This window comes from Sphingomonas sp. NPDC079357 (assembly GCF_044901155.1).
Classification (GTDB): domain Bacteria; phylum Pseudomonadota; class Alphaproteobacteria; order Sphingomonadales; family Sphingomonadaceae; genus Sphingomonas.
In genome coordinates, this window is sequence record NZ_JBJDOM010000008.1 from 57672 (window position 1) to 115342 (window position 57671).

Annotated in this window: 52 protein-coding genes, 1 tRNA gene and 3 pseudogenes (2 of these 56 cut by a window edge); 31 read left to right on the plus strand and 25 right to left on the minus strand. The window is 66.0% G+C overall.

Annotated features, from left to right (window positions below; translation table 11 throughout):
- A protein-coding gene (fmt, locus tag ACI2JO_RS17545; protein ID WP_404721897.1) for a methionyl-tRNA formyltransferase crosses the window boundary here: on the plus strand, positions 1-137 show its 3' end. The gene continues 769 nt to the left of window position 1, outside the view; the window shows 137 of its 906 coding nt (coding positions 770-906); the start codon falls outside the window, past its left edge; it ends in the stop codon at positions 135-137.
- The gene (gene truA, locus ACI2JO_RS17550; protein ID WP_404721898.1) at positions 134-925 is read left to right on the plus strand and encodes a tRNA pseudouridine(38-40) synthase TruA; all 792 of its coding nucleotides are present in this window, start codon (positions 134-136) and stop codon (positions 923-925) included. Before fmt ends, truA begins: the two co-directional genes overlap by 4 nt.
- Here truA and ACI2JO_RS17555 read toward each other — a convergent pair.
- From ACI2JO_RS17555 to dapA, 10 genes are all read right to left on the minus strand, one after another.
- On the minus strand, positions 865-2043 hold the full coding sequence (locus ACI2JO_RS17555) for a class I SAM-dependent RNA methyltransferase (protein ID WP_404721899.1): 1179 nt from the start codon (positions 2041-2043) through the stop codon (positions 865-867). The genes truA and ACI2JO_RS17555 overlap by 61 nt on opposite strands.
- Positions 2040-3413, minus strand: a complete 1374-nt coding sequence (locus ACI2JO_RS17560; RefSeq protein ID WP_404721900.1) for an NAD(P)H-hydrate dehydratase — start codon at positions 3411-3413, stop codon at positions 2040-2042. Before ACI2JO_RS17560 ends, ACI2JO_RS17555 begins: the two co-directional genes overlap by 4 nt.
- A gap of 169 nt (positions 3414-3582) precedes the next feature.
- Entirely contained in the window at positions 3583-5304 is a 1722-nt protein-coding gene (ilvD, locus tag ACI2JO_RS17565; protein WP_404721901.1) for a dihydroxy-acid dehydratase, read from the minus strand.
- Between the two features lie 50 nt (positions 5305-5354).
- Positions 5355-5702 (minus strand): response regulator, encoded by a 348-nt coding sequence (locus ACI2JO_RS17570; protein ID WP_404721902.1) that lies wholly within the window; start codon positions 5700-5702, stop codon positions 5355-5357.
- Between the two features lie 42 nt (positions 5703-5744).
- On the minus strand, positions 5745-8162 hold the full coding sequence (locus ACI2JO_RS17575) for an ATP-binding protein (RefSeq protein WP_404721903.1): 2418 nt from the start codon (positions 8160-8162) through the stop codon (positions 5745-5747).
- 17 nt (positions 8163-8179) lie between these two features.
- On the minus strand, positions 8180-10228 hold the full coding sequence (locus ACI2JO_RS17580; RefSeq protein WP_404721904.1) for a M13 family metallopeptidase: 2049 nt from the start codon (positions 10226-10228) through the stop codon (positions 8180-8182).
- 64 nt (positions 10229-10292) lie between these two features.
- A complete protein-coding gene (locus ACI2JO_RS17585) occupies positions 10293-10838 on the minus strand; it encodes a DUF2062 domain-containing protein (RefSeq protein ID WP_404721905.1) in 546 nt (181 codons plus the stop codon).
- 17 nt (positions 10839-10855) lie between these two features.
- Positions 10856-11338 carry an SsrA-binding protein SmpB gene (gene smpB, locus ACI2JO_RS17590; protein ID WP_404721906.1) on the minus strand — a complete coding sequence of 161 codons (483 nt, stop codon included), beginning with the start codon at positions 11336-11338 and terminating at the stop codon, positions 10856-10858.
- Positions 11339-11377: 39 nt separating this feature from the next.
- Positions 11378-11698, minus strand: coding sequence for a hypothetical protein (locus tag ACI2JO_RS17595; protein ID WP_404721907.1), 321 nt, complete (start codon positions 11696-11698; stop codon positions 11378-11380).
- A 9-nt stretch (positions 11699-11707) separates the two neighbouring features.
- Positions 11708-12589, minus strand: a complete 882-nt coding sequence (dapA, locus tag ACI2JO_RS17600; protein ID WP_404721908.1) for a 4-hydroxy-tetrahydrodipicolinate synthase — start codon at positions 12587-12589, stop codon at positions 11708-11710.
- Between the two features lie 113 nt (positions 12590-12702).
- On the opposite strand from dapA, the gene ACI2JO_RS17605 reads away from it, so the two are divergent.
- The 4 genes from ACI2JO_RS17605 (at position 12703) to ACI2JO_RS17620 (ending at position 17773) form a co-directional block, all read left to right on the plus strand.
- Positions 12703-14664: a lytic transglycosylase domain-containing protein gene (locus ACI2JO_RS17605; protein WP_404721909.1), complete on the plus strand. Its 1962-nt coding sequence runs from the start codon at positions 12703-12705 to the stop codon at positions 14662-14664.
- The gene (gene greB, locus ACI2JO_RS17610; RefSeq protein ID WP_404721910.1) at positions 14661-15155 is read left to right on the plus strand and encodes a transcription elongation factor GreB; all 495 of its coding nucleotides are present in this window, start codon (positions 14661-14663) and stop codon (positions 15153-15155) included. Before ACI2JO_RS17605 ends, greB begins: the two co-directional genes overlap by 4 nt.
- 198 nt (positions 15156-15353) lie before the next feature.
- Positions 15354-16142 carry an NYN domain-containing protein gene (locus ACI2JO_RS17615; protein WP_404721911.1) on the plus strand — a complete coding sequence of 263 codons (789 nt, stop codon included), beginning with the start codon at positions 15354-15356 and terminating at the stop codon, positions 16140-16142.
- Positions 16143-16144: 2 nt separating this feature from the next.
- A complete protein-coding gene (locus ACI2JO_RS17620; RefSeq protein WP_404721912.1) occupies positions 16145-17773 on the plus strand; it encodes a M28 family peptidase in 1629 nt (542 codons plus the stop codon).
- A gap of 142 nt (positions 17774-17915) precedes the next feature.
- Here ACI2JO_RS17620 and ettA read toward each other — a convergent pair whose 3' ends face one another.
- On the minus strand, positions 17916-19595 hold the full coding sequence (gene ettA, locus ACI2JO_RS17625) for an energy-dependent translational throttle protein EttA (RefSeq protein WP_404721913.1): 1680 nt from the start codon (positions 19593-19595) through the stop codon (positions 17916-17918).
- Between the two features lie 110 nt (positions 19596-19705).
- Between ettA and ACI2JO_RS17630 the strand changes: the two genes are divergently transcribed.
- From ACI2JO_RS17630 to ACI2JO_RS17670, 9 genes are all read left to right on the plus strand, one after another.
- Entirely contained in the window at positions 19706-21103 is a 1398-nt protein-coding gene (locus ACI2JO_RS17630; protein ID WP_404721914.1) for a M20/M25/M40 family metallo-hydrolase, read from the plus strand.
- A 163-nt stretch (positions 21104-21266) separates the two neighbouring features.
- Positions 21267-21530: a hypothetical protein gene (locus ACI2JO_RS17635; RefSeq protein WP_404721915.1), complete on the plus strand. Its 264-nt coding sequence runs from the start codon at positions 21267-21269 to the stop codon at positions 21528-21530.
- A gap of 24 nt (positions 21531-21554) precedes the next feature.
- Positions 21555-21815 (plus strand): hypothetical protein, encoded by a 261-nt coding sequence (locus ACI2JO_RS17640; RefSeq protein WP_404721916.1) that lies wholly within the window; start codon positions 21555-21557, stop codon positions 21813-21815.
- A 127-nt stretch (positions 21816-21942) separates the two neighbouring features.
- Positions 21943-22019, plus strand: a tRNA-Pro gene (locus ACI2JO_RS17645).
- Positions 22020-22119: 100 nt separating this feature from the next.
- Positions 22120-22392, plus strand: coding sequence for a hypothetical protein (locus ACI2JO_RS17650; protein ID WP_404721917.1), 273 nt, complete (start codon positions 22120-22122; stop codon positions 22390-22392).
- A 57-nt stretch (positions 22393-22449) separates the two neighbouring features.
- The gene (locus tag ACI2JO_RS17655) at positions 22450-22779 is read left to right on the plus strand and encodes a hypothetical protein (RefSeq protein WP_404721918.1); all 330 of its coding nucleotides are present in this window, start codon (positions 22450-22452) and stop codon (positions 22777-22779) included.
- Positions 22780-22816: 37 nt separating this feature from the next.
- Entirely contained in the window at positions 22817-23425 is a 609-nt protein-coding gene (locus ACI2JO_RS17660) for a hypothetical protein (protein WP_404721919.1), read from the plus strand.
- 173 nt (positions 23426-23598) lie between these two features.
- On the plus strand, positions 23599-24600 hold the full coding sequence (locus ACI2JO_RS17665; protein WP_404721920.1) for an alpha/beta fold hydrolase: 1002 nt from the start codon (positions 23599-23601) through the stop codon (positions 24598-24600).
- Positions 24597-25649, plus strand: coding sequence for a serine hydrolase domain-containing protein (locus ACI2JO_RS17670; RefSeq protein ID WP_404721921.1), 1053 nt, complete (start codon positions 24597-24599; stop codon positions 25647-25649). The genes ACI2JO_RS17665 and ACI2JO_RS17670 overlap by 4 nt, the downstream gene beginning before the upstream one ends.
- An 11-nt stretch (positions 25650-25660) precedes the next feature.
- On the opposite strand, the gene ACI2JO_RS17675 is transcribed toward ACI2JO_RS17670, so the two are convergent.
- Complete coding sequence (locus tag ACI2JO_RS17675) at positions 25661-26797, minus strand: winged helix-turn-helix domain-containing protein (protein WP_404721922.1); 1137 nt, start codon at positions 26795-26797, stop codon at positions 25661-25663.
- A 175-nt stretch (positions 26798-26972) separates the two neighbouring features.
- Between ACI2JO_RS17675 and ACI2JO_RS17680 the strand changes: the two genes are divergently transcribed.
- Both ACI2JO_RS17680 and ACI2JO_RS17685 read left to right on the plus strand, forming a co-directional pair.
- Positions 26973-27140, plus strand: coding sequence for a metallophosphoesterase family protein (locus tag ACI2JO_RS17680; protein WP_404721923.1), 168 nt, complete (start codon positions 26973-26975; stop codon positions 27138-27140).
- Positions 27122-27709 (plus strand): metallophosphoesterase family protein, encoded by a 588-nt coding sequence (locus ACI2JO_RS17685; protein ID WP_404721924.1) that lies wholly within the window; start codon positions 27122-27124, stop codon positions 27707-27709. The genes ACI2JO_RS17680 and ACI2JO_RS17685 overlap by 19 nt, the downstream gene beginning before the upstream one ends.
- A gap of 70 nt (positions 27710-27779) precedes the next feature.
- Here ACI2JO_RS17685 and ACI2JO_RS17690 read toward each other — a convergent pair whose 3' ends face one another.
- Positions 27780-28796: an aldo/keto reductase gene (locus ACI2JO_RS17690; RefSeq protein WP_404721925.1), complete on the minus strand. Its 1017-nt coding sequence runs from the start codon at positions 28794-28796 to the stop codon at positions 27780-27782.
- A gap of 151 nt (positions 28797-28947) precedes the next feature.
- Between ACI2JO_RS17690 and ACI2JO_RS17695 the strand changes: the two genes are divergently transcribed.
- From ACI2JO_RS17695 to ACI2JO_RS17705, 3 genes are read left to right on the plus strand one after another with little or no spacing between them, the layout of a single operon-like run.
- Positions 28948-29844, plus strand: coding sequence for an AraC family transcriptional regulator N-terminal domain-containing protein (locus tag ACI2JO_RS17695; protein WP_404721926.1), 897 nt, complete (start codon positions 28948-28950; stop codon positions 29842-29844).
- Between the two features lie 40 nt (positions 29845-29884).
- Positions 29885-30802, plus strand: a complete 918-nt coding sequence (locus tag ACI2JO_RS17700) for a GNAT family N-acetyltransferase (protein ID WP_404721957.1) — start codon at positions 29885-29887, stop codon at positions 30800-30802.
- Positions 30799-31335: a GNAT family N-acetyltransferase gene (locus ACI2JO_RS17705; RefSeq protein ID WP_404721927.1), complete on the plus strand. Its 537-nt coding sequence runs from the start codon at positions 30799-30801 to the stop codon at positions 31333-31335. The genes ACI2JO_RS17700 and ACI2JO_RS17705 overlap by 4 nt, the downstream gene beginning before the upstream one ends.
- Positions 31336-31358: 23 nt before the next feature.
- Here the strand turns inward: ACI2JO_RS17705 and ACI2JO_RS17710 are convergent, their stop codons facing one another.
- Together ACI2JO_RS17710 and ACI2JO_RS17715 are read right to left on the minus strand one after the other, a co-directional pair.
- A complete protein-coding gene (locus ACI2JO_RS17710; protein ID WP_404721928.1) occupies positions 31359-32522 on the minus strand; it encodes an MFS transporter in 1164 nt (387 codons plus the stop codon).
- Positions 32523-32536: 14 nt separating this feature from the next.
- Positions 32537-33571 carry an aldo/keto reductase gene (locus ACI2JO_RS17715; RefSeq protein ID WP_404721929.1) on the minus strand — a complete coding sequence of 345 codons (1035 nt, stop codon included), beginning with the start codon at positions 33569-33571 and terminating at the stop codon, positions 32537-32539.
- A 91-nt stretch (positions 33572-33662) separates the two neighbouring features.
- On the opposite strand from ACI2JO_RS17715, the gene ACI2JO_RS17720 reads away from it, so the two are divergent.
- Positions 33663-34580, plus strand: a complete 918-nt coding sequence (locus ACI2JO_RS17720; protein WP_404721930.1) for a LysR family transcriptional regulator — start codon at positions 33663-33665, stop codon at positions 34578-34580.
- Here the strand turns inward: ACI2JO_RS17720 and ACI2JO_RS17725 are convergent.
- On the minus strand, positions 34560-35972 hold the full coding sequence (locus tag ACI2JO_RS17725) for a PLP-dependent aminotransferase family protein (protein ID WP_404721931.1): 1413 nt from the start codon (positions 35970-35972) through the stop codon (positions 34560-34562). The two genes, ACI2JO_RS17720 and ACI2JO_RS17725, sit on opposite strands and share 21 nt — an antisense overlap.
- Before the next feature lie 106 nt (positions 35973-36078).
- Here ACI2JO_RS17725 and ACI2JO_RS17730 point away from each other — a divergent pair, with 106 nt between their 5' ends.
- Together ACI2JO_RS17730 and ACI2JO_RS17735 are read left to right on the plus strand one after the other, a co-directional pair.
- Positions 36079-36921, plus strand: coding sequence for a PhzF family phenazine biosynthesis protein (locus ACI2JO_RS17730; protein ID WP_404721932.1), 843 nt, complete (start codon positions 36079-36081; stop codon positions 36919-36921).
- Positions 36921-37526: a DJ-1/PfpI family protein gene (locus ACI2JO_RS17735; protein WP_404721933.1), complete on the plus strand. Its 606-nt coding sequence runs from the start codon at positions 36921-36923 to the stop codon at positions 37524-37526. The genes ACI2JO_RS17730 and ACI2JO_RS17735 overlap by 1 nt, the downstream gene beginning before the upstream one ends.
- Before the next feature lie 120 nt (positions 37527-37646).
- On the opposite strand, the gene ACI2JO_RS17740 is transcribed toward ACI2JO_RS17735, so the two are convergent.
- Positions 37647-38090 (minus strand): zinc-binding dehydrogenase, encoded by a 444-nt coding sequence (locus ACI2JO_RS17740; RefSeq protein WP_404721934.1) that lies wholly within the window; start codon positions 38088-38090, stop codon positions 37647-37649.
- A 323-nt stretch (positions 38091-38413) separates the two neighbouring features.
- Here ACI2JO_RS17740 and ACI2JO_RS17745 point away from each other — a divergent pair.
- Positions 38414-39069, plus strand: a pseudogene (locus tag ACI2JO_RS17745) (transposase); the annotation flags it as partial.
- A gap of 344 nt (positions 39070-39413) precedes the next feature.
- Here ACI2JO_RS17745 and ACI2JO_RS17750 read toward each other — a convergent pair.
- The 8 genes and pseudogenes from ACI2JO_RS17750 to ACI2JO_RS17785 form a co-directional block, all read right to left on the minus strand.
- Positions 39414-40641: pseudogene (locus tag ACI2JO_RS17750) on the minus strand (cation:proton antiporter).
- 40 nt (positions 40642-40681) lie between these two features.
- Positions 40682-40879, minus strand: a complete 198-nt coding sequence (locus tag ACI2JO_RS17755) for a hypothetical protein (RefSeq protein ID WP_404721935.1) — start codon at positions 40877-40879, stop codon at positions 40682-40684.
- A gap of 63 nt (positions 40880-40942) precedes the next feature.
- Positions 40943-42349 carry a DUF2254 domain-containing protein gene (locus tag ACI2JO_RS17760; RefSeq protein ID WP_404721936.1) on the minus strand — a complete coding sequence of 469 codons (1407 nt, stop codon included), beginning with the start codon at positions 42347-42349 and terminating at the stop codon, positions 40943-40945.
- Between the two features lie 54 nt (positions 42350-42403).
- On the minus strand, positions 42404-42709 hold the full coding sequence (locus ACI2JO_RS17765) for a hypothetical protein (RefSeq protein ID WP_404721937.1): 306 nt from the start codon (positions 42707-42709) through the stop codon (positions 42404-42406).
- Positions 42710-42861: 152 nt separating this feature from the next.
- Complete coding sequence (locus ACI2JO_RS17770) at positions 42862-43317, minus strand: DUF421 domain-containing protein (protein WP_404721938.1); 456 nt, start codon at positions 43315-43317, stop codon at positions 42862-42864.
- A gap of 45 nt (positions 43318-43362) precedes the next feature.
- Positions 43363-44304, minus strand: coding sequence for an endonuclease/exonuclease/phosphatase family protein (locus ACI2JO_RS17775; protein WP_404721939.1), 942 nt, complete (start codon positions 44302-44304; stop codon positions 43363-43365).
- A 713-nt stretch (positions 44305-45017) separates the two neighbouring features.
- Positions 45018-47384, minus strand: coding sequence for a membrane-bound PQQ-dependent dehydrogenase, glucose/quinate/shikimate family (locus ACI2JO_RS17780; RefSeq protein WP_404721940.1), 2367 nt, complete (start codon positions 47382-47384; stop codon positions 45018-45020).
- A gap of 227 nt (positions 47385-47611) precedes the next feature.
- Positions 47612-48520 (minus strand): mechanosensitive ion channel family protein, encoded by a 909-nt coding sequence (locus ACI2JO_RS17785; RefSeq protein ID WP_404721941.1) that lies wholly within the window; start codon positions 48518-48520, stop codon positions 47612-47614.
- Positions 48521-48675: 155 nt separating this feature from the next.
- Between ACI2JO_RS17785 and ACI2JO_RS17790 the strand changes: the two genes are divergently transcribed.
- The 7 genes and pseudogenes from ACI2JO_RS17790 to ACI2JO_RS17820 all read left to right on the plus strand — a co-directional run.
- Positions 48676-49056 carry a YidH family protein gene (locus ACI2JO_RS17790; protein ID WP_404721942.1) on the plus strand — a complete coding sequence of 127 codons (381 nt, stop codon included), beginning with the start codon at positions 48676-48678 and terminating at the stop codon, positions 49054-49056.
- Positions 49057-49116: 60 nt separating this feature from the next.
- On the plus strand, positions 49117-50913 hold the full coding sequence (locus tag ACI2JO_RS17795; RefSeq protein ID WP_404721943.1) for an SLC13 family permease: 1797 nt from the start codon (positions 49117-49119) through the stop codon (positions 50911-50913).
- Between the two features lie 41 nt (positions 50914-50954).
- Positions 50955-52886, plus strand: a complete 1932-nt coding sequence (locus tag ACI2JO_RS17800) for a glycoside hydrolase family 97 protein (protein ID WP_404721944.1) — start codon at positions 50955-50957, stop codon at positions 52884-52886.
- 47 nt (positions 52887-52933) lie between these two features.
- Positions 52934-54066: pseudogene (gene nhaA, locus ACI2JO_RS17805) on the plus strand (Na+/H+ antiporter NhaA).
- Between the two features lie 81 nt (positions 54067-54147).
- Positions 54148-55710 (plus strand): DUF389 domain-containing protein, encoded by a 1563-nt coding sequence (locus tag ACI2JO_RS17810; RefSeq protein ID WP_404721945.1) that lies wholly within the window; start codon positions 54148-54150, stop codon positions 55708-55710.
- A gap of 162 nt (positions 55711-55872) precedes the next feature.
- A complete protein-coding gene (locus ACI2JO_RS17815; RefSeq protein WP_404721946.1) occupies positions 55873-57081 on the plus strand; it encodes a hypothetical protein in 1209 nt (402 codons plus the stop codon).
- Between the two features lie 43 nt (positions 57082-57124).
- Positions 57125-57671, plus strand: the 5' portion of a protein-coding gene (locus ACI2JO_RS17820; RefSeq protein WP_404721947.1) for a YihY/virulence factor BrkB family protein. The gene runs 335 nt beyond the window's last position; 547 of the gene's 882 nt are visible here — the first part of the coding sequence; the start codon lies at positions 57125-57127; its stop codon lies off the right edge, out of view.

A 57671-nucleotide genomic window follows, 5' to 3' on the forward strand; every position in this document is an offset into this window, starting at 1 on the left:
TGCTCGACGACACGCTGACGATCGCGTGTGGCAACGCGGCGATCCGGCCGACGCGGGTTCAGCGCGCCGGACGCGGCGTGATGAGCGTGGCGGAGTTATTGCGCGGTTTTCCGGTTCCGGTCGGCACACGGCTGTGACGCGCTATGCGCTGACCGTCGAGTTCGACGGCCGGCCGTTCATGGGCTGGCAGCGGCAGGCGCATGGGCCGAGCGTGCAGCAGGCGATCGAAGATGCGGCGCTCGCGGTGACCGGCGAGCAGGTCGTCGTACATTGCGCCGGGCGTACCGATGCCGGCGTGCACGGACTGGGGATGCGCGCGCATCTGGACATCGCCAAGCCGATCGGTGCGTTTCGCCTGAGCGAAGCGCTCAACGCGCGACTGCGGCCAACGCCGGTCGCGATCCTCGATTGCGTCGAAGTGCCGGAGGATTTTCATGCGCGTTTTTCGTGCCTTGCAAGGTCTTATGAATATCGGATCGTAAACCGTCGTTCGCCGTTGACCGTCGAGAAAGGGCTGGCGTGGCAGATCCCGCAGCCGCTCGACGCAGCGGCGATGCACGCGGCGGCGCAGCGGCTGGTCGGCGCGCATGACTTCACCACCTTCCGCTCGGCGCATTGCCAGGCGGCGAGCCCGCTTAAGTCGATCGACTGGTTCGAGGTGACGCGCGATGGCGAGCGAGTGATCGCGCGGGTCGAGGCACGGTCTTTTCTCCACCATCAGGTGCGCTCTATGGTCGGCTGCCTCGCGCTGGTCGGGATGGGCCGGTGGTCGATCGACAATCTTGTCGACGCGTTGCGCGCTGCCGATCGCGGGCGGCTTGGGCTCAACGCGCCGCCCGACGGGCTGTTCTTCGTGAAGGCGCTCTACGACGGCGACCGGCTGAAGCGCGACGCCAGCTCAACGTGCGTCGACCAGCGGAACTGACCAACCGGCTGTACCCAATCGAGCGTATAGCCGGCTTTGCACAATTCCTGCGCATCACGCGCGAAGCTGCTAGGATTGCAGGATATATAGCCGATCGTCGCCACCTTTGAAGCGGCGAGATGCACCACCTGCTCGCGTGCCCCGGCCCGCGGCGGGTCGAGGATGACCGCGTTGAAGCGGTCGAGTTCGGCTGTGGTCAGCGGACGGCGGAACAGGTCGCGATGCTCGGTGAACACCGGTCGCTGCGCTCGTCCGGCCGCGGCCTTGAGCGCCATGATCGCGTCGCGTGCACCTTCCGCGGCATAGACGCGTGCGTCGAGCGACAGCGCGAAGGTGCCGAGCCCGGCGAACAGATCAGCGACGATCCGCGCGCCCTGCACCGCCTCGCGCGCTGCCGCGACCAGCGCCGCCTCGCCCTCGACGGTCGCTTGCAGGAACGCGCCCGGTGGCAGCGGCACCGCGACGCCGCCGAGCGTGATCGACACCGGCTCCGGCTCCCAACGCACCTCCGGACCCATGCCATCGTCCAACGCGACGCGCGCGACGCCGTTCGCCTGCGCGAAGGCGGTGAGGGCATCGTGATGTGCAAGCCCCTCCGGCGCGACGCCCTTCACCAGCACGTCGACCCCCTGATCGGCGAGCGTGAGATGAACGTCGAGCCGGCGCTTCGCCTTGAAGGTTGGGAGCAGGCGCTTGAGCGGACGGACCAGCGTGAACAGCGCGGGCGCGAGCACATGGCATTCGTGAAGATCAACGATTTGGTGGCTGCGCTCGGCGGTGAAGCCGATCCGGCCCGATGGCTCGACATGCAGTGAGGCGCGGCGGCGCGTGCGCGGCGGCGAAAGCGCGGGCGCGCGGATCGGGGCATCCACGCCCTGCGCGTCGAGTGCGCCGGCGATGCGATCGGTGATGAACGCCGACCAGCTTTCGTCGTCGAGATGCTGGAGCTGGCAACCGCCGCATTCGGGATAATGGCGGCACGGCGGGGCGCTGTGATGCGGGCCGGGAACGATCGTGCCCTCCGCGGTCAGCGTGTCACCGGGGGCGGCGAGCGCGACATGGCGGCCGTCGCTGGCGATGCCTTCGCCGCGCGCGGCGACGCGGACGATCGTGGTCATGCGCGGGCTCCGGAAAGTGCGATAGCGAGATCGTCGGCGATGAAGGCGGGGCCGAGCCGGCGGGCGGCCTCGGCGTGAAGCCAGACACCCGCCGCGGCGGCGTCGAGCGGCGTCCGGCCGGCGGCGAGCATCGCGGCGATCGCGCCGGCCAGCACATCGCCGCTGCCGGCGGTCGACAGCCACGAGGTCGCCGCGCCGGCAATGATCGCGTGACCGTCAGGGGCGACGATGACGGTATCGGGACCCTTGAAGACAATCGTCGCTTGCGCGCGGACTGCGACGTCGCGCGCGGCGGCGAGCTTGCTGCCGGCCGGCGCGCCGAACAATGCGGCGAACTCGCCCGCGTGCGGCGTGAGGATCAGCGGCGCGCTTCGCGCGCGCACCCGTTCGGGAGTGACGAGGTGGAGCGCGTCGCCGTCGACGACCAGCGGATGGTCGGTGGCGAGCGCCTGTTCGAGCAGCGCGCGCGCGTCGTCGTCGCGGCCGAGCCCGGGGCCGATCAGCACGGCACCGACGCGCTGATCGGCGAGCGCCTCGGCATCGAGGCGCCGGCGGACCAGCGCGTGCGGCGCGCCGGGGATCGTGGCGCCGAGCAATTCGACATAGCCCGCCCCCGCGTGCATCGCCGCGCTGGCGGCGAGTTGCGCCGCGCCAGCCATCCGCCCGCGCACCACCGCCACCATCCCGCGCGTGAACTTGTGCGCGTCCGCCGGCGGAGCGGAGAGATCGGGGCGTGCGAGGACCTGCGTGGCGCTGTCGGTCGCGATGCCGATCGGGACGATCCGCACCGTGCCGCAGCGCGCGGCGGCGGGCTGGAGCAAATGGGCGGGCTTCGCCGCGCCGAGTGCGAGCGTGACATGGAAGGCGGGCACGTCGCCGAAAACAGCGCCGTCGTCGGTGGCGACACCGCTCGGCACATCGACGGCAATGGTGAGATTTGCGAATCGTGACAGCCGATCGAGCGCCGACCCTGTCTCGGCGTCGAGCGCGCGCGACAGGCCGGTGCCGAACAGCGCGTCGACCAGCACCGGCGCGGCCGCGGCGGAGGCGAGCGGCTCGACCGTGCCGGTCCATAAGGCGCGCGCGGCGATCGCGGCGGGGGTGCGGGGTTCGGACGAGGCGGCGACTCGCACCGAGCGGCCGGCGGCATGAAGCCGGGCGGCGGCGACATAGCCATCACCACCGTTGTTGCCGGGGCCGCACAGGATCAGCACGTCGTTGACGCCGGCGAGCCGCCGCACCGCGTCCGCGACCCCTGCCCCGGCGCGCTGCATCAGCGTGTCGACACTGGTGCCGGCGGCGATGGCGGCATCTTCCGCCGCGCGCATCTCGGCGGCGGTGAGCACGGGCGTTCCGGCGATCGGGATCATCCACGCCGCCTACCCGCTGCGGCCGGCGGCGTGAAGTGGTTCGTTTGAAGCGGCAGGCTCGTTCGAACAGTAGCGGCTGCTGGATCAGCCGTCATTGCGAGCGGAGCGCCATAATACCGCGTTTCGCGCGACGCCCTGGATTACGTTGCTCCACTCGCGATGACGAAACTTAGATATCCGCGAAGACGTGCCGTTCCGCCTTGGCACCGGGGTGCGTCACCGCGCCCTTGTACGCCGGGCCGACGTTCTGCGCGTACCGCCACAGGGCTCCGGCGCCATAGTCGTTCTCTCGCGCCTGCCAGCGCGCGCGGCGCTCAGCGAGCAGTGCCTCGTCGACGAGCAGGTCGATCGTCCCCGCCTCGGCGTCGATACGGATCGGGTCGCCGTCTTCGACCAGTGCGATCGGACCGCCGTCGGCGGCCTCCGGCCCGACATGGCCGATGCAGAAGCCGCGCGTCCCGCCCGAGAAGCGCCCGTCGGTGATCAGCGCGACCTTCTCGCCCATGCCGAGCCCGTAGAGCGCGGCGGTGGTGGAGAGCATCTCGCGCATCCCCGGCCCGCCCTTCGGGCCTTCGTAGCGGATGATGATGACCTCGCCCTCGTTGATCTGCCGCGCCTCGACCGCGGCGAAGGCCTCCTCCTCGCAGTCGAAGCAACGCGCCGGTCCCTCGAACTGCAGGCGGTGCATGCCGGCGACCTTGACGATCGCGCCGTCCGGGGCGAGCGAGCCGCGCAGGCCGACGACGCCGCCGGTCGGGGTGATCGGGGTCGCCACGTCGTAGATGACCTTCTGGTCGGGGTTCCAGGTCACCTCGTCGATGTTCTCGCCGAGCGTCTTGCCGGTCACGGTCAGGCACTCGCCGTCGAGCAACCCACCGGCGAGCATCGTCTTCATCAGCATGTACACGCCGCCGGCCTCGTACATATCCTTAGCGACATACTTTCCGCCCGGCTTGAGGTCGGCGATGTAAGGCGTTGATTTGAAGGCTTCGGCGACGTCGAACAGGTCGAAGTCGATCCCGGCCTCGCTCGCCATCGCTGGCAGGTGAAGCGCAGCGTTGGTCGAGCCGCCGGTCGCCGCCACGACGCGCGCGGCGTTGATGAAGGCGCTGCGTGTGCAGATGTCGCGCGGGCGCAGGTTGCGCGCGACCAACTCCATCACCTGCGCGCCGGCCGCGACGGCGATCTGCTCGCGCGTGGTGAACGGCGCCGGAACCATGTTGCTGTTGGGGAGCGACAGGCCGATCGCCTCGCCGACGCACGCCATCGTGTTGGCGGTGAACTGTCCGCCGCATGCACCGTGACCGGGGCACGCCACCTTCTCCAGCTCGTGCACCTCAGAGAGCGGGCATGCGCCCGCCGCATATTTGCCGACGACCTCGAAGACGTCGACGACGGTTACGTCGCGATCGTGGAAACGGCCGGGCAGGATCGAGCCGCCATAGACGAAGATCGACGGCACGTTGAGCCGGAGCATGGCCATCATCATCCCGGGCAACGACTTGTCGCACCCGGCGAAGCCGACGAGCGCGTCATAGCAATGGCCGCGCACCGACAGCTCGACCGAATCGGCGATCACCTCGCGGCTGACCAGCGAGGACTTCATCCCCTGGTGCCCCATCGCGATCCCGTCAGTGACGGTGATCGTGTTGAAGCGGCGCGGCATACCCCCGCCCTGCTCGACGCCGCGCCGCGCGGCATCAGCCTGCGCATTGAGCGTGGTGTTGCACGGCGCGCTGTCGTTACCAGCCGAGGCGAGCGCGACGAACGGGCGGGCGATCTCCTCTTCTGAGAGGCCCATCGCGTAATAATAGCTGCGGTGCGGCGCGCGTTCGGGGCCGACCGACACGTGGCGGCTCGGCAGGCGGGACTTGTCGAAGGTATGGGTCATGATGCGCACGCCTATGTCGCCGAAGACGGGCGTTGCGCAAGTATTATGCGTCAGGCGAGTTCGCTGAGCGCCTTGTCGACGCCGTCGATCGTGAACGGCTTGGCGAGGCGCGGACGGGCGCGGTGCGTCGGTGCGATCTCCTCCCCGCCGCCGCCCGTAGCGAACACGAAGGGGATGTTGCGCTCCGCCAACGCATCGGCGATCGCAAAGCTCTTCTCACCGCCACGCAGGTTGACGTCGAGGATCGCAGCGTCGAAGCCGCCCGCCTCGACCATCGGCAACGCCGAGGCGACGCTGTCGGCGGTGCCCGCATGGGCCTTGTCGAGCGCATCGAGAAAATCCTCAAGCATCATCGCGATTAACGGTTCGTCTTCGACCAAAAGCACACGCATCGTCATAGCAAAACGCCATAGCGCGCTCGCGCGTGCGCGCAACCGCTGTCAGGTGCCGCCACGGGACGCCTCCTCCTGCGCGACCAGCGCGTCGCGGGTCGCCTCGGCAAGCTGCTGAACAGAGAAGGGCTTCGGGAGAAAGGCAACGTTGTCCAGGTCGATCGAGCGCCGCAATTGCTCCTCGGCATAGCCCGACATGAACAGGATCGGGATACCGGGGTGAATCTTGCGGAGCTGACGCGCGAGCGTCGGGCCGTCCATCAACGGCATCATCACGTCCGAGATTACCAGCGCCGGACGGTCGACACCCTGCATCAGCTCCATTGCCGCCTCGCCATTCTCGGCGGCGAGAACGGTATAACCCTGCCGCGCCAGCGCGCGTTCGGCAACCGCGCGGACCATGTCCTCGTCCTCCACAAGCAGGATCGTGCCACTGCCCCACAGATCGCCTGAACGATGCCGTGCCGCCTGCTTTGCCTGTGCCGCTACGGTTACGGCATCGGCAACTCCCGCGGTATGAACCGGCAGATAGATCGTGAAGGTCGCGCCGCGTCCCGGTCGCGAGTCGGCGAAGATGAAGCCGCCCGATTGCTTCACGATTCCATAGACGGTGGAAAGCCCCAGACCGGTCCCCTTTCCCACCTCCTTGGTGGTAAAGAACGGCTCGAAGATCTTGGGCAATACGTCGGGCGGAATACCCGTCCCGGTGTCGGAGATCTCAAGCGCAGTATAGTCGCCAGTCGGAACGATGTCACCACGACGACGTATCTCGGCGATCGGCACCGCACGGGTCTGAATCGTCAGCTTGCCGCTGTTCCCGGTGCTGAGCATCGCATCGCGCGCGTTCACTGCGAGATTGACGACGACTTGCTCAAGCTGCCCGGGATCGGCGCGCACCGGACCGAGATCGCGACCGTGTTTGACCTCCATGGTCACCGTCTCACCCATCAGGCGGCGGAGCAGGTTTGAGACCTCGGAGACGACGTCGGGCAACTGCAACACTTGCGGGCGCAGAGTCTGCTGGCGTGAAAACGCGAGCAACTGCCGCGTCAAACTGGCGGCGCGGTTCGAATTGGCGCGAATTTGCTGAATGTCGTCGTAGTCGCTGTCGCCCGGGGAGTGGCGCATAAGCATCAGATCGCAGTGGCCGATGATCGCGGTAAGTATGTTGTTGAAATCGTGCGCCACACCGCCGGCGAGCTGCCCGACCGCCTGCATCTTCGTCGCCTGCGCCACCTCGCGCTTCAGACGATTTTCCTCTCCATTATCCTTGAGGCTGAGCAGCACCGCCGCATCGCCCAAACCACGCGCGGCGGCGATCGACAGTGCCACCGGCTCATCGGGATGATCCTTGAGGCGAACGGCGAGATCGGTTGAGCGCGCGGAGGTGCTCGCGAAGCGTCGTATCGCATCGGCGACCGCGCTCTTGTCCTCCCGTACCACCAGATCACCGGGGTAGATCGGCGGCGCGGCAGCGTTCACGTTCGCGGCGCGCGCAAACGCGCTGTTCATCTGAAGGAAGCGCCCCTCGCGATCGACCAGCGCGACCCCGAACGGCATCAGCATGAGCAGCGCCTCGATCCCATCGCCCGTCCCGCCACCGATCGCAGGGTCGCTGTCGACGAGTGCCACCAGGATCGGTGCATCAGGATCGTCGGCCAGCGGGATCTGGATCAGCCGCAGCGGGTTTGCGGCATTCCCCTCCGCGACGAACCGCACCAGCCCGGCCTGATCCTCGGCGAGAAATCGCGCAAGATCCTCGCCGATGATCGGCTGATCGACAGACGCGGCAGCGCGCGTCTTGAGCACCGCGTTGGCGGAAATGACATAGCCCTCGGCGGTGATGAGCGCCGCCATCACTCCGGCGGCGCCGAGTTGCGCGCCGAGCACGCCGTCAAGCGCTTCCATCAGCCGGGCGGGCAGCCCCGGTGACACCGTACGGCCGGCGAAGCGCCACACCAGCACGTCCTGCTGCTGTCCGGCACGGGTAATCGTCGCCTCGATCGCGCCCACGGCGCCTTTCAGTGTCACCCGCGCCGCTCCGTCGCGCCATGCGGTGCGGCCCGCAACCTCCAGTTCACCGGCACCGTCACCCGCCAACGGCAACGACGGCGGGGTTGGGAAGCCGGCGAAAAGCTGCTCGTAATGATCGTTGGCGCAAACCAGACGCCCGCCACGATCGGTGATCGCAACGCCGTCCGGGCTCGATTCGGCCATCACGCGGAGCAATTCCCAATCATACGCGACCGAGACGGCGCCGTTGGTGCCACGCCGCAGCCGAAGGATCGAGATCCCCGCTCCGGCCAGCACCAGCGCCGCCGCCAGGAAGCCGCCGGCGACCGTGGCGTCGCCAACCAGCCACAGGATCAGCGCGGCGGCTGCCATCCCGGCGACCCCCGCGATCGCCAGCGCGGCAACTCCGCCGTCGAGCCACCGGCGTTTTCTCTCGATCGTGGCGAGCCGCATCACCGTCGTTCAGCCGATCACCAGATTCGTACCCGCGCGTCAGGCGCGAGATAAAGCTTCTGACCGGGCTGCGGATTATAGGCGGAGTACCATGGGTCCATGTTACGAACGATATTGCCGCGCTGCTCTGAGGGCGCGTGCGGATCGGTGAGCAGGCGCTGCCGGAGGTTCGCCTCGCGATAGTTGCGCCGCCATACCTGCGCCCAGCCTAGATAGAAGCGCTGGTCGCCAGTGAAGCCGTCGATCACAGGCGCGGGCTTGCCGCCTAGTGTCGCCACATAGGCGTCGTGCGCGGCAGCGAGCCCGGCGAGGTCGGCGCTATTCTCGCCGAGCGTCAACTCGCCCTTCACGTGCATCCCCGGTAGCGGCGCATAGGCGTCATATTGTTTGACCAGACGCTCGCTCAGCACCTTGAACTTCTGCACATCCCCGTCAGTCCACCACTGCGTCAGCCGGCCCTTGCTGTCGTATTTCGCGCCCTGGTCGTCAAAATGGTGGCTGATCTCATGGCCGATCACCGCCCCGATCCCGCCGTAGTTCACCGCCGGGTCGGCCTTGGGATCGAAAAACGGCGGCTGGAGGATCGCAGCGGGGAAGGTAATTGCGACCAAGCCGAAATTGGCCTGCGCGTTCACCGTCATCGGAGCCATGCCCCATTCCCAGCGGTAGATCGGTTTGCCGAGCTTGGTAACGTTGTAATCATGCCGCCACTGATTGGCGCGCAGCATGTTGCCGAACGCATCGTTGGCGCGGACGTCGAGGTTCGAATAATCGCGCCACTGGTCGGGATAGCCGATCCGCGGGGTGAAGGCGGCGAGCTTGGCCAGCGCCTTCTGCTTCGTCTCGGGCGCCATCCAGTCGAGCTTCTCGACGCGGCGGCCGAGCGCGGCGAGCACGTTCTTGACCATCTCGTCCGCCGCCGCCTTGGTCTCGGGCGGGAAATAGCGCGCGACATAGACCTTGCTGACCTCGTCGGTCAGCGCCTCCGAGGTGAACGCGACACCGCGCTTCCACCGCTCGCGCTGCTGCGGCGTACCGCTCAGGACGGTGCCGTTGAACGCGAAGCTCTCGGCGTCAATCGCCTTGGGCAGCACGTCGGCGAAGCCGTCTAGGCTCCGCACCAGCAACTGGTCGCGCAGCACCGCGATCGGCGTGGCGGCGATCAGCTTCGCGGTGCCGGCAATCGCGGTCGGCTGCGCGACGATCAACGTCGGCGCGCTCGCCTTCTCCGCCTTCAGGAACGTCGCGAAGTCGAAGCCGGGCGCGCTCTGGCGCAACTGCTCCAGCGTCATCTTGTTATAGGTCTTGTCGGCGTCGCGGCTGTCGATGCGGGTCCAGTGAACGCGCGCCAGCTCCGTTTCGAACGCCACCAGCGCGGCGGCGCGCGCCTCGCCGTTCGGCTCGCCCGCCAGCGTCAGCAGCTTGGCGAGGTGCGCCTGATACGCGGCCTTGGTCTGCATCAACTTGGCGTCGGTCGACAGATAGTAATCGCGATCGGGCATCCCCAGCCCGTTCTGCATCAGGTTGACCGCATAGGTGTCCGGATCCTTGTCGTCCTGTCCGACGTAAAGGCCGAACGGAATATCGACGCCGTTGCGATCGGCCTCGGCGAGCAGCGCGGGATAGCCGGCCTTGTCAACCTTGCGGATCTTGGCGAGCCACGGCTGGATCGGCGTCAGTCCGGCATTTTCGATGGCATCGGTGTCGAGGAAGGCGGCATAGGCGGCGCCGATCTTCGAGCGTGGGTCGCTCTTCGCCGCCTCGAGAATCGAACGCGTGCGCTCGCGCGACAGGTCCTGCAACACGTTAAACGCGCCATAGTTCGATTCGTCGGCGGGTATCGCGGTGTTCTTCGCCCAGGTGCCGTTCGCAAAGCCGTAGAAATCGTCACCCGGTTGCACGCCACGATCCATGCCTGCGGCGTCGAAGCCGAAGGTACCGTAGGTTGGGCGATCGGCTGTGGGAGCCGCGGCGCTCGCCGGAGCAGCCTGCTGGGCGGATTGCGCAACGAGCGCGGCAGGAACGAGTGCGAACAGCGATGAAACGGTGATGGTTACCAAACGCATTTACCAGGCATCCTTCGGGAAAGCCGCTGAATGCGCGGTTTGTAACCAGCCGTGATCGCCTGCGCTAGTTACCGTGGCGACGATGGCGCCACTTGCGCGCGATCCACAGCCGCCACAGGAGCGCCGCCAGCCCAAAGCCAAGCAGCGCGCCGATCAGCGCACACACCATCATCCCCACGGCGGTGGCTGGGCCAACGTCCTGCAACAGCCAGTCGATCCAGCCCGGCGCCGCCTGCACCGCGTCACCCAGCGGCTGCCCGGGCACGGAGCGATCAAGATGCAGTAACCAGTTGCCGACCTTGTAGTACATCACGAACAACAAGGGCGTGGTCAGCGGGTTGGTGAAGAAGGTCGTGAGCGCCGCCGCCGGCACGTTGGCGCGCAGCGGCAGCGCGAGCACCGCCGAGGCCGGAATTTGCCCCAGCGGTATAAGGATGCCGGTGAACATTCCCAGCGCCACACCGCGCGGCACTGAGCGCCGCGTGAAGCGCCATAGCTCCGGTGCGAGCACGCGGTGCGCGACCGGGCGAAGCACGCGGCTGTTCGCCATCGACTCGCGCGTTGGCAGGTTGCGGCGGCTCCACGCCGCCACGCGTTCCCACAGGGTCACGGGCCGCGTCGCCATGGTCAGCCGTGATCGCGCAGGATGCGTCCGGCCTCGCGCTTCCAGTCGCGCTCCTTGATATGCTCGCGCTTGTCGTGCGCCTTGCGCCCCTTGGCGAGTGCCAGTTCCACCTTCGCGCGCCCCTGCCCGTTGAAATAGATCATCAACGGCACCAGCGTCATGCCGTCCCGCGCGACCGCGCCGTGCAGCTTGTTTATCTCGCGCTCGTGAAGCAGCAGTTTACGCGGTCGCTTGGGTTCGTGGTTGAAGCGGTTGCCGTGGCTGAATTCGGGTATGTTCGAATTGACCAGCCACACCTCCTCGCCTTTCACCTCGGCATAGCTCTCGGCGATCGAGCCCTCGCCGAAGCGCAGCGATTTCACCTCGGTGCCGGTGAGCACGATTCCCGCCTCATAGGTGGTGTCGACCGCATAATCGAAGCGCGCGCGGCGGTTCTCGGCGACGATCTTCTTCTTGTCGAAGGTGGCGGGTTTGGGACGCGACATGAGGGCGATGTAGGCGTGACCGGCGTGAGGGGCAAACGGCTAACGGCGAGATTTTCCGAGCGGGATCTTCAGGCGGATCATCGCACGGTTGCTGGGCGCGCCGCCGACGCTGGCAGCCTCGGCTTCCGCCGCCAGCGTCGCGCGGCCGCCGAGGATGGCGGTTTCGGCTTTTGGGAGTGCCGCCGCGTCGGCGTCGTAGCGGTCGGTGAGTGGGCGGAGCCGGAAGCGGTCCGGATCGGGGCGACGGCCGCACACGACGACATCATTGCCGGTCGGGGCGCGACACGGGTCGGGCACGGCTGGCTTGTCGAGCAATGGCCCGGCGACGACGAACTGGAGCGGGACCCAGAACGCCGTCACCGCTGCCTCCTATAACCCGGCGCGCGCCAGACCGGCGTCGACCGCCGCGCGGCTCGCTTCGGACGGCCAGGTCATCGGCAGACGCAGGCCGTCGGGGAAGCCGGGACGGACCTTCGTCAAACCGTATTTGACCGGGCCGGGCGACGCGTCGGTAAACAGCGACGTGTGGAGCGCGAACAGCTCGTCATGGATCTCGCGCGCAGTGGCATAGTCCCCGGCGGCGCAGGCGCGCTGGAAGTCGGCGCACAGCCGCGGCGCGACATTGGCGGTGACCGAAATGCACCCCACCCCGCCGTTGGCGTTGAAGGCGAGCCCGAGATCGTCGTTGCCCGACAGCTGGCAGAAAGCGGCCCCCAGCCCCGCGCGGTGCTGCGAGACGCGGGTCAGCACGCCCGAGGCGTCCTTGACCGCGACGAACACCTTCGGAAACGCCGACACGATGCGGGTCAGCGTTTCCGGCTGGATGTCGGTCACGGTCCGCGCCGGCACGTTATACAATACGATCGGTAAGGGCGTGTCGGCGGCGAGGGCCTCGAAATGGCGGAAGATCCCCTCCTGCGACGGGCGATTGTAATAAGGCGGCACCATCAGCGCCGCATCCGCCCCCGCGTCGCGCGCGGCGTGCAGGTTCGCGGCGGCGACGCGCGTGTCGTTTGATCCCGCCCCGGCGATCACCGGCACGCGGCCCTTCGCCTGATCGACGCAGACGCGCACGATTGCGAACTGCTCCTCCTTGGTCAGCGTCGCCGCTTCGCCGGTGGTGCCGCACGGCACCAGCGCGGAAGAGCCTTCGGCGATCTGCCATTCGATCAGATCACGATATGCCGACTCGACGAAATCGCCCTGCGCATCGAACGGCGTGACCAATGCGGGGATGGAACCTGAGAACATGAGACGAATTTGCTCCTGACGCACGTTTCGGGGACGCGGTTCAGCGCAGATACGGCTAGGGCTGCTATGCTGTCCACCACGGGCGTTGGTCAAAAACAGTGAAGGCGGGTGCGTTGATCCTTTTCGTTGCAGCAGCAGGAACCCTGGCGGTGGCCGCCGGGCAATTTGGCGGCGTGCCCGCGCCACAGTCGTCACAAGCGCCCGCCGTCACGCGGGCGCTACCATCGATGGTGCAGCCGGTTGCGCAATGGAAGGCGCTGCAACAGACCGACGCGCTGCCGTTCGACAGCTATTTCTCGTTCATCAGCGCGCATCCCGGCTGGCCGGGCGAGGCCGGGTTTCGGCGCACGCTGGAGCGCAAGGCGGCGACCGACCCGAACACGCCGGTGACGAGCGTTGCGGCCTTCTGTCGCCGCTGGAAACCGTTGACCGCCGCGGGCTGGATCGCCTGCGCGCGCGCCTATCAGGCGACCGGCGCGAGCATGGACGCGCAGGTGGCGGCGCGCACCGGCTGGCGGCAGGGCAATCTGTCGCCGCAGGATGAATCGACCGTGCTGACCCAGTTTGCCAGCGCGCTGTCCCCCGCCGACCATGACGCGCGCACCGACGCCTTGCTGTGGCAGGGCGCGACGGGCAGCGCGCAGCGGATGCTGGTCTATACCAGCGAGGCGGCGCGCCCGCTGTTCACCGCGCGGCTGGCGTTCCGCAGCAATGCCGAGAACGCCTCGGCGCTCGCGGCCAGCTATGACGCGATCGGCGCACGCGACGCCGGCTATATCGCCGACAAGGCGATATGGCTGCGCAACTCGGGCGCGAGCCCCAGCGCGCGCGGCTGGCTTGCGCGCACCCGCAGCGGCATGACGCGGCCAGGCAATGTCGAAAAGTTTTACGAGGCGCTGCTGGTCAACGCCCGCGCGGCGGCGGCGGACGGCCAGTGGCAGACCGCCTATGATATCGCGCGACAGATCGACGACGCCTACCCGGCAGGCACCGACGTTTCAATCAAGCCGTATGGCGAACGCGACGATTATACGTCGCTGGCGTGGCTGGCCGGCCAAGCGGCGCTCAAACTCGGGCGGCCCGCCGATGCGCGCGCGATGTTCGAGCGCTACGGGCTCGGCAGCCAGTCGCCGCAGACGCGCGCCAAGGGGCTGTACTGGGCGGCGCGCACCGCCGAGCAGGCGCGCCAGCCCGACGCCAATGCGCTTTTCGAGCGCACCGCCGGCTATCGCGACCAATATTACGGTCAATTGGCGATCGAGCATCTCCGCCGGCCGCTTACCGCGCCCCCTGCCCCGCCGACGCCGGTGATCGCGGCGACCGCACGCTCGGCCTTTTACGGTCGGGAGGTGGTGCGCGCGGCGCAGTTCCTTGGGCAGGCCGGGCAATATCAGGACCAGACCGCCTTCGTGAAGCAGATCGCTGCGGATGCGACCAGCGACACCGACCATTATCTTGCGGATGAATTGTCGCGCTCGCTCGGCCGGCCCGATCTCGGCGTGCTGCTCGGGCGCAGCGCGATGCAGAACGGCCTGACCGAATATAGCGCCAACGGCTTCCCGACCGTTGCGGTGCCGAGCGGGTACGAGGCGGAGTGGCCGTTGATCCATGCGGTCGCGCGACAGGAGAGCCAGTTCGATCGCATGGCGCGTAGCCCGGTCGGCGCGAGCGGGCTGATGCAGCTGATGCCCGGCACCGCGCGCGAGCAGGCCGGCAAGCTCGGGCTCGACTACGATCCACTGCGGCTGACCAGCGACACCAATTACAACATCCAGCTCGGCTCGAGCTATTTCCAGCGGATCTTCGCGCTGTACGGCAGCTATCCGCTGGCAATCGCTGCCTACAACGCCGGGCCGGGCAATGTGAACAAATGGCTGCGCGCCAACGGCGACCCGCGCACCGGCGCGGTCGATGCGGTCGACTGGGTGGAGGCGATCCCGTACGGCGAGACGCGCAATTACGTGCAGCGCGTGCTGGAGAATGCGGTCGTTTACGATCTGATGAACCCGGCGCGCGCCAAGAGCCGCGGTCCGAACAACCTCAGCTGGTATCTGGGCCGGGCACGCGGCGGATGACCGACCGGCCGAATTACATGACGCCCGCCGGTTATGCGAAGCTGCGCGCGGAATATGAGCAGCTGTTTGCGAAGGATCGTCCGGCGCTGGTCGAGACGATCAGCTGGGCGGCGGGCAACGGCGACCGGTCCGAGAACGGCGATTACATCTATGGTCGCAAGAAGCTGCGCGAGATCGACCGGCGGCTCGGTTGGCTGTCGAAGCGGATGAAGGCGGCCAAGGTCGTCGATCCCGCCCAGCAGCAGGACCGTTCGCGCGTGTGGTTCGGCGCAATCGTGACGATCGCCGACGAGGAGGACAACGAACGCGTGCTGACGCTGGTCGGCGACGACGAGGCCGAGGCGGGCGCGGGTCGCGTCGGCTGGAACGCGCCGATCGCCCGCGCCTTGCGGGGGGCCACGGTCGGCGATTTGCGGCGGGTGATGCTGCCGGCGGGCGAGCGGGAATATGAGATCGTTGCGATCGCCTATCCTCAGCCACAGGGGTCGTAACTTGGGGTCATCCCCGTTCGCTATCCATGAACCGTCATTCCCGCGCAGGCGGGAATCCAGAACCGCTGACCTCCCGACTCTATCCACGGACCTGCGCGTCTGGATTTCCGCCTGCGCGGGAATGACGACCTTGTGATCGATCACACCGAGGCTGCGCGAGAGATTGACCCCGCGCCTCCCGCAGCCGATGCAGCGAACATGGCTTCCGACGACAATCTCAATCGAAACATCGCGCTGCTGATCGACGCCGACAACGCGTCGTGGCAGGCGCTCGACCCCGTGCTGACGGCGCTTGCCGAGTTCGGCCGCGTCAATGTGCGGCGGGTCTACGGCAATTGGTCCAAGGAAGGGTTGAAGGGCTGGCGTGACATGAGCGTCATGCACGGCATCGAGCCGCAGCAGCAATTCGACCTGACGCGCGGCAAGAACGCCACCGACATGAAGATGACGATCGACGCGATGGACCTACTTCACCGCGGGCGCGTGGACGCGTTTGGCATCATGTCGTCGGACAGCGACTTCATGCCGCTGGCCACGCGCATCCGGCAGGACGGGCTCGAGGTCTATGGCTTCGGCAACAGCAACACGCCCGCCGGCTTCCGCAACGCCTGCACGCGCTTTATCGACGTCAATGCGTTGATGGAGACGACCAAGCCGAAGCGTGCGCGGCGTGTCGAGGTGCCGATCGGCGAGTCGGTGCCGCCGCCGATCGGCGCGGTGGCGACTGGCCCTGCCCCGACTCCGGCAGCAACGCGCCCAGCCGACGATCCCGAATTGCTGCAACTGCTTCACGACGCCTATGATTCGCTGAAGCCGGATGCCAAGGGCTTTGTACGGCTGTCGGCGTTGGGGCAGCGCGCGGCCAACCGGTCGAGCTTCGACGTGCGCAATTACGGGTACAAGCGCCTCTCCGATCTGGTCGATGCGATCGGATCGATCGATGTCGACCGCCGCGACAATCACGTGCTGGTACGATGGAAGGATTGACGATGCGGCTCACTCTCGCGCTGGCACTGGCCGCAACGATCGCCAGCCCGGCGCTGGCGGAGGAGGCCGCGCCGCAGCGACTGTCCGACGACGTGCGGGTGCTCGCCTCGCCCGAATATGGCGGGCGTGCCCCGGGCACTCCGGGTGAGAAGAAGACGCTCGACTGGCTGGTCGCGCGCTTCACCGCGCTCGGGCTCCAGCCAGGCGGTCTGGACGGGCAGTGGCTCCAGAAAGTGCCGCTGATCCACACCCGCGTTGCCCCTCAAGCGCGTATGTCGATCGGCCGCACCACGCTGACGCAAGGCAAGGAGATCGCGGTCACGACGGTGCGCGATGCGCCGGCGGTGGCGATCAAGGATTCGCCGATGGTGTTCGTCGGCTATGGCGTCTCCGCGCCCGAGGCCGGATGGGACGACTTCAAGGGCATGGACCTGCGCGGCAAGACCTTGGTCTTCCTCGTCAACGACCCCGATTTCGAGGCGCAGGCCGGCGACGACGCCAAAGGCAAATTCGGCGACCGTCGCATGACCTATTACGGGCGCTGGACCTACAAGTTCGAGGAAGCCGCCCGGCGCGGGGCGGCGGCGGCGCTGATCGTCCACGACACCGGCGGCGCGGGCTATCCATGGTCGACGGTCAATGCCGCGAACGGGGAGAATTACGACATCGTCCGCACGGCGAGCGACCGCCGGGTGCCGTTGCAGGGCTGGATCGAGCATGATGTCGCCGACCGGCTGTTTGCGGACGCCGGACTCGATCTTGCCAAGCTGCGCGTGGCGGCGCGATCGAAGGCGTTCCGCCCGGTGGCAATGACGCCGCGCTTCTCGGCGACCGCGAAGGTCGCGGTCGAGCGGATCGAGAGCGCCAACGTGCTAGCGAAAATCCCCGGCACGACGCGTCCCGACGAAACCGTGATGTTCGCCGCCCACTGGGATGCTTATGGCGAGGGCCCCGCGGATGCCTCGGGTAAGACGCTGCGTCCCGGCGCGGACGACGATGCGCTGGGGACGGCCGGCGTCGTCGAGCTGGCGCGGCTGTTCAAGGCCGCCCCCGCGCCGGAGCGGACCTTGGTGTTCGCGCTGTGGACGGGCGAGGAGCGCGGGCTGCTCGGTTCCGAACATTACGCGGCGCATCCCGTCTATCCGCTCGCGAAGACCGCGGCGAACCTGACGCTCGATATTCTCCAGACCGCGGGGCCGGCGAAGGATGTGGTGCTGGTCGGACAGGGGCAGTCGTCGCTCGACGGGTTGCTGGCGGACGCGGCGCGCGCGCAAGGCCGCACCGTGACTTCCGAGACGTTCAGCGAACGCGGCCTCTTCTACCGCGCCGATCATTTCTCGGTGGTGCGGCGCGGGGTGCCGTCGCTGCTGCTGATGGCGCTCGGCGGCGCGGCGGACCTGCGTGACGGCGGCCGCGCCGGTGGGCAGAAGTGGCTCGACGACTATATGGCCTGCTACCACAAGACCTGCGACGCCTGGGATGCAGGGTGGAAGCTGGACGGCGCGGCGGCGGACGTCGACCTGTTTCACGCGATGGGCCAGCGGCTGTCGAAGGCCGGCGTGTGGCCGACCTGGAGCGCGGGCAGCGAGTTCCTGGCGTTGCGCGACAGAAGCGCGAGCGAGCGGAGGTAGGCGTGATTTCAGGCGATCGCGTGCTTCGATTGCCTGGGTCTGCTCGCCGCGTCGCCTCGGACTTGATCCGAGGTGACGGTTACAGGTTTCAACACCCGGCACGAGGGAACGGGGCGCGCGGTAGCGCCCCGCCCTCAACGCATCAGCGAGTAAGCTTCTTGTACGCCAGCCGCGTCGGGCGGTCGGCGGCGTCGCCGAGACGGCGGCGTTTGTCTTCCTCGTAGCTTTCGTAATTGCCTTCGAACCATTCGACATGGCTGTCGCCTTCGAAGGCGAGAATGTGCGTGCACAGGCGATCGAGGAAGAAGCGATCGTGGCTGATCACCACGGCGCATCCCGCGAAGGTCTCCAGCGCCTCTTCGAGCGCGCGCAGCGTCTCGACGTCGAGGTCGTTGGTCGGTTCGTCGAGCAGCAACACGTTGCCGCCCTCCTTGAGCATCTTGGCCATGTGGACGCGGTTGCGCTCGCCGCCCGAGAGCTGGCCGACTTTCTTCTGCTGGTCGGGCCCGCGGAAGTTGAACGCGCCGACATAGGCGCGCGTCCCCATTTCCTGCTTGCCGAAGCGGAAGACTTCCAGCTCGTCGGAGATTTCCTGCCAGACGTTCTTGTTCGGATCGAGATCGTCGCGGCTCTGGTCGACATAGCCGAGCTTGACGGTCGAGCCGACCTCGATCGTCCCTGAATCAGGCACTTCCTGCCCGGTGATCAGCTTGAACAGCGTCGACTTGCCCGCGCCGTTCGGCCCGATCACGCCAACGATGCCGCCCGGCGGCAGCGTGAAGTCGAGATTGTCGAACAGCAATTTGTCGCCATAGGCCTTGGTCAGCCCCTTGGCCTCGATCACCTTGCCGCCCAGGCGGGAGGGAAGCTGGATCAGGATCGCGGCCTTGCCGGCAACGCGATTTTCCTGCTTTTCCATCAGCTCGTCAAACGCGCGGATTCGCGCCTTGCTCTTGGTCTGTCGCGCCTTGGGCGTCTGACGCATCCACGCCAGCTCGTCGGCGATCGCCTTCTGCTTGCCGGCTTCCTCGCGCTCCTCCTGCTCGAGGCGCTTGGCCTTTTTCTCCAGATAGCCCGAATAGTTCGACTCGTAGGTGTAGTAACGACCGCGATCGAGTTCGAGCACCCAGTTCACGACATTGTCGAGGAAGTAGCGATCGTGGGTGACAAGGATGACGTTGCCGGTATATTCCTTGAGGTAGTTCTCCAGCCACGACACGCTTTCGGCGTCGAGGTGGTTGGTGGGCTCGTCGAGCAGCAGGATGTCGGGCTTTTCCAGCAACAGCTTGCACAATGCGACCCGGCGCTTCTCACCGCCGGACAGGTTGGTCACCGCTGAATCGCCGGGCGGGCAGCGGAGCGCTTCCATCGCCTGCTCGAGCTGGCTGTCGAGGGCCCAGCCGTCGACCGCGTCGATCCTCGCCTGAAGATCGCCCATCTCCTCCATCAGCGCGTCGAAGTCGGTGTCGTCCTTGGGATCGCCCATCTCGGCCGAGATCGCGTTGAAGCGATCGACCAAGTCGGCGACCGGGCGCACGCCGTCCTTGACATTGCCCATCACGTCCTTGGTCGGATCGAGCAGCGGCTCCTGCGCCAGATAGCCGACGCGGATGCCGTCCGCCGCCCAGGCCTCGCCGACGAAGTCGGGGTCCATCCCGGCCATGATCTTCATGAGCGTCGACTTGCCCGAGCCGTTCGGCCCGATGATCGCGATCTTGGCCGAGGGCAGGAATTGCAGGTGGATGTTGTTGAGGACGGGCTTGTTCGCGCCCGGGAAGGTCTTGGTCAGACCCTTCATGACATAGGTGTACTGAACGGCCATCTGGCGCGCGGCTCCGTGAAAGAGAGGGTGCAGCGAAAAAATCGTCGGCGCGCATGTAAGCGCAGCCCGCGCCGTTGGCAAACCGCACCGGGCCGGTTACGCCGCGAGCTATGAAGCAACTTTCCCCGCTGACGATCGCCCTGCTGCTCGCCACCCCCGCCGCGGCGCAGCGCACCGCGGCGCCGACGCCGGCCGCCGTTGATCCGCAGGTCGCGGCGTTGCGCGACGCCGCGCTGAAGGACGATAGCGCCTATGACATCGTCGAGGGGCTGACGACCGAGGTTGGGCAGCGGCTCGCGGGCACCGAGGCAGAGGCCCGCGCGCGCGACTGGGCAGTCAAGAAGCTGACCGCGCTCGGCTTCAGCAATGTTCGCGCCGAATCGTACAAGATGCCGGTGTGGGTGCGTGGCGACGAGACTGCCGAGATCATCGCCCCGGTCCCTCAGAAGCTGACACTGGTCGCGCTCGGAAATTCGGCGAGCACCGGGTCGCGCGGGCTGACCGGCGAGTTGGTCGTCTTTCCTTCATATATCGAGTTCGCCAACGCGCCCGCGGCAGCGATCAGCGGCAGGATCGTCTATATCGGCAATTCGATGCAGCCGACGCAGGACGGGTCGAGCTATGGCAGCAGCGGACCGGCGCGCTTCACTGGGCCGGCACTCGCCTCGCAAAAGGGTGCGGCGGCGATCGTCATCCGCTCGATCGGCACGGATACGCACCGGCTGCCGCATACCGGGGTCACCACCTTCCCGGCGGGCGTGAAGCCGATCCCGGCCGCCGCACTGTCTACGCCGGACGCAGCTTTGATCGAACGGCTGGCAAAGCGCGGACAGCCGATCCGGCTCAAGCTGCTGCTGACACCAAAAATGATCGGCGAGCGCGAATCGGGCAATGTCATTGCCGAGGTGCCGGGCACCGACCCGGCGGCGGGCGTGGTGCTGGTCGGCGGACATCTGGATAGCTGGGACCTCGGCACCGGCGCGATCGACGATGCCAGCGGCGTCGCGATCACCGCCGCCGCGGCCAAGCGGATCCTGGACAGCGGTCAGCGCCCGCGTCGAACGATCCGCGTCGTCTGGTTCGGGGCCGAGGAAGTCGGCGGGTTCGGCGGCGAGGATTACGCCAGGCGTCATGGGAACGAGCGCCATGCCACCGCATCCGAGAGCGACTTTGGTGCCGACCGAATCTGGCGGTTCGAAACACAATTCCCCGACAGCGCGGTAGCGATCACTGGGCGACTCTCCAGCGCACTCGCTCCGCTCGGGATCGTCGCGGGTAGCGGGCGTGGCGGCGACGGTACCGATATCGCTCCAACGATCGCGATGGGCGTGGCGGGCGTCGACCTGAACCAGTCGGGGCTGCGCTATTTCGAAACTCACCACACGCCCGACGATGTGCTTGAGCGGATCGATCCCGAACAATTGCGCCAGAATGTCGCGGCATGGACGACGATGCTGGCGATTGTCGCGAACGCTCCCGAAGAGATCGGACCGGTGGCGCGCCCGTGAATTGGGGGTGAAAGGTGCGCCATGGCGGGTCACCATTCGTCGCAACCTTTCGCAAAGGTGAATTTTGCTTATTGACCCCCCCGGTTGGTAGGGTATTGCGAGGGTTCGCGACGGCGCTGGGGTCGGGCGCGAGTTTTTTTATGTAATGCTTGGGAGCATTCCGATGAAGAAGATCCTGCTCGTTGCCGCCGCCGCTGGCCTGATGTCGGTTGCCGCTTGCTCGAAGTCGCCTGAGGCTTCGGCGGTCGAGAACAACGCCGATGCGATGGCTGACAACATGGATGCGATGGCAGCCAACGTTGCCGACATGTCGAACACCACTGCGAACCCGTTCGCCGAGGACAACGCCGAGGCAGTCGCCGAGAACATCCACTCGGCCGCGGACAACGTTCGTGACGCCGGCGAGGACGCTGCGAAGAACATGTAATCGATGGGAGCCGTGCCGGTGGTCATGAGGAAGTTCCTTCCCCTGCTCGCGATCGCGCTTTGTGGCGTATCGGGATGCAGCGATCGTTCCGGCACGGCTTCGATCGGTAACAATGCCGAGGCGGTGGCCGATGCGCTAGAGCGCAAGGCCAACGACCTCGACGCGATGGCCGAAGCCACCGCCAACGACAGTGCCGCCGCCATGCTGGAGGGTGCTGCCGACAATTTCGCGGACCAGGCGGACAACCTCCGCGACATGGCCGAGGATGATACCGCGGCGCGTTGAGCAGTCAGTGGTTTGGTGGGGCAACGCCCTTGCGAGGCGCCTGAGGGCGCCTCTTCTTTTTATGAGGGATACGCTCCGCCGCTTGCATGCGCGGACCGCACGGCCTAGGCCGATCCCTCACCCGCGTCGGGGAGTGGCGCAGTCTGGTAGCGCGCCTGCTTTGGGAGCAGGATGTCGCAGGTTCGAATCCTGTCTCCCCGACCATCCGCCTCTAAGTCTCTGATTTCGCGTCTTAACGACGGCGATCAGAGACGGTTGTACCCTCGACTGTACCCCTTGGCGTGGCGGAATAAGCTTTTCGAACGTGGCGCTGCGCGGCAGTCACGATTGGTGTCGCAAGAAAATGACGGTGGCTGGCGTGCTGTTAACGCTCGCGTTACCCACCGGTGCGATGAGCTTTACGGAATTGCCCATGGGATATGGCGAACGATCCTCTGGGGTAAGACCCGACCAGCTCAAAAAGGTATTCAGCGACGCGCTGCGCTGGCAGTTGCAGCCCATCCTCGAGGATCAGATCGCCAGCAGCACCCCCGCCGTCGATCATGCCAGCCTGAACTCTCGCTATGCCGAGGCATGAACCTTCCTGTCGAAACGCGGCGTCGAGGCGAAATGGTCGCTCGATGACTATGAGCGCTTGATCGACAACGGCTGGGACATGCGAGAGGCGAAAGCAGTCGCCGGTACTATCTCCGATCTCCAGAGCGGGAGCCCAGCCTCCACAAAACGGATCGACAGCTATGTCACCAACTTTGGGCTCGCGCCAACGGCCACAAACCTCGACAAGCTGCACGCCACTGTCTGCGCCGCTAAAGCGGTGGCGTGCCGCAAGGCGACGGCAAGCCTGTCGGCGAACGGAGACGTTTCCGACAACTGGATCGACGACGCACTGGCGGACGACACACCATTTGCGTGGGAAGAGGTGCCGGCCGATCCCCTCGCAACGATCGACTGTTGTCACGCCTGAGGCACCAGCAAAGGCGCCAGTGCCAGAGAAGCCGAACATGCGTCTGCGGGAGGCAGCCGACAAATATATCAACGCCCACAAGAAAGAGAAGGCGTGGGATACGAACACCGTCAAACAGGTCCAAACCGCCATTCGCCTATTCGATTTCGCATATGGAGAAAATGTCTTCATTGAGGACATAAAGCAGGAGCATGGAACCGCCTTCACCGAACTAGGCCGGGCTCTCCCCAATCGCTTGGGGCGCACGACCGAGGAACGGGCGGGCGGGATCGCCGCGAGCCTCGAACGGGTCAATTCTATGGCACCAGATATGCTCAGCGTGTTCCAGATGACGATCAACAAACACATCACTTGGGTTACGGCTGTTCTCGATCATGCCGAGGGAGCGAACGCAAAGGTGGGGCATCGTCCCGCTGAGCCGATCACCTTCAGGAAGGCCCGAAAAGGCATCGGCAAAAAGGCACGTCAACAGCGCAACCGTAACCATGACAAGCGCGCCGACTGGTCGATACCAGAACTTCGCCGTTTGCTGTCCGCTCCGATCTGGGTCGGTTCAACCGGAATCGATCGTCGTCGGACGCCGCGGGGGGCGATCAGATCATCCGTGGGGCCGGCAAAATTGACATCACCACGTAACAGGAACTGACAGTCCCGTACTGTCGAGACGCCGAGCCGCTACGCGGACTGCTGATCTCCGCGCAATGAACAGGCGTCGAAAGGAAGCTACTTGCTATTGCGTGAGCTCTGGTCGCTACACGCCCGCCTCGATAGAATAAGCGCATAAGGGGATATCGGCATCGCGACCGGTGTTACCCTTTGATGCTTCGTCCCTTTCTCGCTGCCGCCGCCTGTTCCGCCCTGCTTTCAACCGCTGCCTCGGCGCAAACCGTGCCACTCGGTGCCAATCTGGAGCAGTTCGACTATCCTGCCCCCGTGCACTGGTTCGAGGCGGCGTCACAGGGCCATCCGGTTCGCATGGCCTTTCTCGACTGGCAGGCGACCGCCACGCCCAACGGCACGACGGTCGTCCTGCTCCACGGCAAGAATTTCTGCGCCGCGACCTGGGGCGACACCGCGCGCGGACTGACGGCAGCGGGCTACCGCGTCATCGCGCCGGACCAGATCGGCTTCTGCAAATCGTCGAAGCCGAGTGGCTATCAGTACAGCTTCCACACCATGGCCGCGCTGACTGCCGCGCTGCTCGACCGGGCCGGGGCCGGCAAGGTCGTGCTGGTCGGTCATTCGACCGGCGGCATCCTCGCCACCCGCTTCGCGCTCCTCTACCCCGAGCGGGTCGCGAAGCTGGTGCTGGTCAATCCGCTCGGCCTCAACGACACGCTAAGCGAGGGCGTGCCCTATGCCGATCTCGGTAAGCTGCGCGCCGAAGAGGCGAAGACGGACGCGTCGTCGATCAAGGCCTATCAGCTCCGCAACTATTATCATGGGGTCTGGCGGCCGGCCTATGATCGCTGGGTCGCCATGCTGGCCGGGCAATATGCCAGCCCCGATGGCGACACGGTGCGCGACGCACAGGCCCGTTTGTCCGATATGATCCAAACCCAGCCGGTCGCGGCCGAGCTGCCGCGCCTAGCGGTGCCGACCACGCTCATCATCGGCCAGCGCGACTTGACGGCCTTTCGGGCCAACAGTGCGCCCGGGGGCCGGCGCACCCGCGTCCGCACCGTGCCGCAGGCCGCCGAGGATGCGGTAAAGCGCATCCCAGGCGCCCGCCTGATCCGCCTGGACGATCTCGGCCATTCGCCGCAGGTCGAAGCGCCCGCGGAGTTCCTGCACTCGCTTCGCTCTGCGGTGACGCCGTGAAGCGATATGCCTGCGCGCTGGTGCTCCTCGTCGCCAGCGGTTGCGATGCTGCACCTGCGCCACGGCAAGCCGCCATGTCTCGCCCGGTCGAGACGCGCGGTGTGGACGGCGCCATCCTGGCCGACACCGTTGCCCAAGCCAGCCGTCTTCCTCGGCTCCGCTCGCTGCTGGTCCTGCGCGACGGACAAGTGCTGGCCGAGCAGCGCTTCAACGGCGGGCCGCCGCTCGACCGGCCGGTCAACATCAAGTCCGCGTCCAAGTCGGTCCTGTCCGCGTTGGTTGGAATCGCGATCGCGAAAGGCGCGCTGACCGGCGTCGACCAGCCCGTGCTGTCGGTCCTTCGCAACGATGCGCCACCCGATCCCGACCCGCGTCTTGCCCGGCTGACCGTCGAGGACCTGCTGACGATGCGCGCCGGACTGGAGCGGACGTCGGGTGAGAATTACGGGCGCTGGGTGTCCAGTCGCAACTGGGTCCGCTTCGCCCTCGCGCGCCCGTTCGTCGATGAGCCGGGCGGCGCGATGCTCTACTCGACCGGCAACACGCATCTGCTGTCGGCGATGCTGACCCGCACGTCGGGACGCGACACCCACACGCTGATGCGCGACTGGCTGGCGGAGCCGCTCGGCATAACCATCCCGCCATGGTTGCGCGACCCGCAGGGCATCTTTTTCGGCGGCAACGACATGATGATGTCACCGCGCAGTCTGGCCCGGTTCGGCGAGCTCTATCGCCTGGGCGGCGTGATCGACGGGCGGCGGATCGTTCCCGCCCGCTGGATCGAGGATAGCTGGACCCCGCGCACCGTATCGCCGTGGAGCGGCGGGCAATATGGCTATGGCTGGTTCGTTGGCACCAGTCGCGGCCATCCGTTGCGCTTCGCCTGGGGCTATGGCGGGCAGATGCTGTTCATCGTGCCGGACCTGAAGCTGACGGTGGTCATGACCTCCGATCCAAGCGGCGCGCGGGACAATGGCCATATCGCCGCGCTCCACGCGCTGCTCGACGACGGCATCGTGCCCGCTGCTGAGAGGGGTGGAGCAACATGACGGGAAGACGCTCAAACCCGATGGACGATCGCGCCGATGCGGACGGCGTTCAAACCGAGCCATGCCGTCATCCGGTCGAGCTCGGCCTCAAGCCGAGGCAGCGTATCGGCGGGCGCTCCCGGTTCCAGCGTGATGCGGTGCGCGAGCAGCAGCCCGGCCTGCCGGTCCGCCTTCAGATCAACCCGGGCAACCAGCGCCTCGTCCATCAGGAAGGGCAGCACATAATAGCCATGCGTGCGCCGATCCTGCGGCACATAGATTTCGATGCGATAGTGGAAGCCGAACAGGCGTTCGGCGCGTGCCCGCCCCCAGATCAAAGGATCGAAGGGCGCGAGCAAGGCAGCACTGCGCACCCGGCGCGGCATGGTCGCGTCGCGATGCATCCATGCCTTCTGGCTCCAGCCCTCGACCCGCACCGGCACGAGCACTCCGTCTTCCGCCAGGTCGGCGATGGCGTGATCGGCTTCGGCGGGTTTCAACCGGAAATAGTCGCGCAGATCGCCGGCGGTCGCGACGCCCAGCGCACGAGCGCTCCGTTCGATCAGCGCACGTTGCGCCGCTCCGGCCGACGGCGTTGGTAGCGCCAGCACCGCCGGCGGAATGACTCGCTCGGTCAGGTCGTACAGGCGCGCGAAGCTGCCCCGCCGGGTCGCGGTGGTGATCTGGCCGGACCAGAACAGCCATTCAAGCGCGTGCTTGACGTGGCTCCATTCCCACCAGCCGCTGCGGCTGGACCCGTTCTCGAAGTCGGCCGCGGCCAGCGGGCCTTCGGCGGTGATCCGTTCGAGAACGGCGTCAGCCTCGGCCCGGCGTTCGACCGCGAACCGGCGCAGCGCCTGATAGCCGATCTCGCCTCGCTCCGCCCGCGCCATGCGCCAGCGGAGCAGCGGGTGGAGGTCGAGCGGCAGCAACGACGCTTCATGTGCCCAATATTCGAACATCCGCCGCTGGCGTTTCGGCCCCCACGCATCGCCCTCCAGAAAAGCTCGGTCATAACCACCGAGCCGCGAGAACGCGGGTAGATAGTGCGCCCGCGTCAGTACGTTGACGCTATCGATCTGGAAGAGGTTGAGCCGCTCGGCGGTGCTGCGCAGGTGGAGAACCGACGGGCTGTCGGGACGCGCGCGACCAAAGCCCTGGGCTGCCAAGACGATCCTGCGGGCTTCGCGGAGAGAAACGCTCATAGTGGGGAGAAGAACTGTAATCGGGCGGCCGTCAATCCAGCGGGCCGGCAGCGTGTGGGGCGCTGCCCTGCATGGCGTTTTGAAGGAGCGTCTGCCAAGTTCCGCCTGGACGCCGCGCGTCTCCGCCGAGGAGGCAGCATTGAAGATCGGGGTTATTGCCGACGCCCATGGAAATCTGGCTGCGCTGGAGGCTGTCCGCGACGCAATAACCGCCGCCGCGCCCGACCTGATCGTCAATCTGGGCGACCTCGTGTCCGGCCCGTTCGATCCTGGGGCGCCGAGCTTCAGATGCGCTCCGATTATCTGACCATCGCTGGAAACCACGAGCGGCAGTTACAGGACGGCAGCGACGGCGCCTTCGACGTTCTGGCGCGGCCACTCCTGACCCAAGAGCATTGGGTATGGATCGAGGGGCTGCCCGCGACGCTCACCCTTTGCGACGGCGATATCTTCGCCTGCCATGGCAACCCGGCCGGTGGCGATCTGGAATATCTGCTCGAGGACGTGATGTCTGGCCGCGCGACACTGGATGCCGACGTCGCCATCCGGCCGCATCTAAAGGGGATCGGTGCCGCCAGTTTGGTGCTGTGCGGGCACACGCATACGCCGCGCATGGTGACGGTCGATGGCGTGCTGATCGTTAACCCCGGCGGCGTCGGGATTCCGTGCTACCGGGATCGGGGCGCGACCCCGCACGTCATGGAAGCGGGATGCCCGCTGGCGCGCTACGCCATCGTCGAACGTCGTAGCACCGGCTGGGCAGCCGAACTGCACGGCGTGCCCTATTACTGTAAAACTACCGCTCGCCAGGCAGAGGCTTTCGGCTTTCCGGCCTTTGCCTATGCCGCCCGGACGGGCCGTCTCCTGCCCGGTTGATCCGTTGCCCCTCCGGAGTAAAGTTCGGTTCGGCGGGACGATCGAAACCGTCCCGCCGAACCTGCGACGGTCAGGCGCGATAGCCGCCCTGGCGCTCCAGCATCCAGCCGGGATATTCCGCAGGCAGCTTGGTCACCGCATCGAGCGCAGCCAGATCGTCCGCGTCGAGCGACACCTGGGTCGCGGCGATATTATCGGTGAGCTGGTCGACCCGCTTGGCCCCGACGATCACGCTCGTCACCACCGGCTGGTGAAGTAGCCAGGCGAGCGCGACCTGCGCGACGGTGCAGCCCTTCGCCTCGGCGATGCGGCGCATCTCGGGGATCACCACCGAACCACGGGTGCGATCGACCGGCGGAAAGTCGAACGTTGCGCGCCGACCGTCCGCCGCCTGACCCTCGCCATCATATTTGCCCGACAGATAGCCGCCGGCGAGCGGACTCCACACCATCAACCCGATCTTCTCCGACCGCAGCATCGGCACGATCTCGCGTTCCAGGTCGCGGCCGACCAGCGTGTAATAGGCCTGGAGCGACAGGATCGGCGCGAGCCGCCGCGCCTGGGCGATGCCGACCGACTTCATCACCTGCCACGCCGCCCAGTTGGACAAGCCGAGATAGCGGACGTGACCATGGCGGACGAGCGTGTCGAGCGCCTCCAGCGTCTCCTCTATCGGCGTCGCAGGATCAAAGCCATGGATCTGGTAGAGGTCGATATGGTCGAGGCCGAGCCGCTGGAGGCTCTGCTTGCACTGGCTGAGGATGTGGCTGCGCGAGGCGCCGCGCGCATTCGGGCCGTCGCCCATCGGGCCCAGCACCTTGGTCGCGATCACGACATCGTCGCGGGCGACGCCGAGGTTCTTGAGCGACTGGCCGAGAATGCGCTCGCTCTCGCCGCCGGCATAGACATTGGCGGTGTCGATGAAGTTGATGCCGGCACCAAGCGCGGTCTTCACGAGCGCATCGGCCTCGTCCTGGCGAAGCTGACCGATCTGGCCCCAGATGCCCTCGCTGCCGCCGAAGGTCATGGTGCCGAGGCAGAGTTCGGACACGAACAGGCCGCTATGGCCGAGTTGGCGCATACGCATGGGATGCATACTCCTGTTGGAATGGATGAGCCGGAGGTACGCCGCGAACGCTCGGCGCCGCGACGCCGATCCGATCAAAGGCCTGCCCGATCCTATCAAATTGACGCGGCCGCCGGTGCATTCGGTGCTCGGCGAAGCTAAGGTATCTGCCATGACGACGTTGTCCGACCTTGCCCGGCTGATCGAGCGCCATTGGTTGGTCCATGGTCGCGAAACGCCGATCCCGGGCCTGCTCATCACCCGCGCGGAGGAGCCGACCGGCATCATTCGCACGGTCTATCGGCCGTCCTTCTGCCTCGTCGTGCAGGGCGCGAAGATGTCGATGCTGGGGCCGACGCCCTATCATTATGCCGAGGGGCAATGTCTGCTCGCCTCGGTCGACCTGCCGGTCACGTCACGCATCATTCGAGCGAGCGCTGAGGAGCCCTATCTAGCGCTGTCCCTGGCGATCGAGCCCATGACCGTGGCCGATCTGGTGGCGGAGCAGCCTAGCACGCCGGGACCGGCTGCCGCCTTCAACGCGCTGGCGACGAGCGACCACGATCCGGCGTTGCGTGATCCTCTCAGTCGTCTGCTCGAACTGCTCGACCATCCGGCCGATCAGGCGGTGCTCGCCCCGCTGATCCGGCGCGAGATCGTCTGGAGGCTGCTCGGCGGAAGTTTGGGACCAGCGCTGCGCCAGATGGGTCTGGTCGATACCCATGCCGCGCGGATCGGCCGCGCGACGGCGTTCATCCGCGACCATTATGCCGAAACGCTACGCGTGGCCGATCTCGCCGCGCTGGCGGGCATGAGCGTCCCCGGCTTCCACCGCCACTTCAAGGCGGTGACGACGATGACGCCGGTGCAGTTCCAGAAGCAGGTCCGCTTGCAGGAAGCACGCCGCCGCCTGGTCGCCGCCGAGGAGGTCGCGCGGGTCGGCTTCGCGATCGGTTACGAAAGCCTGTCTCAATTCAGCCGCGACTATCGCCGCCTGTTCGGGGCACCACCGGGTCGCGATGCGGCAGCGATGCGCACGCAACTGGTGCCGGAGCCGACGCTGCCCTGATACTTGACTTCGTCAAGTAAATGGATCCAGCATGGCGGACATGGAAGATGCAGACGTCACCGCCATCCGCCGGTTCAACCGCTTCTACACCCAGACGATCGGCGCGCTCGATGCCCGGTTCCTCGGCACCGAGGCGAGCCTGCCCGAAGCCCGTTTGCTGTTCGAGATCGCCACGCGCGAGCCCGTCACCGCCAGCGTCTTGCTGAACGCGCTGGGCATGGACGCGGGTTATCTCAGCCGCCTGGTCGCACGCTTCGAAAAGCGCGGTTGGATCGTAAGGGTGCGCCGTGACGACGATGCCCGCGCCCGCGACCTGCGGCTGACCGAAGCGGGACGTGAGGCCTTCGGCACGCTCGACCACCGCCAGAGCGATGCCGTCGGCGATCTGCTCGCAACAGTGGACGGACAAGCGCGGCGCGATCTGGTCGAAGCCCTGACGCGCGCGCGGCTGCTGCTCGATCCGGCCTCGGGTGGGCTGTTCGTGATCCGGCCTTTTCGCACCGGCGAGCCCGCGCTGATCGCCGCGCGCCAGGCGCTCCTCTATGCCGAAAGTCACGGCTGGGGTCGCGAACTGGAGGTGATTGAAAGCGAGGTCACCGCGGCGTTCCTGCGCGACTTCAATCCCGAGCGCGAGCAATGCTGGGTCGCCGAGATCGACGGGGTGATGGCGGGCGCGGTGTTCGTGACCGACGAAGGCAACGATATCGCCCGGCTGCGGCTGCTGCATGTCGAACCCTTCGCCCGCCGCCGGGGCATCGGCGATGCGCTGGTCGGGGCTTGCGTCACCTTCGCACGGGAAGCGGGCTATCGCGCGTTGACGCTGTGGACCCACACCGTGCTGGAGTCTGCGCGGCGCCTCTATGCCGCGCATGGTTTCGTGTGTGCCGAGACGGCGATGCATGAGCGGTTCGGCATTCCGCTTCAGGGAGAGACCTGGCGGCTGGATTTGGCGGCGTGAGCGGCCGCCTGACGATCCGCCTCGCGAGCGAAGCCGACCTCGGGACGCTGCGCGACTTGATGATGCTGTCGATCAATCGCGGCCAGGCGGCGGTGCTGACCCCGGCGCAGATCATCGCCAGCCGCTCGGTGATGGGGCTCGACACGCAATTGGTGCGCGACGGCACGTACTTCGTGGTCGAGGACCATGGCGTGCCGGTCGGCTGCGGCGGATGGAGCCGGCGCGCAACGCTCTATGGCGGCGACCATAGCGCCGAATTGCGCGACCCGGCGCTGCTCGATCCGGCGAAGGACGCCGCCCGCATCCGCGCTATGTACACCCACCCGGACCATGTCCGGCGCGGGATCGGCCGGATGATCCTCGACCGCTGCGAACAGGCGGCACGGGCGGAGGGTTTCGCCGCCGTAGAATTGATGGGCACGGCCGGCGGCGTACCGCTCTACGCGGCCTGCGGTTACGACCCGGTTGAGCGCGCCGATACCCATGTCGATGGTGTCGTCGTGCCGCTGACCCGGATGCGGAAGCGGCTGTGATCCAGGGCTAGCGTCGTTGCCTGTCAGGCCGGGCAGGCCTTGGCGTTCGGCCGATGCCGGAACGCCAGCAGCATCGCCAGCGCCACCGCCGCCATCGCTGCACCGGCCAGCGATACGGTGGGCAAGCCCAGCCCAGCCCCGATCACGCCGCCGCCCAGCGCCGCACCGATCGCGTTACCAAGGTTGAAGGCACCGATATTCATCGCGGAGGCGAGGTTTGGCGCGTCCGAGGCCGCGTCCATCACGCGCATCTGCAAAGGCGGCACGATCGCGAAGCTGGCGATGCCCCAGATCAGGATCGCGATGGCAGCGGTCACCGGCCATTGCATGAGAACCGTGAAGGCAAGCAGCGTCAGCGCCATGATCGCCAGCATCGTCATCAGCGCCCGGTCGACCGAACGGTCCGCAAGCCGCCCGCCGATGCCGTTGCCGATCGTCGCGCCGACGCCGAAGAGCATCAGCATCGCGGTGACATAGCCGGTCGAGCCATGCGTCACATCGCGCAGGATCGGCACGATATAAGTGAACACGGTGAACACGCCGCCAAAGCCGATCGTGGTCAGCGCCAGCGCCATCACCACCGGCCCGCGCGTCAGCACCAGCAGTTCGGCGCGCATGTCGCCGCCCTCCACAGCCGGCAGCGACGGCAGCGCGAAGCGGAGCGACAGCATCGCGATCGCGCCGACGCCCGCGATCCCCGCAAACGCGGTGCGCCAGCCAATCGCCTCGCTGACCCAGGTCGCCGCTGGCACGCCGCCGATGGTGGCGACGGTCAGCCCGGTGAACATAGCCGCCACCGCGCCCGCACGCTTGTCCGGCGACACGAGGCTGGCGGCCACCACCGATCCGACGCCGAAGAACGCGCCATGGTTGAACGAGGTGACGACCCGCGCCGCCATCAGCATCCAGTATCCGTCCGCCACCGCCGACAGCGCATTGCCGAGCGTGAAGATGCCCATCAACGCGATTAGCAGTGTCCGCCGGTCGATCCGCCCGGTGGTGAGCGTCATCAACGGCGCGCCGATCAGCACGCCCATCGCATAGGCGCTGACCAGCAGCCCGGCGGCGGGGATTGACACATGCAGGTCGGCCGCGATCACCGGCAACATGCCCATCGGCGCGAACTCGGTCACGCCGATGCCGAAGGCGCCGACCGCCAGCGCGAGCAATCCGAGGTTGAACTTCATGATCTTGGCTCCCGTCAAACCATCGATGGCGCTAGGCGGGCAAAACCCTCCTGCTGCCGATAGGGCGTGTGCGGATAGGGCGGCAGCACGTCGCTCGCCGCATCGAGCGCGGCCACCTGCTCGGGCGTCAGCGCCCAGCCGACCGCGCCCAGATTGTCGCGCAGTTGCGCCTCGTCGCGCGCACCGATGATGACCGATGATACAGTCGGCCGTCGCAGCAGCCAGTTGATCGCGACCTGGGGTACTGTCTTGCCCACCTCGGCCGCCACCGCCTCCAGCGCATCGACGACGCGGTAGAGATGTTCGTCCTCGACCGGTGGCGCGAACTGAGCCGTCTCATGGAGGCGACTGCCCGCCGGGATCGGCCGGCCGCGCCCGATCTTGCCGGTCAGCCGGCCCCAGCCGAGCGGGCTCCAGATCAGCCCGCCGACACCCTGGTCCGCCGCCAGCGGCATGAGGTCCCATTCGTACGCACGGCCGATCAGCGAGTAATAGACCTGATGCGCGACGAGGCGCGGCCAGCCGTGACGATCGGCGAGCGCTTGCGCCTTCATGATCTGCCAGCCGGGATAATTGGAGACGCCCGCATAGCGGACCTTGCCATCCGCGATCAGCCGGTTGAGCGTGCCCATCACCTCCTCGGTCGGCGTTGACGCGTCGAAGGCGTGAAGCTGTAGCAGGTCGATCCGGTCGGTGCCGAGCCGCCGCAGCGCCGCCTCGACCGCGCCGATCAGCCGCACCCGCGACGCGCCCCAGTCCTGCGGACCGTCACCCATCGGCAGGCCGGTCTTGGTCGAGATGAGGACGGCATCGCGCCGACCCTTGATCGCTTCTCCCAGAACCTGTTCCGACGCGCCATCCGAATAGACGTCGGCGGTATCGAACAGCGTCACCCCCGCGTCGAGGCAGATGTCGACCAGCCGCCGCGCCTCGGCGGCGTCGCTTGTGCCCCAGGCGCTGAACAGCGGTCCCTTGCCGCCGAAGGTCCCCGCGCCGAACGACAGGGCCGGAACGCGCAGGCCGGACGATCCCAATTGCCGATATTCCATGACATCTCCTTTGCGAACGTCATTGTCAGGCGCATAGATGGACGGTGAAGCAGCGTGGCGGAACGGCCCGCCGGTGCAAAGGATCTATGCCTTGGATGCAAAGGTGATAGGCAATGACGATCGCGCCCGGTCGCTCGCCCTGTTCGCGAACGTGGTGGAGGAAGGCAGCTTCTCCGCCGCCGGTCGCACGCTCGGGCTGACGCCATCAGCCGTGGCGCGGGCGATCGACCGGATTGAGGCGCGGTTGGGCGTCCGGCTGCTGCTCCGCTCCACCCGCGCGCTGACGCTGACCGCCGAGGGGCAAGCCTATCTGCTCGCCGCCCGCCGCATCCTTGCCGACCTCGACGATGCCGAGCAGCAGATCGCCGATCAGGGCGCGCCGCGCGGACGGTTACGGATCAGTGCGGCGCTGGCGCATGGCCGGTTGTGCGTCGTTCCGCTGCTCGGCGACTTCGCGCGCGCCTATCCGCATATCCTGATCGATATCGCGTTGACCGACACACTGGTCGACATCGCTGGCGGACAGGCCGATGTCGCGATCCGCTTCGGCCCCCTCGCCGATAGCGGACTCACGGTCCGGAAGCTATCCGAGGCGCGGCGAGTGATCGTGGCGTCGCCCGATTATCTGGCGCGGGCGGGCACGCCCAAGGTCCCGGAGGATTTGCACGCCCATAACTGCCTGAACTTCAGCTTTCGCCGCGCCGAACCGATCTGGCCGTTCCGCCGCGACGGCAAGGATTTCGCGCTGAGTGTCGAGGGCGGCATCGTCGCCAACAATGGCGAGACGCTCGGACATCTCGCTGCTGCCGGGGTTGGCATTACCCGGGTCGGCCGCTTCAGCATCGCGGCTGAGATCGCGGACGGGCGGCTCGTGCCGCTGCTGGAAGAATACAATCCAGGCGATGTCGAGTTGATCCACGCCGTCTTCGTCGGCGGCGCCGCCACCCCTGCACGGGTGCGGGTGTTCGTCGACTTCCTGGTCGAGCGCCTAGCCAGCCGGTTCGAGTAGCGGGCGCGAAACGGCCTTTTCCAGAAACGCGTGCAGCCGGTCGTCATCGCTCATGGCGACGTTGAAGCGCATGTGATCCCGCCAGCTTCCGTTGGTGCTGAACACCGGACCCGGCGCCAGAACGATCCCTGCATCAATCGCCCTCCGCGCGAGGTCGACTGCATCGACCCCATTCGGCAAATGCGCCCAAAGAAAGATGCCTGCCCCCGGATCGGTCCACGGCTCGATACCGATTGCCCGCAGACGCTTCGCCACCCGGGCCGTAGCCCGGGCCAGCCGGGTCCGGACACCGTCAACGTGGCGCCGATAGCTGCCATCGGTCAGCACCGCATGGAGCAGGTTGGCGGCGAGCGGACTGCCCGCCATCGACGTCGCGATGCGTAGGTCGGCCAGCCCTTCGATCCAGTTGGGTCGCGCCGCGATATGGCCACAGCGCACCGCCGCCGACAGCGACTTGGAGAAGCTGCCAATGCGGATCGTCCGGTCGAGCCCGTCGAAGGCAGCCAGTCGTGGCGACGGCGTGTGTTCGAAGTCGGCGAAAATATCGTCCTCGACGACCACCATGTCATGCGCCTCCGCGATCTTGAGCAGCCGGTGCGCGGTAGTGGCCGCGAGCGACGCGCCGGTCGGGTTATGGACGCCTGAGTTGGTCAGGTAGAAGCGCGGCCGATGGGTCGCGGCGGCCTCGGCGAAGGCGGCGACGTCTGGACCCGTCGGTGTCATCGGCACGCCGACAACGGTTGCCCGGTGCGCCCGTAGAAGCGCCAGGAAGTTGAAGTAACATGGGTCGTCTACCAGCACGGTATCGCCCGGCTGAAGCAGGAAGCGGCACACCAGATCAAGGGCGTGGGTGCCGCTGTCGGTCAGCAAGATCTGGTCGGCGCCGGCTTCGATCCCCTGATCCGCCATCCGCCTCGCCAGCAATGCCCTCAGCGGGGGCGAACCCAAGGGGGAAGCATAGCCCGCCAGCGTGCCGTTCTCGTCGGATCGCGCCGCCCCGCGCATTGCCTTGCGGAGTGCGTCGCCCGCCAGCCAATCATCGGGTAGCCAGCCGCACCCTGGCATCATTTCGTGCCGCCGCTCGCCCAGCGACTGGCGGAGCATCCAAAGCGGGTCGACCTCACGCTCCTTCGTGCTGGCCAGCCGATCCAGCGCCAGCGGGGCCAACGGCGCGGCAACATAAAATCCCGATCCCGGTCGCGACCGGATTACACCCTCGGCCGCGAGGCGATCATAGGCCTCGACCACCGTCGAGCGGGCGACGCCGCTCGTCTCGGCCATGGCGCGGATCGACGGCAGCCGTGCGCCCGGCGTCAGCGTGCGGGCGTCGATCCGGTCGCGGATCGCGCGGACCACCATGCCGGTTCGAGTTTCGTCGGGCGCGCTCGCCATCGTACTACCATTCTCACCAATACAGTTCGGCATGATCGTACCGACGTGTATCTGTCAGCGCCAGTCGCTCCGCGATAGGACCAGCCATCATCAACAGGAGATGCCCGTGACCCGCCCATTCCGCCTCGTCGACGTATTCGGCACCGATCCGCTGACCGGCAATCCACTGCCCGTCATCGCCGATGCCGATAACCTGACGACGGACGAGATGCAGGCGATCGCAAGCTGGCTGAACTTCTCGGAAACGACCTTCCTGCTGCCGCCGATCGATTCATCGGCCGATTATCGCGTACGCATCTTCACCATGGCGCACGAACTGCCCTTCGCCGGGCACCCGACCTTGGGGAGCGCTCATGCCTGGCTCGAAGCGGGCGGACAGCCGAAGCAGGACGGCATGGTCGTGCAGGAATGCGGCGTCGGATTGGTGACGATCCGGCGCGATGGCGATCAGCTTGCTTTTGCCGCCCCACCGCTGCTGCGCGGGGGCACGCCGACCGAGGCGGAGATCGCTCAGGTTGCAGAGTTGCTGCGGATCGACCGTGCGGCGATTGTCGATGCCGCCTGGGCACACAATGGCCCCGGCTGGATCGCGGTCATGCTGGAGTCGGCCGAGGCGGTGCTGGCGGTCGAACCGGCGCGGTACCACCCCGAGCATATCGACATCGGCATCGTCGGACCACATGCCCCCGGCAGCGAGGTCGCGTTCGAACTGCGCGCGCTCTTCACCGACGCGCATGGCGGGCTGATCGAGGACCCGGTGACCGGCAGCCTCAACGCCTCGGTCGGCCAGTGGCTGTTCGCCAGCGGTCGGGCCAGTGGCAGCTATCTCGCCGCGCAGGGCACGCGCCTCGGGCGGAGCGGGCGTATCCATGTCTCGCAGGATGAGACCGGCCAGGTCTGGGTCGCCGGAGCGACGCGGACTTTGTTCTCCGGGCGGACGCAAGGGTGATGCAGGTCGCGATCCTGACCTTCGACGGCTTCAACGAACTGGATTCGTTCTTGGCCGCCGCGATCATCAACCGGCTGCGCCCGCATGGCTGGGCCGCGCACATCACGGCGCCGGCCGAGACGGTGACGTCGTTGAACGGCGTCACCGTCCATCGCCAACGGCCGCTCGCATTCCTTGAGGGGGCGGATGCGGTGCTGATCGGCAGTGGTGTCCGCACGCGGGAGATCGCCGCCGATCCGGCTATACTCGCCCGGCTTCACCTCGATCCAGCGCGGCAGTTGATCGCGGCGCAATGTTCAGGGACGCTGCTGCTGGCCAAGCTCGGCCTGATCGGTGATTTGCCCGCGTGCACCGACCTCACCACCAAGCCATGGGTGGTGGAGGCCGGTGTCACGGTCATCGACGCACCGTTCGCCGCTCATGGCAATGTCGCGACGGCAGGCGGTTGTCTTGCCGCGCCGTATCTCGCCGCCTGGCTGATCACCCGCGGAGGCGAGCCCGAACTGGCGCGCGAGGCACTTCGTTACGTCGCACCGGTCGGCGAGAAGCCGCACTTCGTCGACCATGCCATGGCGATCGTCGCGGGCGAGTTGGCATTCGCCTAACCCCGCCCGCGCGCTCATTTCGTAGGAACCCGCGTCGAGCTTACGCCTGCGGGCTGTCCCGGCCTTCCAGGACGATCTCGCCCCGCGTGGCGGTGCTCTCGATGCGGCGGCGCGCCTCGATCAGATTGGCGGCATTGATCGGTGACAGCGTTTCGGTGGCCGTGGTGCGAATGCGCCCTCGTCCACTAGTTCGGCCACTGCGTCCAACAGACGACCCCGCTCGCCGACGTCCGGTGTGTCGAAGAGCGACCGGGTGAACATCAATTCTCGATGAACCGACACCGCCTTCCGCTTGAAGGCGACAATGTCGAGGCTGGCGGGATCGTCGATCAGCACGAAGCGCCCCTGCGGCGCGATCAACTCGGCGATATCTGCCAGATGGCGATCGCTATGGGTGGTCGAGAAGACGAACGCAGGCGCGCCGAACCGCAAGGCAGCGATCTGCGGTGCCATCGGTTGGGAGTGATCGATGACATGATGCGCTCCTAGGTCACGCACCCAGTCCTGCGTCTCTGCGCGCAAGGCGATGGCGATCGCGATCAGGTCGGTTCGGACACGCGCCATCTGTATCGCCGGGCGAGGAAGTGAGCACGTCCTCAAAGGCACCGGACATGGGATTGCCAGCCGGCATGTACCGCGATCGGGTACGGGAACGCAATTTCAACAACTTCCTCGTCGAGGAGCTGCACGCATTCCCGGACTTCCTTCCATGGGTCGTGGCCAAGCTGGCGCTCGGTCCTTTTGCGGGTGCGGTGGCGATCCAGAACCCCCATCGCGCGAGCAGGATCGATGTCAGACGGACTGCGCATCGGATGGTGCGACTGACGTGCCCCCTGTTTCTTCATCCACCTAGACCTAGAGACCGGCCCATCGAAGGGACGGCCGGAATGAAGCTGAAGCAGTTTTCGGAAAAGCAGATCATCGGCATCCTGAAGGAGGCCGAAGCGGGCGCGGTGGTGACGCAGCTTTGCCGGAAGCACGGTATGTCGAGCGCGACCTACAACGCATGAAAGGCGAAGTATGGCGGCCTGGAGGTGTCCGAAGCGAAGCGGCTGCGGGCACTGGAAGACGAGAACGGCAACCTCAAGCGACTGCTGGCGGGACGCCATGCTGGACAATGCGGGGTTGAAGACCTGCTGTCAAAAAAGTGGTGAGCGCGGCGGCCAAGCGGGAGGCGGTTGCGCGGTTGCGGGCTGGGTTCGGGATGAGCGAGCGGCGCGCCTGCGCCGTGATCGGGGCCGACAGAACGAGCATGCGCTACCGCTCGTGTCGCGATGGCGACGAGGGCCTGCGGGCGCGGCTGCGCGAGCTGGCCGGCCAGCGGCGCCGGTTCGGCTACCGGCGTTTGCACATCCTGCTGCGGCGCGATGGCGTGACCATCAACCGCAAGAAGACACAGCGCCTCTACTGCGAGGAGGGCCTGACGGTGAGGCGCAGGAAGGGAAGAAAGCGCGCCGTTAGCGCGCGGGCGCCTGCGCCGGTGCCGGCGCTGCCCGATCAGCGTTGGAGCCTGGACTTCGTGCACGACCAGCTCGCTACCGGCTAACGGTTCCGCGCGCTCAACAAAAGCCGCGCCCGACTACTCGCTCGCGCCGAGCTGCTGGCGTTGCCCCTGCGCCAGCTCCATGAACGCTGATGTGGGCAGTCGATCAATGCGCGAACTTGGAGTTTTGCCGATCCACTTTGTGGGCGAGACGGCACTGACCCATAATTAGTCATTCGCTCGATCTTCGTCGCTTCCCAACTTGAGACACTCGTTCATGTTTGGAATGGGGGTCGTGCAGCGAGCATCAGCGCGGACCGAGCGGTCGTCGGCTGTCCCAAAACGATGGTGTTTTTAGAGTGTAAATCGCTTCTCGGAAACGCAGCGATGTGAGAAGCGAAACCTCAGCTAGCGGCGGACATGCCGCTTCGGCTGGCGCGGGCAAGAACACGTTCGATCGTCCCGCCTTGCGCGATGACAGAGAATAGTACGACGATGTACGTTGCCGCGAGCGCGATCGAACGCGCCGGCCCCTCTGGTAGACCGAGAGCCAGTGCAACCGATATGCCGCCTCGCAAACCTCCCCAGATCAAGATCAGCGGTGCGAGCCGCCCGAGAGAAAGCAGCGGCCTCAGCAAAACCAACGGCGCAACGACTGCAATGCCCCGTGCCAACAGGACCAGTGGCACTGCTGCCAGGCCCAATGCGATCAAGCGCGGATCCCACTGGATCGCGACCACCTCCAGTCCGATGAGCAGGAACAGTACGGCGTTGAGGATAGCGTCGATCAGCGCCCAGAACTTCAGCAGATAGTCGCGGGTCGTGTCGCACATGGCGTTCGCCACGCCCTTGTTGCCGATCAGTAGGCCGGCGACCGCCATCGCGACGGGACCACTGACGTGAAGCTGGCTGGCAAGCGCATAGCCGCCCATGACGACCGCGAGGCTGATCATGACCTCGACATTGTACTCATCCGATCGTCCGCATCGCACGGTAACCAAGCCAGCCCGCCCCGAGGCCCAGCAGCACGCCACCACCGGCCTCTTGCAGTAACAAGGCACCGGCATGGCCGATGGACAATGGCTCGGTGCCCAGCGCGGCCTCGAGCAGGATCGCGAATACGACCACACCGACGCCGTCGTTGAACAGGCTCTCGCCCGCGACCGTCGCCTTTAGCGTCGGCGACACCTCGGCACGGCCAAGGATGCCCATGACCGCGACGGGATCAGTCGGGCTGATCAGCGCGCCGAAGACCAGGCACCAAATGATCGGCACGGCGAGGCCGAGCCGCCCGGCAATTACATGGAAGCCCAGCCCGATAATGGCGGTGGAAAGCACCACGCCCACCGTGCTCAGCACCGCGATCGGCCAGCGCCCTTCGCGCATGTGGTCCCATTTAACGTGCAGAGCGCCCGCGAACAGCAGGAACGAGAGCATGCCGTCCATGAGGGTGGTGTTAAAATCGATGCCGGCGATGAAGCCGACGATCTGATTGCCGACCTCGCTACCGGGCAGCAGCCGGTCGAGCCCGACGACGATCAGCGAGGCGACCGCCCCCATGATCGTCAGCCCGATCGAGGACGGCAGCTTGAGCACTCGGTGGTTGAAATAGCCAAGCACCGCGGCGAGCACGATGAGAACGGCCGCGGCGTTGAACGGGGTGAGCAATCGATCAGTCCTTTACGCGAGCGATGGTCACCGCATTGAGTGGACGCGGCTCGGGCACGTCGTCGCCTGCCGGCCAGCCCTCGCGCTGGCGGCGGCGATCGCCGTCGCTCGCCTCGGTCTGGTCGTGGAACAGCACCTGCGTCGTCGGGAAGGGCAGATCGATGCCGGCGCCCGCCAGCGCCTCGGCGACGGCCTGGAGCACGCGGTCGCGCCAGATTTAGGACGGATGGATGCCCTTGGCCAATGGTGTGTCCATGATGGTTCTTCAGGCCGTGCCGGCTAGCCAGGCGGTGCCGTCGCGCAGGCGACGCTTGTAGTCGGGCTCGGCCAGCGCGGCGCGCAGCTCATCGGCCCGATCCCGAACGCGGCGCAGGTTGAAGCCCTTCAGTCCCTCGTTCGCCAGCTCTTCGAGCTTGTCGGCGTAGGAGCGGATCGTTGCCAGACGATCGGGCTCATCGCAGTCCAGCGACACCTCGCCGAGCGCGTTGAGATAGCGTAGCGCCGCTACCATGTCGGGCGCGCAATATTGCGCGAGCGCGCCGAACGAGCGGTCCATCAGCGAGGCGAAGGTGACCGGATGGGCGATGACCCTAAGCGCACCGTCGTCGTCCACCCGCAGGTGCGACGGCAGCGATCGCCCGGCGAGATCGGACAGCGCTGCACTCAGCCAGTCGAGACAGGTGACGGCGGTAAAAGGATCGTTGACGCCCGGCGAGAGCGCCCGCGCCGCGATCTCGACCAGCTCGTCGACCAGGAAGCGTAGGTCCTGCAACGCGGAACGGCGCGAGCCGATCGCGACGGCATCGCGAAGCGCGTCGGCGCATTTGTCGTCGCATCGGTTTTGCGGCCACGCTTCCACGAGCGCCCGGCCAACATGGACGAAGTCGCCGGGCTGGTACTGGAGGCGCAATACCAGGTCGTTCTCGCGAGCGACGCGCATCACCGTCTCATCGTCGAGGAACTGGATGTAACCGGTGTCCTTGGCCTTCACGACAAAGCGCTCCGCCCCGACTGCGGGCGAGGCATGATCGCGGAAGGTCGCGGGCAGGCTATCTGCGGTCGCGGTATGATCGTCGGGCGCCTCGCCGATGAAGTGGGGAAACCGGTCATCGATCCCGCGCAGCAGCCGGTCGCCGACATCCTCGATGACGCTGTTGATGTGGATCTTCGAGGGAACGTGGTGAATGAAGTAGATCAGCACCGCGATCGAGCAGAGCGCCAGCAGCACGCCGACCAGCAGCGCCAGATTGGGCACGAAGCCATAGCCGCCCGACTCCTCGGCCGAACGGATCGTGCGCAGCACGAGCAGGCAATAGAGAAACGTCGCGATGAAGGTGCCGAGCGTCACCTGGTTGCCGCGGTCGCGCATGAAGTTGGTGAGCAGCCGCGGTCCGTACTGCCCCGAAGCGTACACCACGGCCGCGATCGTCACCGAGAAGACAGTGCCGGCGACGGTAATCATCGAGCCGCCCACCGACGACAGCACCTGTCGCGCGCCATCGGGGTGGGACGCATAGATCCAAGCGTATCCGCCCATCCAGGACGAGCCGAGCGCAGCGTCGAGCGTCACCATGCCGATCGCGAGCAGCACCGCCCCGATCGCCATGATCGTCGGCACGAACCAGTAGCTGGAGCCGAGGTAATCGGCGAGACGAAGCAGACCGGCTTTCATCGGCAGATACCTTATGGATGGCCCGGCCGGTCGCGTTGGCCGGGCGCGCGGAAATCAGCGGACGGCTGCGGCCTGATTGGCGACGATCGCGTCGCGTCGTTCCTGGCTCATGGTGGCGACGTTCATGTCAGCGGCCTCGATCGCGTCGGCGCGGGATTCCCCCGTGTCGCGCGCCTTCTCCGCACGATTGTCGAGCATCGCTGCCTGGTTGCGCAGCGCCTCCGCGTTCGCCTCCATCGCGTCTGCACGATTGTCCGCCGCATTCTCGACCCGGCCGGCGAGCTTGTCAGACGGGCTTTTGTTGCATGCAGCGAGCGACAGCACCGTGGCGGCCAGCAGGATGGCGGGACGTATTTTCAAGGCGCATCTCCAAATATGAGGCGCCGTAAAGCGATCCACGGCGCGCCGCGACTAACTGTCGGGCATAAGTAAAACGGGAGGGCAATTGTTTCTGTTCCTCCGACGTAACGACAATCGGCGAAGGAGAAAGACTTACCATCGAGCGCCAGAAATCAGCTGGGAAACGCAGACCGGTCGCCTGCGGCTGATGCGGCGATGACGCTGAAACTGCCATCCGTCTCGAGCACGACCGCAGCGATGCGGCCAAGATCGCCTTCCCCACTCTTGCGCACCGCAGCCGCCACCTCGTCGCGTGTCACGCGCTCGTCGAGCAGGGCTGTTTCATCAAATCGCCCATCGCAGAGCAGTGTTCTTGGCGAGGACTTGATCGCCGCCTCAACCGGCGACACGCGCTGCGCGATCCAGGCGATAACGAATTGGAGCGCCGCCAGGATGACGAAGGCGAGCACGCCTTCGTCCAAGGGGACGTCCTTCGATAACAGCACGGTGGCCAGCGTCGACCCAAGCGCGACCGTCACAACGAAGTCGAACGCGTTCATCTTGGCGAGTGTGCGCTTGCCGCTCACGCGCAGCACCGCGATCAATGAAAGGTAGGCGAGCGGCCCCACGATGAGGATGCGGACCAGGCCGAAGAGACTACCGGTAAACATTGTCTAATGCCTCGTCATGGATTGTGCCGCGCGACGCGTCTGCGGCGTCATCACGTCGGGAGAGGCATTCTGCCGCCGTGCCGGATCGCCAATGAGGCAGAGCGTGGCCCCAAGCGGGCGATGGTCGGAGCCGACATTTTCGAGAATGTGCAGATCGCGGAAGGTGAAGGCGGGCGAGATGAAGAGCTGGTCGAGCGGCCAGCCCAACGCTGCATAGTCGGCAGGAAAGCTTGGGTAGTTGCCGCGGCCGATCCGAGGATCGAGAAAGCCGCCGACCTGCTTGAAAAGCCTGGTCGTGCGCGACCATGCGACGTCGTTGAAATCGCCCATCGCCATCCTGGGAACCTCACTGTCGCCGACTGCCAGCGCGGCATGCTCGATCTTGCGGTCGCGCAGGTCCGTGTCCTGACCTGGAAGCGGCGGACGAGGATGCAGGCCGATATAGTCGAATGGCTGGCCGTCCCGTGTCGCGAGACGAGCGTACAGCGTTGGTGTATCCTGATCCGTGATGTTCTGCGTCCCGGCCGAGCGTACCGGCAGATTGGTCGCGAACACCATGCCATAGGTGTTTTCGAGAGGGCGCAACACCCGCGATCGGTAGCGGGACAGCTGCGGTGCCAGCGCATCGACCCAACGCCGGTCGGTTTCCATCAGGAGCAGGATATCCGGCTTCAGCCGATCGATCAGCCGCTGCGTCGCTGTATAGTCACGGTTGTGCTGGTATACGTTGAGCCCCAGCACGGTGAAGCACGATGCGGCTGCCCCGGCATCCACCTCTTCCCTGTCTTCGACCTCGACGGGCGCAAACCAGAAGTAGGGATACACACGCCATGCCTGTAGCGTTGCGGCAAGCGCCAGGATTGCAATGACACCGGTCCCCGGATGTCCTCGCACAAAGATGGCGGTACCGAAGGCGAGGACACCGATTGCGATCAGCGTCAGCACCCGCGGAAAATCGAGCACCCGAACCCTCCATAGGTCGGAATGGATCAGACTGACGAGCGTGGCCGCCAGCAGGACCATCGCCAGCGCGGAGAAAATCCAGATGCTGACGCTGCGCATGCCCCAGCCTACAGGATCCTGCCGTCAGACGAAGCAATAATGACGATGATCGTTATAATCGCATCGGCATAAGCGGCGGTGCCTGGGTTGGCTGACGTCAGCGCAAAGCCGCTTTGGCCTGCGATGCCATTGGCGTCTCCCCAGTTCTGCCAAACGCCTTGCGATTGTCGAACACAATCTTCGCGACCGGGTCGATATGCTCGGACGCTTTCCTCCATTATGCTGCTCGGCGCGGGCGTCCGTACCGCAGCGTGAGAAAGAAAAAAGAGAGCCGGACTGAGACCGCGCTGCAGACCACTACTTGCTTTAACAAGGTTCTAGACGTTTATCTTTCGACTAGATTGCGTATTAGATTTTTTTGAAAACGGCAAGTCGATTGCTTGCCTAGAAAGGTTTCATGCATTTCCCGTCTTATAATTAACAAGCGCTTGCTTTTCGCGCGCACGACCCGGCCGACATCTATTGGGTGGCGTCGGGGCTTTCGGCGCAATGTAGTGCAGGTTCGAAATCAATCCTTTCCCGGTCGCGATGCCTCGTGGAGCCATCTCCAGTTTTCCCACCCTCGAACCGCCATCATCTTTGGACGTCAAGAGACGTCAGCTTTTGGGAAGGGCATAGGCCAGGGTGTAATCCCCATACCGTGTTCCGAGCGCGCCGTGTCCGCCTGCGGTGATGACGACATATTGTCGCCCGTCACGCCCGCGATAGGTCATCGGGGTTGCCTGCGCGCCCGCCGGCAGCCGCGCCTTCCACACCACCTTGCCGGTAGTGAGATCGAAGGCGCGCAGATATTGGTCGGTCGTCGCGCCGATGAAGGCAAGGCCGCCGGCGGTGATGATCGACCCGCCGAGATTAGGGACGCCCGTCTTGATCGGCACGCCGAGATGCGATCCAAACAGGCCGGTATCCCGCGCGGTCCCCAGCACTTTTTTCCACAAAACCCGCCGGGTACCTAGGTCCACCGCGGTCAGATGTCCCCAGGGTGGCGCGACGCACGGCGCACCGAAGATGCCAACCCAGGCCTTCACCACCGCGACATAAGGCGTGTTGTACTGGGTCTGGAGCTGCGCCTGCATGGCGTTTTCGCCGCCCTGCTTCTGCTTCATCAATTCGGCGACACGCGGATCGTCGCGGCGCATCAGCCACAGCTTGAAGGGCATCTCCATCGTGTTGACCGTCATCACGCCGCGCACCGGGTCGACTGCCGCCCCGCCCCAGTCCGTAACGCCATCGAAGGCCGGATGACCGATGATCGGCTTCAGCCCCATTGGCTGATAGATGCCCGTGCCCTGAGCCCGCCGGATGTCGATGCGGCAGAAGAGCTGGTCGATCGGCGTCGCGCCCCAGGTGGCGACCTCGGTCGGCGCGGGCGGGGTGAAGCTCGGCATGCCGGTCGAGAAGGGCTGGGTCGGCGACACCTGCACGCCCGGCGTCGCGCCGTCGGTGCGCACCGGCCGTTCGGTGATCGCGGCGATCGGCGCGCCGGTCAGGCGGTTGAGGAAAAACACCTGCCCCATTTTGCTCGTCTGGATCAGCGCTGGGGTCACCTGCCCGTTGGGCGCGCGATAGTCGAACAGCGACGGACCGATCGGCAGGTCCATGTCCCACATGTCGCGATGGACGAGCTGCCGCGTCCAGCGCAGCTTGCCGGTCGCGACGTCGAGCGCGACGATCGACGAGCCGAAGCGATCGTCGAACGGCCGGCGATAACCGATCCAGTAATCGGGCGAGGCATTGCCCGTGCCGAGGTAGACGAGGCCGTTGGCGGCATCGGCGGTGATCGCGCCCCAGACATTGGGCGTGCCGCGGGTATAGGTTTGCCCCGCGGGCAGCGGCGCGATCGCATCCGGCGAACGGCCGACATCCCAAGCCCAGACCGGCGCGCCCGACACCGGATCATAGGCCCGCACTACCCCTGACGGAATGTCGCGATTGACGTTGTCGATGATCCGCTCGCCGATGATCAGCCGGTTGTTGACGACGACCGGCGGCGTGGTGCCAATCTGATCCGACGGCTTCGACGTCCCCATATTGGCGCGCAGATCGATCGCGCCGCCCTGCGCGAAGCTCGGACAGGGTCGCCCGGTATCAGCGTCGAGCGCCACGAGCCGCGCATTGAAGGTCGGCGCGAAGATGCGGTGCGGACACGGCGTCCCCGCCGGCGCCTCGAAATAGGTGACGCCGCGGCAGACCAGATAATTGTTGCCGGCAATCGGAGCGTCTTCGTGCCAACTCCACTTGGTCTTGCCGGTCGTCGCGTCGATCGCTTGGACGAAGGAATGCGGCGTGCAGGTGTAGAGCGTGTCGCCGATATGGATCGGCGTCGCCTCCGAATGATATTCGCGTTTGTGCTCCTTCGTCTCGGCCGCAACGGGCAGATCGCCGGTACGCTGCGTCCAGGCGAGCTCGAGGCGGCCGACGTTCTGTGGGGTAATGTCGGCGAGCGCCGAATAGCGTCGTCCCGACAGCGTCCCCCCATAGTCGCGCCAGTCGCCGTCAGCCTCGCCGGTTGGCGCGGGCGGGATCGCTGCCGCACGGGCCGCTCCCTGCGCCTCCACCCCCTCACCGTGCAGGACGATGCCGCCAACGCCCAACGCGAGCAGCACCGCAACGGCGACTGGCGCGGCGTGGGCCGGCGAGCGCCACGAACGCGCAGTCCATCCGGTCAGCAATACCAGTAGCAACAGGACGGTCGGCGCGACCAGACGCGGCACAAGTTGAAGACCATCGAAACCGACCTCCCAGATCGCCCAGAGGACCGTGCCGACCCAGATGGCGAGGAACAGCCAGCGCCCAAGCTGGGGGCGACGCCCGAGCAACGCGCCGCTGACGACCATCGCGATCCCTGCGACCAGATAATAGGGTGATCCGCCAAGCGAGATGAGAACACCGCCGGCGACCGCGAAAAAGCCGCCGAGGACAGCCACGCACCACGCGATCGCCAGTCGGTAGAGCCGAGCCATTGCTGTTCCCTTTCGAAACGTTGCTCGCTCAACGCCCGAAGGCAATGAAGTTTCAGGTCGGTCGATCTTCTCGCTCCTAAGCCGACCCAGAGCATATTCCTATCCAAGCGAGACCACGGACCGACCGCGCGAAGCCTTGACCTGCGAAATCATCTTCGGTCACGAGTCTGACGCTCGAACAGCGGTCTCCGGAACTCGAGCCGTGAAGGGATGCGCGATGCGGACGATCAACCCGCGTTGGTTGGCGGCTCGGCAGTGGCCGCTCGCGCCTGCCCTCCCTGTCCCGGTCGCACGATCGACAAAGATTCCTTGAACGTCAGCGTGCGGTAAGGAAACGGGATTTCCATCCCGGCCTCATCCAGCGCCCGTTTGATCGCACGCACCACTTCGTCGCGTGACAGATGCGCGTCGACCGGCTTTGAACCCGCCCACCAGCGTATGAGGAAGTTTATCGAGCTATCGCCAAACTCCTTGGCATAGACTTCCACCGGGCGGTTATCCTGCACATGCTCGGCTGCAGCGACCGCGTCATGAATGACTTTCCGGGCCGCGTCCAAGTCAACGTCATAGGCAACGCCGACCTCGGCCTCGTGACGTCGCTGCTGGCTTTGCGTGACGACCTCGACGGGGTTTTTGAACAGATAGGCGTTCGGCACGACGACGAGTTCGTTGCTCAGGTGGCGCAGATGGGTGTCGCGAAGGCTGATCATCTCGATCCGTCCCTCGACATCCTGGCAGCGAATAAAGTCCCCGATACGCATTTGCTTGCGGAGCATGATGAGCACGCCCGCGAGGAAGTTCTCGAAAATATCCTTGAACGCGAAGCCGACCGCCACCGAGCCCAGGCCGAGCACCGCGAGGATGTTGGCGGGCGTCACGCCGGGCAAGACGATCGACATGGCGATCAATATGCCCAGGACCCAAATCGCCACGCCTACCAGCGTTTCGACCAGATTGACCAGGCTTCCGCGCAGATCGGTATGCGAGAGCAGGCGCTCGGCGATACGCCGCGCCGACTTTGCGACGAAGAAGGTGGCTACGAGCAGCAGTAGCGCGATCCCGAGTTGCGGGAGAATGCGAACGAATTCGGTGCCCATGTCACGGATACGGCGGACGAGGATGGCGACGATATCCATGTGGCGATGATACCCCTTTCCGCCGGCAAGATGCAAAGGATCGATCGAGCGTATCGGTGCACGCGTGCGATGCGCTACGGGACAGTACCTGCCTGACGCATGCGGGAATTTGGAAAGGCGTTTGCCGAGCTTGGCGACATCTTCCATGAAGAGCCATGCCGAATGAGGACAAAATCGCTCGAACCGACCTCGCCGAGGATCGTACAGATCTCGCGGAAGATCGCACGTTGCTGGCCAATGAGCGGACATTCAGCGGCTGGGCTCGCACAGCCACGGCCTGCATCGGCATTGGCCTTGGCTTTAGCGCGTTGTTCAAACCGGTCGAGCCAACGTGTGTGGCAAAGTCGATTGCCACGCTGTTCATCCTGCTCGGCATTTTCCTCGTAATCGCAGCGGAACGGCGCGCCCGTGGCCTGCACGAACGGCTGACGGCGCATCACGTCAACGGTGTGACGACCATCAACTTCAGGGTCATGGCGGCGGCGATTTCGATCGGTGCGGTCGCGCTCATCGTTGCAATCTGGCAGCTGACATGACCGACGAGCAGCGACGGTGCAGCACATGGCGCGAAGCCTGCCTCAAGGATGGTGCGCGCGATGATTGATCCACCCTCCCCCCATGCGATCGCGGCCATGCTGGTCACGGTGGCGATGTTTTACGGTTTCGCCTCGGGGCGCCTGAAGGTCGAGATCATCTCGCTGCTGACGATCAGCGTCATCGCGCTTGGCCTCTACTCCTTTCCACTGCCGGGTGAGCGGCCTACGGATGGGTTGAAGCTCGCCTTCGAAGGCTTCGGTCATTACGCCCTGATAACAATCTGTGCGTTGATGGTGATGGGGCGAGGACTGGTGGCAACCGGCGCGCTCGATCCGGCGGCGCGTCTGCTGACCCGTTTGTGGCGCTTCAATCGCCCCATTGGCTTCTTGACCACGCTCGTGCTGGCGATGCTGATGAGCATGATGGTCAACGACACGCCCGTTCTCGTCCTGTTGTTGCCGATCATGGTTGCGCTGGCGTCGCGGGGCGGCATGGCTGCTTCGCGCACGCTCATTCCGATCAACAGCGCGGTCCTGATCGGCGGTATGTCGACCACGATCGGGACCTCGACCAATCTTCTGGTCGTCTCCATCGCGACTGACCTCGGCATGCCGCCGATGGGCGTCTTCTACTTCACGCCGCTGGTCGTCATCGCCGCGCTGGTCGCCCTGCCCTTCATCTGGCTGGTGATGCCGCGGCTGCTGCCCGACAATTCCGTAGAGACCGGCCATGCACCCCGCCGCTTCTACGCATCGCTTCGACTTGGCTCGCGCTCGCCGGTGCTCGGACAGACGGTTGCGACGTTCCTTGCACGTAAGGCGCCCCAGGTCGAACTCGTCGGTGCTTCCAAGATGCCCGCCGTCGTCGACGATCGCGTTGCGGTGCTTGCGCCGCATGAGGCACTGGAGGACGCGATGCGGGCGCTTGGAGCAACGAGCGCGCCGGCCGCCTTGCTAAACCGGGTTCAGGCCGCGTCCCGTCGGACGGGTGAGGATCTGGCCGTGGTGGAAGTGTCGATCGGAGCCGACTCGACGCTCATCGGCAAGCGGATCGAAACATCGGGCCTCGCCGATGCGCACGACGTGGCGGTCCTTGGCGTCCATCATGCGCGGGCAACCTGGACGTGGCATGGCGATACGATAGCGGACGCGTCCCTAGGCGAGGGCGACATCCTCCTCGTTACCGGCACGATGGCCGACATCACAGCGCTTGCCCGTTCCGAAAGCCTGCTGATGCTGGACGGTGCCAAAGAGGTGCCGCGGACCTCCAAGGCGTCGCTGGCGCTCGCGATCATGGCCGGCTCCGTTGGCCTGGCCAGCGTCGGGCTGCTGCCGATCGCCATATCGACGCTGGCCGGCGCTATCCTGATGTTCCTCACGGGATGCGTGCGGTTCGACAAAGTCGGTCGCGCACTCTCGGCCAAGGTCATCGTGCTTGTCGCGGCCAGTATCGCGATCGGCCGGGTCATTCTGGAAAGCGGTGCGGCCGAATGGCTTGGCCAGCTGATCGCGCTGGGGCTGCATCATCTGCCCGCGGGCGGCGCGCTCGCCGCGGTCATGGTGTTCGTGACGATCCTGACGAACTTTGCCTCGAACACGACCGCCGCGGCGGTCGGAACGCCCATTGCCTTCAGCCTGGCGGAGAAGCTCGCCATCCCGGTCGAGCCTCTGGTCCTCGCCGTATTGTTCGGCTGCAACCTCTGCTACGCGACGCCCGTCGCCTACCAGACGAACATGCTGATCATGACGGCTGGCGACTATAAATTCGGCGATTACACACGAACCGGCATACCGCTGGTCCTCATCATGATCGTCACCTTGTCCGCCTTGCTCGTCTTGAAATATGGATTGCACTGAACGATGTTTTCGCGGATCCCGAGCCTGCCGATTGATGCCGCGTGAGAAGCTGGTGGATTGCCGTTTCGGCCCTTCTGGCCGGGTGCTCGTCGACTGACGTCAATCCTCTGGTCGCTTCCTCGCCCGATGGGCAGGTCGAGATCATGGCGGGGCGCTTTCGCGGCGGCAGCCTTGCCATACGCATACGCCACCACGGCAAGGACGTGATCGCGCCATCACCGGTTGGCCTCACGCTCGCGGACGAGCCGCTCAAACGCATGCGGATCGAGCAATCACGACGCCCAGGCGACCGATCCGCCCAGGCCTATCACGAGTTGACGATCGCGGCGCGCGAGACCGAGGGTAGCAGGCGAGCGCTGCTGCTCCAACTGCGTGCCTATGATACCGGCGCCGCTTTCCGTATTGAGCTGCCAAAAACCGGATCGTCGCACGCGCTTCGGCTTGCCGGTGAGACGACGGCGCTGCGCTTCCCACGCGACTATCGATGCCTTGCCGTGCCGCACGCGAATTATCTCAATTCGCATGAGGGCGATTACGCGCCCGTCCGCGCCAGTACCCTCCGCCCTGCTGCGCTGTACGATCTTCCATTTAGCTGCCGCACCGGCCAAAGGAGCGAGGCGATCGCCCTCACCGAAAGCGACGTCGAAAATTATCCCGGCGCGTACCTGGTCAAGTCGAAGGCGCTGGGGGTCGCGCTTAGGCTCACGCCGCTACCTGCCAACGATACCCTTGCAGCGGTTCTGCCGGCGACAGATGCGGCCCTTCGTACACCCTGGCGCGTGGTGATGATCGCCGATCGTCCCGAAAGGCTGATCGAGAACGAGCTGGTCCAGCAGCTCGCCTCGCCCCCGCGTATCGGCGAAGCGCACTGGGTCGGGCCGGGCAAGGCCGCTTGGGCATGGTGGTCGGGTATCAAGGCCTCCGGCGTGCCAAATGCCGGGTTTAATAACTCGACCTACCAGCATTATATCGACTTTGCCTCGCGGTTCGGCTTGCCCTATTTCGTGATCGATTGGGGCTGGGCGGCGCGACCACGCGGCGACAAGGCATTGGCGGATGTGACCCGCTTCCGGTCCGGCGTCGATATCCCGGCCCTCTCCCGCTACGCCGCAGCGCGCGGCGTGCGTCTGTGGCTATGGACGAACTGGGACGCCATCGGGCCTGACATGGACCGGGTGTTCGCACTGTATCAGTCATGGGGCATCGCCGGGATCAAGGTCGACTATGTCTACCGGCAGGATCAGGTCGCGATCGCTTATTATCACCGGCTCCTTGCGGCCGCCGCGCGGCACCGGCTGATGGTCAATATCCACGGCGCGCCGGTACCGCGCGGGCTGGAGCACACCTATCCCAACCTGCTGACGCAGGAAGGCGTGATGGGGGCCGAATACAATCAGTGGAGCCGAAAGGTGACAGACGGCGCCAACGTCCGTCTCGCGTACAGTCGCGCGACGATTGGACCGATGGACTATACCCCGGGCGGCTTTCGCAATGTCACCCCGAAGTCGTTCACGCCCCGCCACGTCCTGCCGGAGGTAATGACCACGCGTGCACAGCAGCTTGCCATGTTCGTGGTCTATCCCAGTCCACTGCAATCGTTGGCGGATGCACCGCAAGCCTATCTGGACGAGCAAGGCAGGCCGCAGGCGGGGGCGAACTTCCTGCGGCTGGTGCCAGCGGTGTGGGACGAGACGCGCGGCGTAGCGGGCGAGTGGGGCCAGTGGATCGCAGTCGCCCGGCGCAGCGGCAAGCGCTGGTTCGTCGGGGTGATGAACGACGAACGATCACGTACGGTCACGCTCCCGCTCGGTTTCCTGTCCGAAGGGCGATGGAAGCTCCGTGTCTTCATAGACGGCGCAAGGCCGCCAATCCTGGACGGGCGCGCTGGTACGTTGCGCGCTGGTACGAGCCTGCGGGTTCCACTGGCTGCAAGCGGCGGGGCGGTGCTTGTTCTCGATCCTAAAGGCCCCTGAGACCGCAAAGGGGCGGATCACAGACCGTCTTGGGGCAATACCTCGAGATTGCGGTCCAGATCCGTCCGCGCTCGGCCATACGTGCCTTTCTGCAAAGCGGCGCGTCTGGCGGCATTGTCCTGATCGTTGCGGCGCTTGCGGCATTGGACATCGCCAACAGTCCGCTAGCCCCTGTGTATTTCGGGCGCTGCAGCAGCACGTAAGGCCGTTGTCGGTCCTGCACTGGATCTATGATGGCCTGATGGCGCTGTTCTTCCTGCTGGTAGGTCTCGAGATCAAGCGTGAGCTGATCGACGGGCATCTGGCGACCTGGCCGGACCAAGCTTTGCCGACCGTCGCGGCGCTCAGCGGCATGGTCTTGCCAGCCCTGATCTACCTGGCGATTGCCGGCTCGACCCCGGGATTGGCGCGCGGTTGGGCGATCCCATCAGCGACGGACATCGCGTTCGCCATCGGCGTGATGGCGCTGCTCGGCAGACGAGTGCCGGCATCGCTCAAGCTCTTCCTGACGACCGTCGCGATCGTCGACGACATCGGAGCGGTCGCGGTGATCGCGGCCGCCTATACCAACGCAGTGAGCGGTCCCGCGCTGCTTGCAGCCGTGCTCATCCTTGGCGTGATGTTCATCCTCAATCGCCTCGGTGTCGTGCCCCTCTGGCCCTATCTATTGCTCGGGCTGCTGCTTTGGGTGGCGATCTGGTCGTCCGGCATCCATTCCACGATCGCCGGCGTGCTGACGGCCAGCCTGATCCCGATCCGCCGCTCGCCTGGCGCACCGGATGCGCAGGACTCCCCACTTCATCGACTGGAGCAGGCCCTCCCGTCGTTGGTCGCGTATGGGATCGTCCCCATCTTCGGCTTTGCCAATGCTGGCGTGTCGATGGCTGGTCTGGGCTTGGGCTCGCTGCTGGCTCCCCTGCCGCTTGGCGTCGCTGCCGGCCTGTTCGTCGGCAAACAGGTCAGCGTGCTCGGAGCCGTCTGGACAGTGGCCCGGCTTGGCCTCGCGCGACCGCCCGTCGGTGTGTCCTGGCCGCAGGTCTATGGCACGACGCTCCTGTGCGGGACCGGCTTCACCATGAGCCTGTTCATCGCCGGGCTTGCCTTCGCAGATCCCAAACTTGTGGATGAGGTCAAGGTCGGCATCCTCGCCGGCTCGCTCCTGTCCGCGGTAAGCGGCTAGGTCGTTCTTCGCTTTGCGGGATCCCGATCCCGGCAAGTCAACACGTGACCGCATGCCGCGACGTCGCCATAAGATTGCAATATGGCTGAAGTAGGTGGACATATCTCCAATCTGACCGATCGACTGGCGCGGCTCACGCTATATCGCTGGTGGCGGCGATCGATCGTCGGCCGCGTCGACCATGAAGCGGTGGTCGCCCGGATCGTGGAGGACAGCGGCTGGTCGGCGCGCTTTGCGTTCATGACCATGATGTCCGCAGGCATCGCAGTGCTTGGTCTGCTTTTGTCCTCACCCGCCGTCGTGATCGGAGCGATGCTGATCTCGCCGCTCATGAGCCCGATCCTGGGGTTCGGCTTCAGCCTGGCGCTGTTCGATTTTGCGGAATTGCGTCGCTCACTGAAAGCGCTGGCGATCGGAGCGGTCGCGGCAATCGCCTTTACGGCGCTGATTGTGCTCGTCTCGCCGCTGCAGGCGCCGACGGCCGAGATCGTGGCGCGCACGCGTCCTAATCTTTTCGATCTTGCGGTAGCGCTCTTTGCCGCGCTCGCCGGCACGTTCGCCATCATCCGTGGCCGTGGCGAGACGATCGTCGGCGTCGCCATCGCGACCGCGCTCATGCCGCCTTTGGCCGTGGTCGGCTACGGGATTGCCACCCGTAACATCCCCGTTGGCGCCGGAGCCTTCGCTCTGTTCGTCACCAACTTCATCACGATCGCCCTGTCGGCGACCGCAATGGCCCGTTTCTACGGCTTTGGACATCGCCTATCCCGGCGCCAGACGTGGGCGCAGACGTCGGTTCTGATCCTCGTCTTCGTCGCCATGGCTGTGCCGCTGGGCATTTCCCTCAACCGCATCGGCCGCGAGGCGCTTGCGGTGTCGCAGACGCGCACGCTTCTGAACGACCGTTTCGGGGACACTGCACGCGTGACCCAGCTCGACCTCGACTTTTCGGCAGACCCCCTGCTTGTCCGCGCGGTCGTGATCACGCCGCGTGGCGCGATGCAGAAAACGCCTGTGCTACAGGCTGCGCTTCAGAAGAAGCTCGGACGCCCGCTCCGGCTGAATCTCGATCAGATCCTGCTTGATGCCGGTGCGGGCGCATTGGAAGCGCAGCGCGAGGAATTGCGGCAGGCCGGAGACATGGCGGGCCAAGAGGCGCAGCGGATGACGGCGCTGAGCAAGATGATCGCGCTGGTGACGGGCGTATCGGCCGATGACGTGACGATCGACCGGGATCATCGGCGCGCCACGGCGGCCGCGGCGCCCCTGCCTGGTGCCACGGTTATGACCTATCGCACGCTTGAAGCGCGCGCCGCAGCCGAGACGGAGGGATGGTCCGTCATCATCGTGCCGCCACAGGCGCCGCTGCCCGAGATTGCCTTCGCGGATAACGTCGACACGCTCGATGCAGCCGCGCAGAATGCAGTATCAACATCCGCCTGGGCTGCTCATCGCTGGAATATGCCAATGCTCGGCGTGCCTGGGCTTCCGCCTGGAATCCCCCTTGAACGACCGAACCTGTCGCAGCGGCGCGCCATGGCGATCGCGGCCTTATTGAAGGCGAAGGGCGTAAGCGCCGTGCCGACCGCTCCTGCTGGGCAGCGCTTCGCATTGATGACCAACGTCGGGGTGCCCGCCCAATGAGCTCCACCTGCATTGTTTTGCGATCTGACGCGGGAGGCACCCTAGTCGTCGTAACCGCCGCGTTCGAATATCCCAGCGGTGCCGCCGCTGGTCGCGAACAGCGCCTCGAACGGTATCTGGGCCAGGATACCGCTCTATGATCCCTTCGCCCGAGGACATCGCATGATCGTCGCCATTGCCTTGGGCGTTGCCCTTATCGTCACGCTTGCGCTGACCCTCAGCCCGTTCGCGCGCAGCGATGGCTGGCGCGCCACGGTCACGCCGCTCGCTTCGATCATCGGGTCGGGATTCCTGATCTGCGGGCCGCTGCTCGCTCGCGAGTTCGGCAGCGCCGCCATCGTTGCCATGGGGCTGCTGCTGGCGATCGCCTATGCGGCGGGTTGGGTCATCCGCTTCAACATCACCCATGTCGAGAATCATCTGGCTGATGCGACCTTCAATGATCCGATCGCCTGGGTCGCGCGCATCACCCAAGGCGTCCTTGCGCTCGCCTATGCCGTCTCGGTCGCCTATTATCTGAAGCTGCTCGCCGAGTTCACGCTCAAGCCGATCGCCATCGACCCGGCGTGGCAGCCGGTTGCCGCCAACATCATCGTGACCGTCATCATCGCGCTCATGACGCTGCTGGCGCTGGGCGGGAGCCTGCGCAAGGTCGAGCATCTCGCGCATGGGACGGTGTCGATCAAGATCGGCATCATCGCCGGCATGCTCGTCGCGCTCGGCATCGCGTGGAGCATGGGGGGCACGACCGATGCGCTGCCGCCGGCACGGATCTCCTGGGCCAGCATCCCGATGCTGCTCGGCCTCATCATCACCGTCCAGGGGTTCGAGACGTCCCGCTATCTCGGCCATGACTATGCCGCCGCTTTGCGGATCAAGACGATGCGTCATGCGCAGTGGATCGCGTCCGCCATCTATCTCGCCTTCATCGCCTTGCTGACGCCATTCCTCGCACGCGCCGCAGCGACCGAAGGGGTGGCCGGCATCCTCGACATCATGGAGTTCATCGCCCCGGCGCTCGGCATCTTCGTTTTGGCCGGGGCCGTCTCCAGCCAGCTCAGCGCGGCGGTTGCGGACTCGATCGGCTCCGGCGGTCTGCTCAACGAGGTGTCGCGGCGCAAGATCAGCGTGCCGCTGGCCTTCACCCTCGCCGGCGCGCTCGCGGTGCTGGTGGTCTGGCTGACCGATCCGTTCCAGGTCGTGGCGCTCTCGTCGCGCGCCTTTGCGCTTTTCTATGCGATGCAGTGCGTGCTGGCGCTACTGGTCTCGCTTCGAAGCGGCGCAGGATCAACGCTGTATCGCGTCGGCTTCGTCGCTGTCGGCGTCATCTGCCTGGTCGCGGTAATCGTCGGTGCACCGGCAGAAGGGTAAGGCCACCCGCGCGGACATGATCGCCTTGCTGAGGAAGCTTGCATTGCCTCGGCATCTGCAAGCCTGGCTGGGGTCCGGTGGCAAGTGGGTCGCGTTGTTGCTCCGCGCCGTCCGCAGCGGACTCCGAGACGATTTCGGGGTCGCGGCCAGCTCGATCGCCTTTGCTGCCTTTCTCGCCCTCATCCCGCTCGTCGGCCTAATCGCCGGAGCCTACGGCCTGCTCGTCCCCGGCGCGACGGTGGCCCGCAATCTTGCGAAGCTGACGGCAATCCTGCCGCGCGACACGCGAGGAATTGTGGCGGGCGGATTGCGCGATACGCTGACGTCCGGCCGCCCCGCCGGCGTGACGATGATTGTCTCGCTGGGTATCGCGCTGTTCAGCGCAAGAAGGGCAGGACGCTCGTTGCTCCACGGCATCAATCTGGCATTTCGCATCGAGCGCGAGCGCCAAGACATCCGTCGCCAGATCACGGCCATGCTGCTGATGTTGGGATGTGCAGGCCTCGTGCTGACGGCCCTGATCTCGCTGTCGATGCTCGCCTTCCTGCAAAGCTACGTTGCAGATGGGCTACCCGGCGCGCGGCTTGTCT

What these genes read in the sequence shown, in the direction of transcription:
- ACI2JO_RS17795 (WP_404721943.1), top strand. Translation starts at nt 49,117, where the DNA reads ATGATTGATCCACCCTCCCCCCATGCGATCGCGGCCATGCTGGTCACG.
- ACI2JO_RS17695 (WP_404721926.1), top strand. Translation starts at nt 28,948, where the DNA reads ATGACGACGTTGTCCGACCTTGCCCGGCTGATCGAGCGCCATTGGTTG.
- ACI2JO_RS17685 (WP_404721924.1), top strand. Translation starts at nt 27,122, where the DNA reads ATGCGCTCCGATTATCTGACCATCGCTGGAAACCACGAGCGGCAGTTA.
- ACI2JO_RS17570 (WP_404721902.1), bottom strand. Translation starts at nt 5,702, where the DNA reads ATGACGATGCGTGTGCTTTTGGTCGAAGACGAACCGTTAATCGCGATG.
- ACI2JO_RS17575 (WP_404721903.1), bottom strand. Translation starts at nt 8,162, where the DNA reads ATGCGGCTCGCCACGATCGAGAGAAAACGCCGGTGGCTCGACGGCGGA.
- ACI2JO_RS17700 (WP_404721957.1), top strand. Translation starts at nt 29,885, where the DNA reads ATGGAAGATGCAGACGTCACCGCCATCCGCCGGTTCAACCGCTTCTAC.
- ACI2JO_RS17810 (WP_404721945.1), top strand. Translation starts at nt 54,148, where the DNA reads ATGGCTGAAGTAGGTGGACATATCTCCAATCTGACCGATCGACTGGCG.
- ACI2JO_RS17780 (WP_404721940.1), bottom strand. Translation starts at nt 47,384, where the DNA reads ATGGCTCGGCTCTACCGACTGGCGATCGCGTGGTGCGTGGCTGTCCTC.
- ACI2JO_RS17785 (WP_404721941.1), bottom strand. Translation starts at nt 48,520, where the DNA reads ATGGATATCGTCGCCATCCTCGTCCGCCGTATCCGTGACATGGGCACC.
- ACI2JO_RS17620 (WP_404721912.1), top strand. Translation starts at nt 16,145, where the DNA reads ATGCGGCTCACTCTCGCGCTGGCACTGGCCGCAACGATCGCCAGCCCG.
- ACI2JO_RS17560 (WP_404721900.1), bottom strand. Translation starts at nt 3,413, where the DNA reads ATGATCCCGATCGCCGGAACGCCCGTGCTCACCGCCGCCGAGATGCGC.
- ACI2JO_RS17635 (WP_404721915.1), top strand. Translation starts at nt 21,267, where the DNA reads ATGAAGAAGATCCTGCTCGTTGCCGCCGCCGCTGGCCTGATGTCGGTT.
- ACI2JO_RS17555 (WP_404721899.1), bottom strand. Translation starts at nt 2,043, where the DNA reads ATGACCACGATCGTCCGCGTCGCCGCGCGCGGCGAAGGCATCGCCAGC.
- ACI2JO_RS17760 (WP_404721936.1), bottom strand. Translation starts at nt 42,349, where the DNA reads ATGAAAGCCGGTCTGCTTCGTCTCGCCGATTACCTCGGCTCCAGCTAC.
- ACI2JO_RS17710 (WP_404721928.1), bottom strand. Translation starts at nt 32,522, where the DNA reads ATGAAGTTCAACCTCGGATTGCTCGCGCTGGCGGTCGGCGCCTTCGGC.
- smpB (WP_404721906.1), bottom strand. Translation starts at nt 11,338, where the DNA reads ATGTCGCGTCCCAAACCCGCCACCTTCGACAAGAAGAAGATCGTCGCC.
- ACI2JO_RS17715 (WP_404721929.1), bottom strand. Translation starts at nt 33,571, where the DNA reads ATGGAATATCGGCAATTGGGATCGTCCGGCCTGCGCGTTCCGGCCCTG.
- ACI2JO_RS17630 (WP_404721914.1), top strand. Translation starts at nt 19,706, where the DNA reads ATGAAGCAACTTTCCCCGCTGACGATCGCCCTGCTGCTCGCCACCCCC.
- ACI2JO_RS17735 (WP_404721933.1), top strand. Translation starts at nt 36,921, where the DNA reads ATGCAGGTCGCGATCCTGACCTTCGACGGCTTCAACGAACTGGATTCG.
- greB (WP_404721910.1), top strand. Translation starts at nt 14,661, where the DNA reads ATGACCGACCGGCCGAATTACATGACGCCCGCCGGTTATGCGAAGCTG.
- ACI2JO_RS17815 (WP_404721946.1), top strand. Translation starts at nt 55,873, where the DNA reads ATGATCGTCGCCATTGCCTTGGGCGTTGCCCTTATCGTCACGCTTGCG.
- ettA (WP_404721913.1), bottom strand. Translation starts at nt 19,595, where the DNA reads ATGGCCGTTCAGTACACCTATGTCATGAAGGGTCTGACCAAGACCTTC.
- ACI2JO_RS17640 (WP_404721916.1), top strand. Translation starts at nt 21,555, where the DNA reads ATGAGGAAGTTCCTTCCCCTGCTCGCGATCGCGCTTTGTGGCGTATCG.
- ACI2JO_RS17615 (WP_404721911.1), top strand. Translation starts at nt 15,354, where the DNA reads ATGGCTTCCGACGACAATCTCAATCGAAACATCGCGCTGCTGATCGAC.
- ACI2JO_RS17690 (WP_404721925.1), bottom strand. Translation starts at nt 28,796, where the DNA reads ATGCGTATGCGCCAACTCGGCCATAGCGGCCTGTTCGTGTCCGAACTC.
- ilvD (WP_404721901.1), bottom strand. Translation starts at nt 5,304, where the DNA reads ATGACCCATACCTTCGACAAGTCCCGCCTGCCGAGCCGCCACGTGTCG.
- ACI2JO_RS17665 (WP_404721920.1), top strand. Translation starts at nt 23,599, where the DNA reads ATGCTTCGTCCCTTTCTCGCTGCCGCCGCCTGTTCCGCCCTGCTTTCA.
- ACI2JO_RS17660 (WP_404721919.1), top strand. Translation starts at nt 22,817, where the DNA reads ATGCGTCTGCGGGAGGCAGCCGACAAATATATCAACGCCCACAAGAAA.
- ACI2JO_RS17790 (WP_404721942.1), top strand. Translation starts at nt 48,676, where the DNA reads ATGCCGAATGAGGACAAAATCGCTCGAACCGACCTCGCCGAGGATCGT.
- dapA (WP_404721908.1), bottom strand. Translation starts at nt 12,589, where the DNA reads ATGTTCTCAGGTTCCATCCCCGCATTGGTCACGCCGTTCGATGCGCAG.
- ACI2JO_RS17740 (WP_404721934.1), bottom strand. Translation starts at nt 38,090, where the DNA reads ATGGCGCGTGTCCGAACCGACCTGATCGCGATCGCCATCGCCTTGCGC.
- ACI2JO_RS17725 (WP_404721931.1), bottom strand. Translation starts at nt 35,972, where the DNA reads ATGGCGAGCGCGCCCGACGAAACTCGAACCGGCATGGTGGTCCGCGCG.
- ACI2JO_RS17580 (WP_404721904.1), bottom strand. Translation starts at nt 10,228, where the DNA reads ATGCGTTTGGTAACCATCACCGTTTCATCGCTGTTCGCACTCGTTCCT.